At 66.9% G+C, this 57,671-nt stretch carries 50 protein-coding genes, 1 tRNA gene and 1 pseudogene (2 of these 52 cut by a window edge); 33 read left to right on the top strand and 19 right to left on the bottom strand.

Annotated elements, in window-relative coordinates; translation table 11 throughout:
- On the bottom strand, positions 1 to 1,290 hold the 5' portion of the coding sequence (gene pepN, locus LJ754_RS08980; protein WP_227926299.1) for an aminopeptidase N. The gene continues 1,320 nt to the left of window position 1, outside the view; the window shows 1,290 of its 2,610 coding nt (coding positions 1–1,290); the start codon lies at positions 1,288 to 1,290; the stop codon falls past the left edge of the window.
- Between the two features lie 54 nt (positions 1,291 to 1,344).
- Complete coding sequence (locus tag LJ754_RS08975) at positions 1,345 to 2,400, bottom strand: YeiH family protein (RefSeq protein WP_227911364.1); 1,056 nt, start codon at positions 2,398 to 2,400, stop codon at positions 1,345 to 1,347.
- 103 nt (positions 2,401 to 2,503) lie between these two features.
- Here LJ754_RS08975 and LJ754_RS08970 point away from each other — a divergent pair, with 103 nt between their 5' ends.
- A complete protein-coding gene (locus LJ754_RS08970; RefSeq protein WP_227926298.1) occupies positions 2,504 to 5,260 on the top strand; it encodes a cation-translocating P-type ATPase in 2,757 nt (918 codons plus the stop codon).
- Here the strand turns inward: LJ754_RS08970 and LJ754_RS08965 are convergent.
- Together LJ754_RS08965 and glgC are read right to left on the bottom strand one after the other, a co-directional pair.
- Positions 5,249 to 6,697 carry an SDR family NAD(P)-dependent oxidoreductase gene (locus LJ754_RS08965; protein WP_227926297.1) on the bottom strand — a complete coding sequence of 483 codons (1,449 nt, stop codon included), beginning with the start codon at positions 6,695 to 6,697 and terminating at the stop codon, positions 5,249 to 5,251. The two genes, LJ754_RS08970 and LJ754_RS08965, sit on opposite strands and share 12 nt — an antisense overlap.
- A 152-nt stretch (positions 6,698 to 6,849) precedes the next feature.
- Complete coding sequence (gene glgC, locus LJ754_RS08960) at positions 6,850 to 8,106, bottom strand: glucose-1-phosphate adenylyltransferase (protein ID WP_227926296.1); 1,257 nt, start codon at positions 8,104 to 8,106, stop codon at positions 6,850 to 6,852.
- 82 nt (positions 8,107 to 8,188) lie between these two features.
- Here glgC and glgA point away from each other — a divergent pair, with 82 nt between their 5' ends.
- The gene (gene glgA, locus LJ754_RS08955; RefSeq protein ID WP_227926295.1) at positions 8,189 to 9,385 is read left to right on the top strand and encodes a glycogen synthase; all 1,197 of its coding nucleotides are present in this window, start codon (positions 8,189 to 8,191) and stop codon (positions 9,383 to 9,385) included.
- An 86-nt stretch (positions 9,386 to 9,471) separates the two neighbouring features.
- Here the strand turns inward: glgA and LJ754_RS08950 are convergent, their stop codons facing one another.
- A complete protein-coding gene (locus LJ754_RS08950) occupies positions 9,472 to 11,583 on the bottom strand; it encodes an acyl-CoA dehydrogenase family protein (protein ID WP_227911369.1) in 2,112 nt (703 codons plus the stop codon).
- A gap of 31 nt (positions 11,584 to 11,614) precedes the next feature.
- Entirely contained in the window at positions 11,615 to 12,313 is a 699-nt protein-coding gene (locus tag LJ754_RS08945) for a TetR/AcrR family transcriptional regulator (RefSeq protein WP_227926294.1), read from the bottom strand.
- Between the two features lie 94 nt (positions 12,314 to 12,407).
- Between LJ754_RS08945 and LJ754_RS08940 the strand changes: the two genes are divergently transcribed.
- The 4 genes from LJ754_RS08940 (at position 12,408) to LJ754_RS08925 (ending at position 17,382) form a co-directional block, all read left to right on the top strand.
- The gene (locus tag LJ754_RS08940; protein ID WP_227926293.1) at positions 12,408 to 13,739 is read left to right on the top strand and encodes an acetyl-CoA C-acetyltransferase; all 1,332 of its coding nucleotides are present in this window, start codon (positions 12,408 to 12,410) and stop codon (positions 13,737 to 13,739) included.
- A gap of 2 nt (positions 13,740 to 13,741) precedes the next feature.
- The gene (locus LJ754_RS08935; protein WP_227926292.1) at positions 13,742 to 15,082 is read left to right on the top strand and encodes a 3-oxoacyl-ACP reductase; all 1,341 of its coding nucleotides are present in this window, start codon (positions 13,742 to 13,744) and stop codon (positions 15,080 to 15,082) included.
- Positions 15,079 to 16,020 carry a MaoC family dehydratase gene (locus LJ754_RS08930; protein WP_227926291.1) on the top strand — a complete coding sequence of 314 codons (942 nt, stop codon included), beginning with the start codon at positions 15,079 to 15,081 and terminating at the stop codon, positions 16,018 to 16,020. The genes LJ754_RS08935 and LJ754_RS08930 overlap by 4 nt, the downstream gene beginning before the upstream one ends.
- A 144-nt stretch (positions 16,021 to 16,164) precedes the next feature.
- Complete coding sequence (locus LJ754_RS08925; protein WP_227926290.1) at positions 16,165 to 17,382, top strand: kynureninase; 1,218 nt, start codon at positions 16,165 to 16,167, stop codon at positions 17,380 to 17,382.
- Position 17,383: 1 nt separating this feature from the next.
- Here the strand turns inward: LJ754_RS08925 and LJ754_RS08920 are convergent, their stop codons facing one another.
- The 4 genes from LJ754_RS08920 to LJ754_RS08905 all read right to left on the bottom strand — a co-directional run bounded on the left by LJ754_RS08920 (position 17,384) and on the right by LJ754_RS08905 (position 20,921).
- Positions 17,384 to 17,779 (bottom strand): universal stress protein, encoded by a 396-nt coding sequence (locus LJ754_RS08920; protein ID WP_227911375.1) that lies wholly within the window; start codon positions 17,777 to 17,779, stop codon positions 17,384 to 17,386.
- Between the two features lie 52 nt (positions 17,780 to 17,831).
- Positions 17,832 to 19,235 carry an APC family permease gene (locus LJ754_RS08915; RefSeq protein WP_227926289.1) on the bottom strand — a complete coding sequence of 468 codons (1,404 nt, stop codon included), beginning with the start codon at positions 19,233 to 19,235 and terminating at the stop codon, positions 17,832 to 17,834.
- A gap of 99 nt (positions 19,236 to 19,334) precedes the next feature.
- A complete protein-coding gene (locus tag LJ754_RS08910; protein ID WP_227926288.1) occupies positions 19,335 to 20,633 on the bottom strand; it encodes a hemolysin family protein in 1,299 nt (432 codons plus the stop codon).
- Positions 20,634 to 20,838: 205 nt separating this feature from the next.
- Positions 20,839 to 20,921 (bottom strand) — tRNA-Leu (locus tag LJ754_RS08905).
- Between the two features lie 193 nt (positions 20,922 to 21,114).
- Between LJ754_RS08905 and LJ754_RS08900 the strand changes: the two genes are divergently transcribed.
- Both LJ754_RS08900 and LJ754_RS08895 read left to right on the top strand, forming a co-directional pair.
- Positions 21,115 to 22,479 (top strand): M20/M25/M40 family metallo-hydrolase, encoded by a 1,365-nt coding sequence (locus LJ754_RS08900; protein ID WP_227926287.1) that lies wholly within the window; start codon positions 21,115 to 21,117, stop codon positions 22,477 to 22,479.
- A 36-nt stretch (positions 22,480 to 22,515) separates the two neighbouring features.
- Complete coding sequence (locus LJ754_RS08895; RefSeq protein WP_227926286.1) at positions 22,516 to 23,664, top strand: acyl-CoA dehydrogenase family protein; 1,149 nt, start codon at positions 22,516 to 22,518, stop codon at positions 23,662 to 23,664.
- Positions 23,665 to 23,667: 3 nt separating this feature from the next.
- Here the strand turns inward: LJ754_RS08895 and LJ754_RS08890 are convergent, their stop codons facing one another.
- The gene (locus LJ754_RS08890; RefSeq protein WP_227911380.1) at positions 23,668 to 23,901 is read right to left on the bottom strand and encodes a DUF5703 family protein; all 234 of its coding nucleotides are present in this window, start codon (positions 23,899 to 23,901) and stop codon (positions 23,668 to 23,670) included.
- A gap of 41 nt (positions 23,902 to 23,942) precedes the next feature.
- Here LJ754_RS08890 and LJ754_RS08885 point away from each other — a divergent pair, with 41 nt between their 5' ends.
- The 3 genes from LJ754_RS08885 (at position 23,943) to mshC (ending at position 26,477) form a co-directional block, all read left to right on the top strand.
- Positions 23,943 to 24,260 (top strand): hypothetical protein, encoded by a 318-nt coding sequence (locus LJ754_RS08885; RefSeq protein ID WP_227911381.1) that lies wholly within the window; start codon positions 23,943 to 23,945, stop codon positions 24,258 to 24,260.
- A gap of 49 nt (positions 24,261 to 24,309) precedes the next feature.
- Positions 24,310 to 25,134, top strand: coding sequence for an undecaprenyl-diphosphate phosphatase (locus LJ754_RS08880; protein ID WP_227911382.1), 825 nt, complete (start codon positions 24,310 to 24,312; stop codon positions 25,132 to 25,134).
- A gap of 62 nt (positions 25,135 to 25,196) precedes the next feature.
- Positions 25,197 to 26,477 (top strand): cysteine--1-D-myo-inosityl 2-amino-2-deoxy-alpha-D-glucopyranoside ligase, encoded by a 1,281-nt coding sequence (gene mshC, locus LJ754_RS08875; RefSeq protein ID WP_227926285.1) that lies wholly within the window; start codon positions 25,197 to 25,199, stop codon positions 26,475 to 26,477.
- A 6-nt stretch (positions 26,478 to 26,483) separates the two neighbouring features.
- On the opposite strand, the gene LJ754_RS08870 is transcribed toward mshC, so the two are convergent.
- Positions 26,484 to 27,335, bottom strand: a complete 852-nt coding sequence (locus LJ754_RS08870; RefSeq protein WP_227911585.1) for a PAC2 family protein — start codon at positions 27,333 to 27,335, stop codon at positions 26,484 to 26,486.
- A 136-nt stretch (positions 27,336 to 27,471) separates the two neighbouring features.
- On the opposite strand from LJ754_RS08870, the gene LJ754_RS08865 reads away from it, so the two are divergent.
- The 18 genes and pseudogenes from LJ754_RS08865 (at position 27,472) to LJ754_RS08780 (ending at position 48,140) form a co-directional block, all read left to right on the top strand.
- Positions 27,472 to 28,200 carry an HAD family hydrolase gene (locus tag LJ754_RS08865; protein ID WP_227926284.1) on the top strand — a complete coding sequence of 243 codons (729 nt, stop codon included), beginning with the start codon at positions 27,472 to 27,474 and terminating at the stop codon, positions 28,198 to 28,200.
- Positions 28,197 to 29,351, top strand: coding sequence for a site-2 protease family protein (locus LJ754_RS08860; RefSeq protein WP_227926283.1), 1,155 nt, complete (start codon positions 28,197 to 28,199; stop codon positions 29,349 to 29,351). Before LJ754_RS08865 ends, LJ754_RS08860 begins: the two co-directional genes overlap by 4 nt.
- 81 nt (positions 29,352 to 29,432) lie before the next feature.
- Complete coding sequence (locus LJ754_RS08855; protein ID WP_227926282.1) at positions 29,433 to 30,488, top strand: tRNA (adenine-N1)-methyltransferase; 1,056 nt, start codon at positions 29,433 to 29,435, stop codon at positions 30,486 to 30,488.
- A 169-nt stretch (positions 30,489 to 30,657) separates the two neighbouring features.
- A pseudogene (arc, locus tag LJ754_RS08850) lies at positions 30,658 to 32,349 on the top strand (proteasome ATPase); the annotation flags it as partial.
- Positions 32,350 to 32,363: 14 nt separating this feature from the next.
- Positions 32,364 to 33,959, top strand: a complete 1,596-nt coding sequence (dop, locus tag LJ754_RS08845; RefSeq protein WP_227926592.1) for a depupylase/deamidase Dop — start codon at positions 32,364 to 32,366, stop codon at positions 33,957 to 33,959.
- A 40-nt stretch (positions 33,960 to 33,999) separates the two neighbouring features.
- Positions 34,000 to 34,197 (top strand): ubiquitin-like protein Pup, encoded by a 198-nt coding sequence (locus tag LJ754_RS08840; protein ID WP_227911388.1) that lies wholly within the window; start codon positions 34,000 to 34,002, stop codon positions 34,195 to 34,197.
- Between the two features lie 3 nt (positions 34,198 to 34,200).
- Positions 34,201 to 35,025, top strand: a complete 825-nt coding sequence (prcB, locus tag LJ754_RS08835; protein ID WP_227911389.1) for a proteasome subunit beta — start codon at positions 34,201 to 34,203, stop codon at positions 35,023 to 35,025.
- Positions 35,026 to 35,027: 2 nt separating this feature from the next.
- Positions 35,028 to 35,768 carry a proteasome subunit alpha gene (gene prcA, locus LJ754_RS08830; protein WP_227911390.1) on the top strand — a complete coding sequence of 247 codons (741 nt, stop codon included), beginning with the start codon at positions 35,028 to 35,030 and terminating at the stop codon, positions 35,766 to 35,768.
- A complete protein-coding gene (pafA, locus tag LJ754_RS08825) occupies positions 35,768 to 37,129 on the top strand; it encodes a Pup--protein ligase (protein ID WP_227911391.1) in 1,362 nt (453 codons plus the stop codon). The genes prcA and pafA overlap by 1 nt, the downstream gene beginning before the upstream one ends.
- Positions 37,130 to 37,254: 125 nt before the next feature.
- On the top strand, positions 37,255 to 38,199 hold the full coding sequence (locus tag LJ754_RS16930) for an FKBP-type peptidyl-prolyl cis-trans isomerase (protein ID WP_227911392.1): 945 nt from the start codon (positions 37,255 to 37,257) through the stop codon (positions 38,197 to 38,199).
- A gap of 53 nt (positions 38,200 to 38,252) precedes the next feature.
- Positions 38,253 to 38,648 (top strand): FKBP-type peptidyl-prolyl cis-trans isomerase, encoded by a 396-nt coding sequence (locus LJ754_RS08815; protein WP_227911393.1) that lies wholly within the window; start codon positions 38,253 to 38,255, stop codon positions 38,646 to 38,648.
- 89 nt (positions 38,649 to 38,737) lie between these two features.
- The gene (locus LJ754_RS08810; protein ID WP_227926280.1) at positions 38,738 to 40,702 is read left to right on the top strand and encodes a helix-turn-helix transcriptional regulator; all 1,965 of its coding nucleotides are present in this window, start codon (positions 38,738 to 38,740) and stop codon (positions 40,700 to 40,702) included.
- Between the two features lie 43 nt (positions 40,703 to 40,745).
- On the top strand, positions 40,746 to 41,081 hold the full coding sequence (locus LJ754_RS08805) for a hypothetical protein (RefSeq protein WP_227911395.1): 336 nt from the start codon (positions 40,746 to 40,748) through the stop codon (positions 41,079 to 41,081).
- A gap of 33 nt (positions 41,082 to 41,114) precedes the next feature.
- Positions 41,115 to 41,417 carry a Sec-independent protein translocase subunit TatA gene (gene tatA / locus LJ754_RS08800; protein WP_227911396.1) on the top strand — a complete coding sequence of 101 codons (303 nt, stop codon included), beginning with the start codon at positions 41,115 to 41,117 and terminating at the stop codon, positions 41,415 to 41,417.
- Between the two features lie 5 nt (positions 41,418 to 41,422).
- On the top strand, positions 41,423 to 42,250 hold the full coding sequence (gene tatC, locus LJ754_RS08795) for a twin-arginine translocase subunit TatC (RefSeq protein ID WP_227911397.1): 828 nt from the start codon (positions 41,423 to 41,425) through the stop codon (positions 42,248 to 42,250).
- Positions 42,251 to 42,315: 65 nt separating this feature from the next.
- Entirely contained in the window at positions 42,316 to 45,165 is a 2,850-nt protein-coding gene (locus LJ754_RS08790; protein WP_227926279.1) for a DEAD/DEAH box helicase, read from the top strand.
- A 48-nt stretch (positions 45,166 to 45,213) separates the two neighbouring features.
- Positions 45,214 to 46,872, top strand: a complete 1,659-nt coding sequence (locus LJ754_RS08785) for an amidohydrolase (protein WP_227926278.1) — start codon at positions 45,214 to 45,216, stop codon at positions 46,870 to 46,872.
- A gap of 539 nt (positions 46,873 to 47,411) precedes the next feature.
- Entirely contained in the window at positions 47,412 to 48,140 is a 729-nt protein-coding gene (locus LJ754_RS08780) for a polyprenol monophosphomannose synthase (RefSeq protein ID WP_227911400.1), read from the top strand.
- 128 nt (positions 48,141 to 48,268) lie between these two features.
- Here LJ754_RS08780 and LJ754_RS08775 read toward each other — a convergent pair whose 3' ends face one another.
- From LJ754_RS08775 to LJ754_RS08760, 4 genes are all read right to left on the bottom strand, one after another.
- Complete coding sequence (locus tag LJ754_RS08775; protein ID WP_227911401.1) at positions 48,269 to 48,616, bottom strand: RNA polymerase-binding protein RbpA; 348 nt, start codon at positions 48,614 to 48,616, stop codon at positions 48,269 to 48,271.
- A gap of 288 nt (positions 48,617 to 48,904) precedes the next feature.
- A complete protein-coding gene (locus LJ754_RS08770; RefSeq protein ID WP_227926277.1) occupies positions 48,905 to 49,873 on the bottom strand; it encodes an SPFH domain-containing protein in 969 nt (322 codons plus the stop codon).
- A 75-nt stretch (positions 49,874 to 49,948) separates the two neighbouring features.
- Positions 49,949 to 50,473, bottom strand: a complete 525-nt coding sequence (locus LJ754_RS08765) for an NfeD family protein (RefSeq protein WP_227926276.1) — start codon at positions 50,471 to 50,473, stop codon at positions 49,949 to 49,951.
- Positions 50,474 to 50,714: 241 nt separating this feature from the next.
- A complete protein-coding gene (locus LJ754_RS08760; RefSeq protein WP_227926275.1) occupies positions 50,715 to 51,551 on the bottom strand; it encodes a putative RNA methyltransferase in 837 nt (278 codons plus the stop codon).
- A 58-nt stretch (positions 51,552 to 51,609) separates the two neighbouring features.
- On the opposite strand from LJ754_RS08760, the gene LJ754_RS08755 reads away from it, so the two are divergent.
- Positions 51,610 to 53,682 carry a S9 family peptidase gene (locus tag LJ754_RS08755; protein WP_227926274.1) on the top strand — a complete coding sequence of 691 codons (2,073 nt, stop codon included), beginning with the start codon at positions 51,610 to 51,612 and terminating at the stop codon, positions 53,680 to 53,682.
- A gap of 26 nt (positions 53,683 to 53,708) precedes the next feature.
- Here LJ754_RS08755 and LJ754_RS08750 read toward each other — a convergent pair whose 3' ends face one another.
- On the bottom strand, positions 53,709 to 54,293 hold the full coding sequence (locus LJ754_RS08750) for a peptide deformylase (protein ID WP_227926591.1): 585 nt from the start codon (positions 54,291 to 54,293) through the stop codon (positions 53,709 to 53,711).
- Positions 54,294 to 54,402: 109 nt separating this feature from the next.
- Between LJ754_RS08750 and LJ754_RS08745 the strand changes: the two genes are divergently transcribed.
- Positions 54,403 to 54,969, top strand: a complete 567-nt coding sequence (locus LJ754_RS08745; RefSeq protein ID WP_227911406.1) for an SOUL family heme-binding protein — start codon at positions 54,403 to 54,405, stop codon at positions 54,967 to 54,969.
- A gap of 220 nt (positions 54,970 to 55,189) precedes the next feature.
- On the opposite strand, the gene LJ754_RS08740 is transcribed toward LJ754_RS08745, so the two are convergent.
- On the bottom strand, positions 55,190 to 55,492 hold the full coding sequence (locus LJ754_RS08740; RefSeq protein WP_227911407.1) for a DUF4193 domain-containing protein: 303 nt from the start codon (positions 55,490 to 55,492) through the stop codon (positions 55,190 to 55,192).
- 784 nt (positions 55,493 to 56,276) lie between these two features.
- On the opposite strand from LJ754_RS08740, the gene LJ754_RS08735 reads away from it, so the two are divergent.
- A complete protein-coding gene (locus tag LJ754_RS08735; protein WP_227926273.1) occupies positions 56,277 to 56,645 on the top strand; it encodes a hypothetical protein in 369 nt (122 codons plus the stop codon).
- Here LJ754_RS08735 and LJ754_RS08730 read toward each other — a convergent pair.
- Positions 56,642 to 57,526: an alpha/beta fold hydrolase gene (locus LJ754_RS08730; protein WP_227926272.1), complete on the bottom strand. Its 885-nt coding sequence runs from the start codon at positions 57,524 to 57,526 to the stop codon at positions 56,642 to 56,644. The two genes, LJ754_RS08735 and LJ754_RS08730, sit on opposite strands and share 4 nt — an antisense overlap.
- A gap of 85 nt (positions 57,527 to 57,611) precedes the next feature.
- Here LJ754_RS08730 and LJ754_RS08725 point away from each other — a divergent pair, with 85 nt between their 5' ends.
- On the top strand, positions 57,612 to 57,671 hold the beginning of the coding sequence (locus tag LJ754_RS08725) for a MarR family winged helix-turn-helix transcriptional regulator (RefSeq protein WP_227926271.1). Its footprint extends 411 nt past the window's final position; the window shows 60 of its 471 coding nt (coding positions 1–60); it begins with the start codon at positions 57,612 to 57,614; its stop codon lies off the right edge, out of view.

The raw sequence follows: 57,671 nt of genomic DNA, 5'->3' as shown, positions 1-57,671 counted from the left end.
GTTGCCGAAGGCATGCTCGCGGAAATAGGCACGCGCGGCTTCGATAAACGTCTCGAACCCCACATAGGCCACCAACTGCTTCAGGACTGAGGCGCCCTTGGCGTAGGTAATCCCGTCGAAGTTCTGCTTGGCCGCTTCCAGGTTCGGAATGTCAGCCACGATCGGGTGCGTGGTGGGCAGCTGGTCCTGGACGTAGGCCCAGGCCTTGCGCCGGTTCGCGAAGCTGACCCAGGAATTTGTGAAGTCGGTGGCCCGGTCAACGGCAAGCGCGCCCATGTAGTCGGCGAAGGATTCCTTAAGCCACAGATCGTCCCACCATTTCATGGTCACCAGGTCGCCGAACCACATGTGTGCCATCTCGTGCAGGATGGTGTTGGCCCGGGCTTCATACTGCGCCTCGGTGGCCCGGGAGCGGAAAACATAGGACTCGGTGAACGTGACCAGGCCGGGATTTTCCATGGCGCCGAGATTGTATTCGGGGACAAAAGCCTGATCGTATTTGCCGAACGGGTACGGGTACGCGAACAGGCGGTGGAAGTAGTCCAGGCCCCGCTTCGTGACCGCAAAAATGTTCTCAGGATCGAAGTGCTCTGCGAGCGAAGCACGGCAGTAAGCGGCAAGCGGCACGTGCAGGTCCGTACCGTCGTCGAGTCGGAGGAACCATTCGTCCTCCGCCCGGTGGTACGGGCCGGCCAGCACAGTGGTGATGTAGGTGGAAATCCGCTGGGTGGGAGCGAATTCCCAGCGGGCCAGGCTACCGCCGTCCAGCTCAGTGCGGGCGGTTTCAACACCATTGGAGGCCACCTGCCAGCCGGCCGGGGCGGTCACCGTAAAGCCGAAGGATGCCTTGAGATCGGGCTGCTCGAAGTCAGCGAAAACCCGCCGGGCATCTGCGGGCTCATACTGCGTGTACAAGTAGGTGCGTCCGTCGGCAGGGTCGCGGAACCGATGCAGGCCCTCACCGCTGCGGCTGTACAGGGCGGTGCCGTCCACGGTGACGGTGTTCTGCGGCTGCAGGGCCGGCAGGTGGATGCGGGAACCCTCCAGTGCTTCGGACAGGTCCAGCTCCTTCCCGTTCAGCACTACGGAGCTGACCCCGCCGTGGATGAAGTCCAGGAAAGTTGCGGCTCCGGGCTCGGAGCAGCTGAAGGCAATGGTGCTCCGGGAGCGGAAGCCTTCAGCATCCGGATCTTCGGCATTGCCCAGATCGAGGTGGACGTCATAGGAGGTCACGGACAACAGGCGGGACCGCAGGGCAGCCTCATCGCGGCTCAGGTTCTGGTTAGGCACCTGCCCATTCAATCACTTGAACAAGGTCCCGGACATTTACGCCGCTGCGCCCGCCTAAGTGCCCAGCCCGAATGCCACCGCCAGGCCCAGTCCAGCCACCCAGGCCCAGGCCGCGAGGGCCGCCGCTACGGCCCGGATGCCGGAGGCAAAGAGTGCCTTCACCCGCACGCCGGCGCCAAGCCCGAACAGTGCCGCGGCGAAGAGCAGCTCCTGCAGCACGGCCGCGGCATCCAGCGCGGCAGCGGGCAGCAATCCGGTGGTCCGGACCAGGATCAGCGCCAGGAAGCCCAAGACGAACAGCGGTACCAGCGGCGGCTGTTTGCCGGCCCTGCCATCCCCGCCCGCCTTGCCGGCCTTGCCCGCCCTGCGCGCCAGCAAGCCGGCGGCAGCGGTCATGGGCGCCAGCAGCACTACCCGCGCCAGCTTCACGACGACGGCGGCGGCCAGCGCCGCGGAACCGGCGGTCTGCGCCGTGGCCACCACCTGCCCTACATCGTGCACTGACGCCCCGGCCCAGGTCCCGAAGACTTCCGGGGCCAGGTGCAACAGCGAGCCGGCCAGCGGAAGGGCCGCGATGGCCAGGGTTCCGCACAGCGTGACCAGCGCAATCGGCACCACCGTGTCTTCGGTGCGGGTGCGGCGGACCGCCGCCACGGCACCGATGGCGGATACACCGCAGATCGAGAATCCGGCAGCGATCAGGACCGGTTCCTCACCCGGCAGCCGGAAGAGCCGGCAAATCCCGTACGTACCCGCGAACGCGGCCAGGACCAGGGCCACCACCAACCCCAGGGCGGCCCAGCCCAGTCCGGCAATGTCCACCAGGGAGACCTTCAGGCCCAGGAGCACAATGCCGGTGCGCAGGAACTTCCGGGCAGCCAGGGCCAGCCCGGGCTTCCACGTCCCGGCAGCCTTTGGTGCCGCCCCCGGCAGATTGGCGGCCACCAGCCCCAGTAGCACAGCTGCCGTCAGCACCGGCACAGCGGGCACCAGTGCGGAGATCAGATAGGCGGCGGCGACGGCCGTACCGGCGGCGATGAGTCCGGGGACCAGGGCGGCGCGGCCGGCCGGCGGCTGAGGAACGGGCGGGGGAGGAGCGGAGGATGGCACGGTTACACCCTGCCGCAGTATGCATGCTTTGCCAAAGCGTCCGCCGCCCTGCCCGCGTTGCTACCATGGGTGGCACCATCTTCAAGACCCCTCGGGGGAGCCCATGAGTTTGCAGGCCAACGGCAGCGGTCCCGGTGACACTCCTGCCGCCCCAAACGAGCTGTCCGCCCCTTGGCTGTTTACCGCCGGCCAGGTGGCGTCCGCCCTGGGCACCGATCCGGGCGGCGGCCTCGACGCCGGCCAGGTCCGGGAGCGCGCGGAGCGTTACGGTCCAAACCAGCTCGCTGAAGGAAAACGGGTGCCCGTCTGGCGGAAAATCCTCCGGCTCCTGTCCGACCGGCTGACCGTTGTCCTGATCATTGCCGCAGTTGTCAGCGCGGTGGTCTCCCGCGAATGGGAGACGCCGGTGGTGATCCTGCTGGTGATCATCCTGAACACCGTCCTGAACTACGTGCAGGAGCAGCGAGCCGAGTCCAGCCTGGAGGCGCTGCGCAGTGCATCCGTGGACACCTGCCGGGTGCTGCGCGGGGGAACCCCGGCAACTGTGGAACGAACTGACCTGGTACCCGGCGACGTCGTGCTGCTGGAAGCCGGTGACAGCGTGCCCGCCGACGGGCGGCTGCTCGAAGCCGTGCGGCTGCAGGTGGCCGAGGCCGCGCTGACGGGGGAGTCCAAGCCCGTCAATAAGGGGACAGGGGTGCTGGCGGATCCCCGGCTGCCTCTGGGGGACAGGACCAACCTGCTGTACATGGACACGGACGTCACCCGCGGGCGGGCCGAGCTGCTGGTGACCGGAACCGGCATGGACACCCAGATCGGCACCATCGCCCACCTGCTGGGCAGCACCACCGAGGAAAAAACCACCCTGCAGCGCAGCATCGACCAGTTGGCGAAAGTCCTGACCTACATTGCGTTGGCCGTGGTCGCCCTGGTGTTCGTGCTGGGGCTGCTGCGCGGGGACAGCTGGGAGGACCTGTTCCTGACGGCGGTGTCCCTGGCGGTGGCCACCATCCCGGAGGGACTTACCGCCGTCGTCGCCTTCACTTTGGCGATGGGTGCCTCCCGCCTGGCCGCGCGCGGAGCCATCATCAAGCAGCTGGCAGCAGTGGAGACGCTGGGGAGCACCTCGCAGATCTGCACCGACAAGACCGGCACGCTCACGCTGAACGAAATGACGGTCCGCCGGCTCTATGCTCCGGATGGCCGCCGCTTCCGGGTCACCGGTTCCGGCTACTCCACGGACGGTAAAATCCTCAGCCCGGACGGGCAGCCCGTCCCCGTCCTCACCGAGGCGTACCTGGCGATGGCGCTGTGCAACGACGCGTCGGTGGAGGACGGCCGGCTGACGGGAGACCCCACGGAAGGGGCACTGGTGGTGCTGGCGGAAAAGGGCGGCATCGACGTGGCCGGCGCCCGCGCCACGCACCGGCGCCTTGCCGAGGTGCCCTTCGACTCGGACTACAAGTTCATGGCCACGTTCAACCGGACCTCCGACAGCACCGCCGTGCACTGCAACGTGAAGGGCGCACCCGGCGTGGTCCTTGACCGTGCGGCGTTCCTTATGACCGCGGACGGTCCCGTTCCCCTGGGTCCAGAGGAACGGGCACGCATCAGGCACGACGTCGATGCCCTCGCCACGGCGGGGCTGCGCACCATGGCAGTGGCGGGACGGGTAATGGATGCACCGCTGCCGGCCGGTCCCGAGGCGCTGTCGGCGGAGGCAGCGAACCTGGTGCTGTACGCCGTCGCGGGCATCATGGATCCGCCGCGGCAAGAGGCCGGCGAGGCGATCGCCCGGGCCCACGCCGCAGGCATAGACGTCCGCATGATCACCGGAGACCACTTGGTTACCGCGTCGGCCATCGCCCGGGACCTGGGGATCGGGGGCCGCGCCGTCGCCGGCACAGCCCTCGATGCCATGGATGACGGGCAGCTGCGCGGGGAAGCCCCCGGGCTCGGGGTTCTGGCCCGGGTTTCGCCCGAGCACAAGATCCGCATCGTCAAGGCGCTGCAGGCAGACGGGTACGTGGTTGCCATGACCGGCGACGGCGTCAACGATGCACCGGCACTGAAGCGTGCGGACATCGGCATCGCCATGGGCATCACCGGCACCGACGTGTCCAAGGGTGCGGCGAAGATGATCCTCACCGATGACAATTTCGCCACCATTGTGGCCGCTGTCGAGGAGGGCCGGGGGATCTATGACAACATCCTCAAGTTCGTCCGGTTCCAGCTGACCACTGCGTGGGGGTTCGTGCTGATCTTCCTGGCCGCTGCCACCTTCGGCTTTGGCGGCGGGGCGCCGTTCACTGCCCTGCAGATCCTGTGGGTGAACATCATCATGGACGGACCGCCGGCCTTGGCGCTGGGGGTGGACCGTACCGACCCAGAGGTGATGAACAGGCCCCCGCGGCGGGCGGACGAGCCGCTGCTGACCGGGCGGCGGATCGCCGTGCTGACCCTGCTGGGCATCGTGATGGCAGCCGGGACCTGCATCGTGCTGGTCGGCGCACCGCACTGGTTCCCCGAAAGTGCCGGCAGCACCAATTTCGCCACCACCATGGCCTTCACCACGTTCGTGTTCTACCAGGTCTTCAACCTGCTCAACGTCCGCTCCGAGACCGGCAGCGTGTTCTCGCTGCGCACCTTCACCAACCGTGCTGTCTGGGTGTCCCTGGCCGCCGTGGTGGTCCTGCAGGTGCTGGTGGTGCAGCTGAGCATCTTCGAGGGATTCTTCGATACCGTTCCGCTCACCTCCGCACAGTGGTTCCTCTGCCTGGCAGTGGGTGCCACTGTGCTGGTGTTCTCGGAGCTCGGCAAGGCGGTGCAGCGGATTGCCGCCCGGCGCCTACCAGGGTGAGGGCTTGTAGTCCTTCAGGAAGACCCCGTACTGGTCCTCACCCTTCTCGCCCATCACAATCGGGTCATACACCCGGGCTGCGCCGTCCACCAGGTCCAGCGGGGCGTGGAAGCCCTCCTCGGCCAGGCGCACCTTGGTGGGGTGGGGGCGCTCGTCCGTAATCCAGCCGGTGTCCACCGCGGTCATCAGGATCCCGTCCGTATCCAGCATTTCCTGGGCACTGGTGCGGGTCAGCATGTTCAATGCGGCCTTGGCCATATTCGTGTGCGGGTGCCCGGGACCCTTGTAGCGCCGGGAGAACTGCCCTTCCATGGCGGAGACGTTCACGATGTACTTGCGCCGGGCGGGCGAGGCTGCCATGGCCGGACGCAGCCGGTTAACCAGCAGGAACGGGGCGGTGACGTTGCACAGCTGGACCTCGAGCATTTCCAGCGGGTCCACCTGGTCCACAACCTGGGTCCAGCTGTTGATCGGCGCCGTGTCAGGCACCAATCCGCCGGCATCGATGGCGGTTCCGGCTTCCATCCGGGCCAGCGAGGAGGAGCCTGCAGTCAGCGCGAGTGAGGTCACGGCGTCGGCGGCCAGCACCGGATGCGCTGCGACCGACCCGGCCAGGGCGGTGGGGTGCGCGTCATAGGTGTGGCCAAAGGTGACCAGCTCCGGCATGGGGCCGTCCGGCAGCGGCGCCAGCTCGGCGTCGGTCAGCGGCCGGTAGGCGTTCGCCGAGCGCCGCACGGTCTGGGCGGCGTTGTTGATCAGGATGTCCAGCGGCCCGGCCTCGGCTACGGATTCGGCCAGGGAGATCACCTGCGCCGGGTCGCGCAGGTCAATGCCCACAATGCGCAGCCGGTGCAGCCAGTCCCCGGAGTCCTCCATGGCCGCAAAACGGCGGGCGGCGTCCTTGGGGAAGCGGGTGGTGATGGTGGTGTGCGCGCCGTCCCGCAGCAGCCGCAGGGCAATGTACATGCCGATTTTCGCCCGACCGCCGGTCAGCAGCGCCCGCTTGCCCGTGAGGTCGGTGCGGGCGTCGCGCTTGGTGTGGCTGAACGCGGCGCACTCGGGGCAGAGCTGGTGGTAGAAGGCATCCACCACGGTGTAGGGCTGCTTGCAGATGTAGCAGTTGCGCGGCTTCAGCAGCGTCCCGGCGGACGGACCATGCGCTGCACTGGTGAGCTGCGCACCGCGGGTCTCGTCATCAATCCGGTCTGCTGCGCCGGTGGCGGTGAGGGCGACGACGGCGCGGTCCGCGTCCGCCACGGCCGAACGCTTCTCGTTCTTCCGGTGCTTCTTCACCGACTTGAACATTTTGGCGGTGGCCCGCCGGACCGCAACGTAGTCGGGGTCTTTCTCATCCAGGACATGGATGGAGGCCAAGACCTTCAAGGCGGTTTCAATATCTTCCGGGCTGAATTCTTCCGGGACTTCTGGGGTGCTCATGTGGACCTTCTGCTCATCGGCCCCGGCGGATACACGGGACCGGCGCATTGGGTGCGCACTTCGAGGATACCGGAGAAGCAGTCCCGTCCCCGTATCGGGCGCGGGGGCACCGGGCGTATCTCACACCCGGTGCCCCCGGAGGCCGGCAGGACCTATTCGGCCGGAGCCTCCACCGGCACCCGCTGGCCCTTGCTCAGCACGGTCAGTCCGGACTCGGTCACAGTGAACCCGCGGCGCAGGTCCAGCTCCCGGTCCACACCCACGGTGGCGCCGGCCGGAATGCGCACGTTCTTATCGATGATCGCGCGGCGGACCACCGCACCCTCACCCACATACACCTTGTCCATCAGCACCGAGTCGGTGACGACGGCGTTGTGGTCCACATAGACGTCCTGCGCCAGCACGGATCCGGTGACGGTGCCGCCGGAGATCACGGTGCCGTCGGAAACAATCGAATCAAACGCGGTACCGGCCTGCTCCGAGGCGCTGCGCACGAACTTCGCCGGCGGGGAGACGCTCTGCCGGGTGTAGATGGGCCACTTCAGGTTGTACAGGTTGAAGGCGGGCAGCGGCGAGATCAGGTCCATGTTGGCGTCATAGTAGGAGTCCAGGGTGCCTACGTCCCGCCAGTACTGGTGATCGCTGCCGGTGGCACCGGGAATCACGTTCCGGGTGAAGTCGTATACGGCCGCGTCCTGCCGCTCCACGAACCAGGGGATGATGTCCCCGCCCATGTCGTGCTTGGTGATCAGCCGCTCGGCATCGGCCTGCAGGGCTTCGACCAGGGCGTCGGTGTTGAAGACGTAGTTGCCCATGGACGCAAGGAAGCTGTCCGGATCATCCGGCAGCCCGGGGGTGGTCTCGGGCTTCTCCACGAACGCGGAAATCATGCCGGGATTCGCCGGGTCCGTTTCGATGACGCCAAACTGATCCGCCAGATGCAGCGGCTGCCGCACGGCGGCCACGCTGACCGAGGCTCCGGAGGCAATATGCGCCTCAACCATCTGCGAGAAGTCCATTCGGTACACGTGGTCCGCACCGATCACCACGACGATGTCCGGCTGGGCGTCATCGATCAGGTTCATGGACTGGTAGATGGCGTTCGCGCTGCCCAGGAACCAGCTTTTGCCGACGCGCTGCTGCGCCGGAACCGAGGCCACATAGTTCTGCAGCTGCGTGGATAGCCGCCAGGTCTCGGAAATGTGCCGGTCAAGGCTGTGCGACTTGTACTGGGTGAGGACCACTATCTGCAGGTACCCGGAATTCACCAGATTTGACAGTGCGAAGTCGATAAGCCGGTACCGCCCGGCAAAGGGAACCGCGGGTTTTGCGCGGTCCGCCGTCAACGGCATCAGCCGTTTGCCCTCCCCACCTGCAAGGACTACTGCCAGGACCTTCTTAGGCGCCATTGTCTTGAACCTCTTCCGCAAAAAAATAAGTCTACTGACTTCACACTAGATCACACGTTGCCCGGTGCACTACGTTGGTTTAGTGCGAGTAGATATTGTGTCGAAGGAATTCCCGCCGGAAATCTACGGAGGAGCAGGCGTTCACGTCGCCGAGCTTAGCCGTGTCCTGGCCGGAGAAGTAGATCTCCATGTGCATTGTTTCGGGGCCGAACGCCCGGAGGATTTCCATGGAGCGAAAGTAACCGCGTACCCCGTGCCGGCGGAGCTGGACAGCGCCAACCCGGCCGTACAGACCCTGGGTACGGATCTTGAAATCCTGGGCGGGCTGGCCGGCGCCAACCTGGTCCATTCCCACACCTGGTACGCCAACATGGCCGGCCATCTGGGCTCGCTGCTGTACGGCATCCCGCATGTCCTGAGTGCGCACAGCCTGGAGCCGCTGCGGCCGTGGAAGGCCGAACAGCTGGGCGGCGGCTACGCTGTGTCCTCCTGGGTGGAGAAAACCGCCTACGAGGCCGCCGCCGCGATCATCGCCGTCTCCGAGGGCATGCGCCAGGACATCCTGCGCAGCTACCCGGACGTGGATCCGGGCAAGGTCAAGGTGGTCCACAACGGCATTGACGTTGAGCAGTGGCAGCCGGTTATCGACCCCGACGGCGTCCGCGCCTTCGACATTGACCCGGACCGTCCCAGCGTGGTCTTTGTGGGCAGGAACACCCGGCAGAAGGGCGTGCCCTACCTGCTGCGCGCCGCAGCGCTGCTGCCGCCGGAGGTCCAGCTGGTCCTCTGCCTCGGTGCCGCGGATACGCCCGAGCTCGCGGCCGAAACAGCCGCCCTGATTGAGGACCTGCGGCGCACCCGTACAGGCGTCATCGTGATCGAGCGGATGCTTCCGCGGGCCGAGCTGATCCGGATCCTCTCCATTGCCACCGTCTTCGCCTGCCCGTCCGTCTACGAACCGCTGGGCATCGTGAACCTTGAAGCCATGGCCTGCGGCACCGCCGTCGTCGCCAGTGCCACGGGCGGCATCCCGGAGGTGGTCGAGGACGGCGTCACCGGGCTGCTGGTACCCATTGACCAGGTCACCGACGGCACCGGCACCCCGCTGGACCCGGAAGCCTTTGTCCGCGACTTCGCCGCAGCCCTGACTACTGTGGTGGCCGATCCGGACCTGGCCCGCCGCATGGGGGAGGCCGGGCGCCTCCGTGCCACCGACCAGTTCTCCTGGGAATCCATTGCCGAAGCCACCCTGGATGTCTACCGGTCCGTGCTGGCCTAGCCCGGACACGCAAAAAGCCCGGACACGCAAAAGGCGCTGCCGCATTTCTGCGGCAGCGCCTTTATGTTTTCCGGCGTACTTCGGGCTTACTTCTTCCCGGACTTCTTCGACGCCTTCGAGGCAGCCTTTTCGCGGGCGATCAGCACCTTCTCATCCACCGGAGCGGCACCGCTGGCACGCAGCAGGCGCTGGTATTCCATCGCCTCGTCCTGGCGGGCTTTCTCCGCACCGGAAGCGATCTTGGCGCGCAGGTGCTCCTGGCCGTAGCCGAAGGAATCGACCAGGTCCAGGGCGTGCGGGCGGATCTTGGCCAGCAGGCGGTTGATGTAGGGGCCAAGGGTCCGGGCCCGCTGCGCCGAGAGCCGGCCGTTCATCAGGTACCAGCCCAGGTTCTTTTCGATCAGGCAGAGGCCGAACAGGTCGCGGACCCAGGTCATGACCTGGCGCGTGCCGGCGTCGTCAATCCGGTCCAGCGCCCGGGTGAAGCCTTCCCACTGCAGCAGTTCGGCGTGGGCGCGCGCTGCTTCGATCAGGGCGTGCTGGTTCTCGTTGAAGACCGCCGCGCCCTTTTCCTTCGGCATGTTGCGGGCGGCCTTCAGCGCGCCGGCCACCTCGGCGACCATGGTGCTTACCCGGTCAGCCAGCAGGTCATGCTGGGCACGGGGATCACGCAGCGCCACGGCGGACTTCTTCTCCGAACCGGAGTCGGCCACGGTCTGCACAATGCGGCGCAGGCCGGTGCGGTGCACGGTGACGTCGGCGGCCTGGCCCACAACGTAGCGGGCCAGCACGCCGAAGTCGGCGCCGGCGAATTCCTTGGCGTAGTCAGCCAGCAGGCGCTTGGCGACCAGCTGCAGCAGCACCGTGTTGTCACCTTCGAAGGTGGCGTAAATGTCCAGGTCCGCGCGCAGTGCGGTGAACCGGTTCTCGGCAAGGAAACCCGCACCGCCGGTTGCTTCGCGGCATTCCTGCAGCGTGTCCAGGGCATGCCAAGTGGAGAGGGACTTCAACGCGGCGGCAAGGGTCTCAAGGTCCTGGCGGTCCGCGTCGGTGTCGTGCGCGCCGGAGAAGACGTCGTCGAACTTCTGCAGCAGTTCCTCGTGGGCGAAGGCGGCCGCGAACGTGGTGGCGAGCAGGGGCAGCAGGCGGCGCTGGTGCTGCTGGTAGTCCATCAGCACCTCTTCCTTGATGTCGGATGCACCGTTGAACTGCCGGCGCTCGGTGCCGTACTGGATGGCGGTCTTCAGCGCCATCTTGCTGGCGGCAACGGCCGCACCGTCCAGGGAGACGCGGCCCTGCACCAGGGTGCCGATCATGGTGAAGAAGCGCCGGCCGGGGCTGGCGATGGCGGAGGTGTACGTGCCGTCTTCGGCTACGTCGCCGTACTTGTTGAGCAGGTTGGTCCGGGGGATGCGCACGTTGGAGAAGTGCAGCCGGCCGTTGTCGATGCCGTTCAGTCCGCCCTTGACGCCGTCGTCCTCGCCGCCCACGCCGGGCAGGAAACCGTTGTCATCGCGCAGTTCCACATAGAACGCGTGGACGCCGTGGTCCACGCCCTTGGTGATCAGGTGGGCGAACACAACGGCGGCCTTGCCGTGGACGGCACCGTTGCCGATGTAGTCCTTCCAGGCTGCGCGGAACGGCGTGTTGATGATGAATTCCTGCGCTGCGGCGTCGTACTCGGCGGTGGTCGCGATGCTGGCGACATCCGAGCCGTGGCCGGTTTCGGTCATCGCAAAGCAGCCGGGGGTTTCCAGGCTCATGATGCCCGGCAGCCACTTCTCATGGTGTTCCCGGTTGCCCAGGTGCAGGACGGCGGACCCGAACAGGCCCCACTGCACGCCGGCCTTGATCTGCAGCGACGGATCGGCCACCACGAGTTCCTCGAACCCGGCAATGTTGCCGCCGTGGTTGTCCTCGCCGCCCACATACTTGGGGAAGGCACGGTGAACGGCCTTGGTGTCCACCAGGACCTTCAGCTGGCCCATAACCCGTTCGCGGTGCTCGGTGTGGCTCAATCCGGCGGGGGTGTGCAGCTCATCATGGCCGGCAAGCTCGCGGGCCTGCAGGCGGATGTCCGCCCACTTGCCCAGCAGTGCCCGGCCCAGGGAAGCGGTGTCCACCACAGCGGCATCGTTGTCGCTGATCGTGGCGCTGGCCGGCAGCTGGCGTTCGGCGGGGGAAAGTGTTTGCGTCATTGCTTTTCCTTCTTGTGGTGGTGGGGCGTGCTCAGGAAATCCGGGGGAGGGGTGTGTGCCCCTGGTCGTAGCCGATGCCGTCAAAGAGCCAGACGGTCAGCTGCTCGGTCATTTGTTCTTCGGTGGGCTTGTCTTCGCCCGGCGGCGCGGCGATCCAGCGTTCTCCGGCCGCACGGATCATGCCCAGCGCAGCTGTGGGCCAGTACTGCGCGGTGCCGCTGGCCTCCGGCGGCACTTCACGGCCGGCGAGGTAGTGCCGCATGGCCGAATCCATCATTGACGTGATGGTTTCGAAGAAGTGCGAAAGCGTGGTGTCCACTTGCTGGTCCGGGCCGCCCTCGGCCAGCCGGCCGGTGACGAACAGGTACACGTTGGGTGAGGTTTCCGCCATCTGCAGGTACGCCGAGACCATGGCCCGCAGCCCGGAGCGCGGTGAGGAAGCGGTGCGGCCGGCCGCCAGGATTTTCTCCTGCATGCGGGCCACGGCCATTTCGCCCATGGCCTTCTGCAGCCCGGCCTTATCTCCGAAGTAGCGGTAGAACACCGATTTGGAGGTACCGGAGGCCGCCGCGATCTCTTCCATGGAGGCCGCGTAGCCCAGCGAGTGCACGGCACGGCGCGCGGTCTTGATGAGCGTACGGCGGCGTTCGGCCCGGTGCGCTTCCCAGCGAAGCGCGCGGCCGTCACCGGCGGGGGCTGCCGCGGAGGAGTCCTCTAGTGCGTTGTTCACGATACTGAGCGTATCAGGTACGCTGGGTAACAGTAACTACCGTCACACCCCACCGTGCCACCCAACCCCCAAGCACTCCCAAGGAGAACGACGAATGGCTGCACAGCCCGAACCCCTCACCGCCCGGCCCAACGAGACCGCACCCGCGGTACGCAAGGCCGTGGTGATCGGCGGCAACCGGATCCCCTTCGCCCGTTCGGGCGGAAAGTACACCTACAGCTCCAACCAGGACATGCTCACGGCAGCCCTTGACGGGCTTATTGCCCGCTTCGGCCTGCAGGGCGAGCGGATTGGCGAAGTAGCCGGCGGCGCCGTCCTGAAGCACTCCCGCGATTTCAACCTGACCCGCGAAGCGGTCCTGGGCTCGGCACTGTCGCCGGAGACCCCCGCCTACGATGTCCAGCAGGCCTGCGCCACCGGACTGGAAACAGTGGTCAGCCTGGCCAACAAGATCAAGCTCGGCCAGCTGGAATCCGCTATTGCCGGCGGCGTGGACTCGGCGTCGGACGCCCCGATTGCCGTCAGTGAAGGCCTGCGCCGGGCCCTGCTGGACCTCTCCCGCGCCCGCACCACCAAGCAGAAGTTGGCCGCAGTCGCGAAGATCCGCCCCAAGGACCTGTCCCCGAATGCCCCGTCCACCGGCGAGCCCCGCACCGGCCTGTCCATGGGCGAGCACCAGGCCCTGACCACCGCGCAGTGGAAGATCACCCGCGAGGCACAGGACGAGCTGGCCTACAACAGCCACCGCAACATGGCTGCCGCCTACGACCGCGGCTTCTTCGATGACCTTGTCACCCCGTACCGCGGGCTGTCCAAGGACGCGAACCTTCGTCCGGACACCACCATGGAGAAGCTCGCCAAGCTCAAGCCCGCCTTCGGCAAGTCCCTTGGGGATGCCGCCACCATGACCGCCGGCAACTCCACTCCGCTGACCGACGGTGCCTCCGTAGTGCTGCTGGGCTCGGAGGACTACGCCCGCGAACACGATCTGCCGATGCTCGCGAACATTGTGGACGCCGAAGCCGGCGCCGTGGACTTTGTGCACGGCAAGGACGGACTGCTGATGGCTCCGGCCTTCGCCGTCCCGCGCCTGCTGGCCCGCCACGGCCTCACCTTCGACGACTTCGACTTCTTCGAAATCCATGAGGCCTTCGCCGGCACGGTGCTCTCAACCCTGGCCGCTTGGGAAGACGAAGAGTTCTGCCGCACCCGCCTGGGCCTGGATGCACCGCTGGGCAGCATCGACCGCAGCAAGCTCAACGTCAACGGTTCCTCGCTGGCCGCCGGCCACCCCTTCGCTGCCACCGGCGGACGCATTGTGGCCTCGCTGGCCAAGATGCTCCATGAAAAGGGTTCGGGCCGCGGCCTTATTTCGATCTGCGCTGCCGGCGGGCAGGGCCTCGTCGCGATCCTGGAGGCGCGCTAGCCATGACTGATACCTACCTCAAGCTGGTCAATACCGGCTTCACCAAAGACCTGTCCAAGAAGCTCGGCCTGCCCCGGCCGGCCATCCTGCGCCGCTTCGACCCGGCCAAGCCGCTGGTACCGGGGCCGGTGCTGGTGCTCGGCAAGGGCGAAACCGCGGATGACCTCTCACAGCTGCTGCTTGCCTGGGACCAGGACGTACGCCGGCATGCCACTCCGAAGGAAAAGCTCGGCGCCATCCTGATTGTCCTGGATGATGCCGCCGATCCCACCGATTTGGCCGAACCCACACTGGCGGCAGGCGCCGCCCTGCGCGACCTCGCCCCGGGCGGACGGGTGCTCACAGTGTCCCGGCCCGCAGCAGAAGCGCAGGATCCGGCCGCCGCCGCCGCCCGCCAGGGCATTGACGGTACGTTGCGTTCCATCGCGCATGAACTGCGCGGCGGCGCCACCGCCAACGGCATCGTGCTCGCCAACGGCGTGCAGGCGTCGGCCCCCTCAGTGGCCGCTGCCCTGCGTTTCCTCCTCTCGGGCAAAAGCGCCTACGTCAGCGGCCAGTTCATCACCGTCGGCTCCGACGCAGGCTCGCTGCCGGCGGATTGGAACGCACCCCTGGCCGGCAAGGTGGCCGTGGTAACCGGTGCCGCCCGCGGCATCGGCGCAGCCATTGCCAAGGTGCTGCACCGCGACGGCGCCACCGTGATTGTGGTGGACGTGCCGGCCGCCGGCGAACAGCTGGCCAAGGTTGCCAACGAAATCGGCGGCACCGCGCTGCAGGTGGACATCACCCGCGATGACGCGGCAGAGCGCATCCTTACCCATGCCGTCGAGCGCTACGGGCACCTGGACATCGTGATCCACAACGCCGGGATCACCCGCGACAAGCTGCTGGCCAACATGGACGAAGCCCGCTGGGGTTCGGTCATCGCCGTCAATATTGCCTCCCAGCTGCGCATGAACCAGGCCTTCCTGGCCTCCAGCGGCTTCAGCCCCGAGGGCCGGATCGTGTCGCTGGCTTCCACCAGCGGTATTGCCGGCAACCGCGGCCAGACGAACTACGCCGCTTCCAAGGGCGGCGTCATCGGCATGGTCCGGGCCACCGCACCCCTGCTGGCTCCGCGCGGCGGGTCCATCAATGCCGTCGCTCCGGGGTTTATCGAAACGGACATGACTGCTGCTATTCCGGCCCTGACCAGGCAGGTGGCACGCCGCCTGTCCAGCCTGCAGCAGGGCGGCCTGCCGGTGGATGTGGCCGAAACCATTTCCTTCCTGGCTTCGGACTCCGCGGCCGGGGTCAACGGCCAGGTAGTTCGGGTATGCGGGCAGAACATGGTGGGCGCATGAGCTTCACCCAGCTGCGTGAAATCCCGGCCCTCGGCAAGCTTTATGCCGGCGCACTGGGCAGTGCCGCCAAGGCCAGGATGTCCTCCGCTAAAGGCAGCACGACGCTGCCGGCGGACCGGCACGTGGTGTCCGGCGCCGCCGTCGACCTGGCCAAGCTGACCGACTTCCAGCGCCTGGTCCTGCACAGTGCCACGGATTACCTGCCCACCGGTTACGTGCACACCTTCGCGTTCCCGGTGGCCATGAGCCTCATGGCGCGCGATGACTTTCCGCTGCCCCTGCTGGGCATGGTGCACCTGCGCAACGTGGTCCAGCATTACCGTCCAATCCACTACAGCGAGCCGCTGACAGTCACCGCCTGGGCAGAGAACCTGGGCGGACACCGGTCCGGCACCTCTGTGGAGCTGGTAGCCGAGGTTACGGGGGCGGACGCCGAAGTGCTGTGGCGCGGGCGTTCCACCTACTTGGCGAAGGGTGTTTTCCTTCCCAAGACGGACCGGCCCGGCGAGTCCGCGGCACGGCCCGAGTTCGTTCCGCCGCTGCCTACCGCCATGTGGCGGCTGGGTGCCGACGCCGGCCGCAACTATGCCCGCGTTTCCGGGGACTTCAACCCGATCCACCTGAGCCGCCTGTCCGCCAAGGCGCTGGGCATGAAGCGGTCCCTGGCCCACGGCATGTACCTGGCCTCGCGGGTGGTTTCCGATGCGGTGCAGACTCAGGAGGGCCCCTTCGAGTGGACCATCGACTTTGAGTCCCCGGTGTTCCTGCCGGCCACTGTTGCAGTGTCGATCCACGACGACGACGCGGGCAGCAGCTGGGCCGGTTCCACCTTCACGGGCTGGAATCCGCGCTCGATGCGCCGGCACTTCGCCGGCACCGTCCGTCCGCTGGAGGCAGCCGCCCCCGGGGACGGGTTCGCTGCCGCCACCCGGGCCTGATTGGCCGGGCCTGGCTTCCCCAGGCTCCGCAGTACTTCCCAGCAGCACCCCGGGCCCCGTCGGCCTCCGCAGCAGCGGAGCTCGGCGGGGCCCGTCCCGTCCCGCCGCCAATCCGGCACTTCCCCAACTGCTAAGGTTCCTCCCATGATTGATGCCGCCTCCCTGTTGGTTACCGCCAAGGAACTGGATGCCGCGGATCCCCTCGCGGGTTACCGGGACCGCTTCCTTCCGGCCGGGGAGGTGAGCGCGTATCTTGACGGCAACTCCCTGGGCCGGCCGCTCCGGGCGACCGCCGAACACCTGCAGGACTTTGTCACCGGACAGTGGGCCCAGCGGCTGATCCGCGGCTGGGACGAGGAGTGGCTGGAGCTTCCCGGGCGGATTGGCGACGAACTGGGGGCGGTGGCGCTGGGTGCGGCACCGGGCCAGTGCATCGTGGCGGATTCCACCACCGTGCTGCTGTACAAGCTGGCCCGGGCGGCCGTCGCCGCCCGGCCGGGCCGAACCGAGATCCTGCTCGATGCCGACAACTTCCCTACGGACCGGTACGTACTGGAGGGGGTTGCCCGCGAGTGCGGGCTGACCCTGCGCTGGGTGCGCGCGGATTACGACGGCGGAGTCAGCGCCGAAGCCGTGGCCGAGGCCGTGGGCCCGCATACCGCGCTGGCCGTCTTCAGCCACGTCGCCTACCGCTCCGGCTACCTCGCCGATGCCGCAGCCATTTCCGCGCTGGTGCACGACGCCGGCGGGCTGGTGCTGTGGGACCTGTGCCACTCCGCCGGCGCGGTCCCTGCCGAACTGGACGCGTGGGGTGTGGATTACGCCGTCGGCTGCAGCTACAAGTACCTCAACGGCGGCCCGGGCGCACCTGCCTGGGGTTACGTCGCCGCCCGCCACCAGGCGGAGTTCACCCAGCCCATCCAGGGCTGGCTCGGCTCCGAGGACCCGTTCGGGATGGCGCCGGGGTACGTCCCGGCAAGCGGCATCCGGCGCCTGGTCTCCGGCACCCCGCCCATTCTGGGCATGCTTGCCATGCAGGACATGGTGGCCCTGATCCGCGAGGCCGGCATGGAAGCCGTCCGGGCAAAGTCGCAGGCGCTGACCGAATACGCCGTTGCCGCTGTGGACGCGCTGCTGGCACCGCGCGGCGTCGTGCTGGCCTCGCCGCGCGATCCGGAACGCCGCGGCAGCCACATCACCATTGACCATCCCGCGTTCAAGGCGGTCACCGCCGCCCTGTGGGAGCAGGGGGTCATTCCGGACTACCGCAATCCCGACGGCATCCGCATCGGCCTGTCTCCGCTGTCCACGTCCTTCGCGGAGACCTTCACCGGAATCGAAGCGGTGCTGGCCAGGCTGTAGCTCACGCCTGCCCGGCCTTCACCGCCAGGACCGGGCAGTCCGCTTCAAGGAGCACCCGCTGGGCCGTACTGCCGAGGAACAGTTTCCCCACCGGTGTCCGGTGCCGGATGCCCAGCACCACAAGCTGGGCGCCATGGCCCTCGGCGGCCTTCAGGATCTCTTCCGACGCGTCAAAGTCACCCACCGGATGCAGCAGGGTATGCGGCAGCCGGCTTTCCTGCAGGACCGTGGCCAGCTCCTGCAGGTAGCCGGGGGATTCGCCCGGGTCCCGGGCCCCGCGGGTGCTCTCCACGTTCACCACTACCAGCCCCATGGCCAGTTCCCGGGCTGCCCGCACCCCGGCACGCAGTGCTGTTTCCCCCTCCGGTGTGGGTACATATCCGACGACGACGGTCATGGTCTCCTTCTTCCTGGCGGTTCTTCGCCGGCCGCGTGCCGCCGGCGAAGCATCAACTGAGCTGGGACGGGTCGCTGAAGCGGGTTTTGCGGGCCTTGACGGTGCGGTTCCAGAACCAGGTCAGAACCCAAAGGACCAGGCCCAGAAGCAGCAGGATGCCCGCGATGCGGTACTCCACGGCATCCTGGGCCCACGGACCCACCAGGAAGGCACAGGTGATGGCACCGATGAAGGGCATCACGGTGGGGGAGCGGAAGTGCGGCCGGTCAATCGGCGTACGGCGCAGCACGATGCAGGCGATGTTCACCACCGTGAAGACACCCAGCAGGAGCAGGGCGGTGGTCCCGCCAAGCGCAGTGACCGTTCCCTTGCCCATGAAGTTGGTGACCACAATGATCAGCCCCACTGCGATCGCCGTCGTAAACACAATCGCCGCCCACGGGGTCCGCCGTCCCGGCAGCACCAGCGACAGCCCGCGCGGCAGGACGTCCTGCCGGGCCATGCCGTACAGCAGGCGGCTGGCCATCAGCATGTTGATCAGGGCGGTGTTGGCCACGGCGAAGATGGACAGGAACGGGTAGACCGCGTCGACGGGCAGGTTGGGGGCGCCGGCGCGCACCACTTCGAGCAGCGGCGTGGCACTTTCGGACAGCTGTCCCACCGGCACCACGGCCACGGCTGCGATGGACACCAACAGGTAGACGGAGACGGTGATGCTCAGGCCGGTCAGCATTACTTTAGGGAAGATCCGTACGGGGTCATGGGTTTCCTCGGCCATGTTCACTGAGTCCTCGAACCCGACCATGGAGAAAAACGCCAGCGAGGTTGCGCCGGTGAGGGCCAGGAAAACACTTTTGCCCGCTTCGGTTTCAAACACGACCACCCGGGAGAAGTCGGCGTTTCCCTGCCCCATGGCCCAGAACCCGATCAGGATGACAATCAGCAGGCCGGTCAGCTCGATGGCAGTCAGCACAATGTTGAACTTCACGCTTTCGGCCGCACCCCGGAGGTTGACGGCCGCCAGCAGCAGCATGAAGATCACCGCCACCCAGGTGACGCCGGCCTGCCCCCAGCCCAGATGGAACCCCACCATGAAGTTTTCAGCCAGGAACTTGGAAGCGGTCGAGGCCGAGGTGATCCCGGAACAGAGGACCGCGAAGGTCACGAGGAACGTCAGGAAATGCACGCCGAAGGCTTTATGCGTGTACAGGGCGGCTCCGGCGGCCTGCGGATACTTGGTGACCAGTTCCAGATAGGACAGGGCGGTAATGGTGGCCACCGCGAAGGCCAGCAGGATGGGCGCCCACGCCGCGCCCCCGATTTCCCCGGCCACCTGGCCGGTCAGGGCATAAACGCCAGTGCCGAGGATGTCGCCCACAATGAACAGCAGCAGCAGTTTCGTGCCCATGACCCGTTTGAGTTCGGTCCGGTCCGTTTCAGACTTGATATCGGCCATGTCTGCCCTCCCGGACAATCGGTCCAAACCACGTTGCTCGGTATTGTGCGCGGTGGCACCCGGTAAAGGCAACGGGGGGCGCCGTTCAGTGGACGCCGGTCAGTGGGCGGCTTCGGGAATTACCCGCACCGCACCAATCCGCCGCCTGCGCACGCCCAGTACCTCCAACCGGCAGCCGGGCCCTTGGACAGTGTCGCCGGGGCGGGCCATCCGGCCCAGTTGTTCGAGGATGTAGCCGGCAAGTGTCTCGTACTGTCCCTCCGGCAGGGCGACGCCGGTGAGCCGCTCGAACTCCTGGAGGATCAGCGCGCCGTCCACCACCAGCTGGCCCTTCTCGCGCCGGTAACGGTCCTCCGGGTCCCGGCCGGTGTCGTATTCGTCGTAGATTTCGCCCACGAGTTCCTCGATCAGGTCCTCCAAGGTGATGATCCCGTCCGTACCGCCGTATTCGTCTGCCACAACGGCTATGTGGCTGTTTTCCCGCCGCATCCGGGTCAGGGAGGGCAGCACCGTGGCCGTGCCGGGTACAAACAGGATGGGCCGCAGGATCTGCGCCACGGTGCGCACGTCCCGTTCCGGGTCCTGCGGATCCGGCATCAGGTCACGGACGTGGATGAACCCGGCGACGTCGTCCACGGACCCGCTGATGACCGGGTACCTCGAGTACGGCAGTTCGCGCACCTCTTCCCGGGCCTGCTCCAGCGACAGATCCGACCGGAGGAAAACCACTTCGGTGCGCGGACGCATCACTTCCTGCACCAACCGCGTACCGGCTCCGAACACATCGGACAGGATCCGCCTGCTGTCCTCGGCAAGCATGGGACTGGCTGCCACCATGTCCCAAAGTTCCTGGCTGCTCACCGGTACCGTCTTCACGTTGGGGTTGCCGCCCAGCAGGCGCACCACCGTATCGGTGGAGACCGAGAGGAACCGGATTACCGGGCGCATCAGCACCGCGAACAGGTTCAGTGCGGGCGAAAGGATCCTGGCGAACCGTACCGCGTTCTGCATGGCCAGGCGCTTGGGTACCAGTTCCGAAAGCACCAGGGACAGGTAGGCCACGAACAGGGTCAGCACAATAAAGGCCGTAGTGTCAGCTGCCGCCTCGGACAGTCCCCACCGGCGCAGCAGCGGCACCACCGCCGGTGCCAGGGCGGAAGCGCCGTAGGCCGCTGAGAAGAAACCGGTGAGCGTCACGCCTATCTGGATGGCGGAGAGGAAAAGATTCGGGTTGCGGGCCAGACGCGCGGTGCGCGCCCCCTGCCGGCCACTGCGTTCAATGCCGCTGATCTGGCTTTCCCGAAGGGACACCAGGGCCATTTCAGCACCCGCAAAAACTCCGCCCAGCAGGATGAAGAACACAACCAGCAGGAGATTGAAAACCGCGCCGCCGTCCATGGCATCGAGGGTACCGGTGCGTTCATCCGGGCAACACGCCCCGCAGCGGCCCTGCGATGATTGACCCGCAAACGGGACGGATACTGTTCCGCACCCGGCACCTAGCATCTAAGCCGTTCGTCCAGTGGTGCCGAACATCACATCAACGTGCTTTTCGCGGCCAACAAAAAACCCCCGGAATCGAAAGATTCCGGGGGTTTGTCTGTGCGCGGAGGGGGACTTGAACCCCCACCCTCGTTAGAGGACTAGCACCTCAAGCTAGCGCGTCTGCCATTCCGCCACCCGCGCTTGGGTGATCTCCACAGGTTCCAGTGTTGTTCAAAACCTGTGGAAGCAACGGGAAAAACTCTAACACGGTTTCGCACCGAACAACGAATCGACCCAAGCCGCAGGCAGGTTGGGCATCGCCGGAAGGCGAAATGCGGCGCACCTCACGCCCTCTCTGGCTAAGCTGGCAGCACAGCATACCGAAGGGGACACCATGCCTGAAGACGCCCGCTCCAATTCCTCCGCCGGGGACGACTCCCGTGCAGTCCGGCCCGGCGCAGCAGTAAGCGCCGAAGACGAGGTGGCCCGGATCTGCCGGGAGCTGATCCGGTTCGACACCTCCAACTTCGGCGACAACTCCGGACCGGGGGAGCGCGCCGCGGCTGAATACACGGCCGGGCTGATCGAGGAAGCCGGGCTCTCGGCGGATCTCTTTGAGTCCGCGCCCGGCCGCGCGTCGGTGGTGACCCGGATGGCGGGCAGTGATTCATCCCTGCCCGCCCTGGTGGTGCACGGGCACCTGGATGTGGTGCCGGCACAGAAACAGGATTGGAGCGTGGACCCGTTCAGCGGCGAAGAGCGCGACGGGTTGATCTGGGGCCGCGGTGCCGTGGACATGAAGGACATGGACGCCATGATCCTGTCCGTGATGCGTTCCATGGCAGCCACGGGCACCAAGCCCCGCCGGGACATTGTTTTCGCGTTCTTCGCTGACGAGGAAGCCGGCGGTGACTACGGAGCACGCTGGGCTGTGGAACACCGGCCGGAACTGTTCGACGGCGCCACGGAGGCTATCTCCGAGGTGGGCGGCTTCTCGGCCACCATCGGCGGCCGGCGGACCTATCTGCTGCAGACGGCGGAGAAGGGCATCTCCTGGCTCCGGCTGGTGGCCCACGGGCGCGCCGGGCACGGCTCCCAGATCAACACCGACAACGCCGTGACGCGGCTGGCGCGCGCCGTCGCCAATATCGGCAGCCACCCCTGGCCCATTGAGCTGACGGACACCACGCGGGCCTTCCTTGACGGTGTGACGGAACTGACCGGCGTCGAATTCGATCCGGACAACCCGGACCGCATCCTGGCCGAACTGGGCACCGTGGCGCGTTTTGTGGGTGCCACCCTGCAGAACACCTCCAACCCCACCGTGCTGAAGGCCGGTTACAAGCACAACGTCATTCCCGGGACTGCCGAGGCGCTGATTGATGCGCGCACATTGCCCGGGCAGGAGGAACAGGTGCTGGCCACCATCCGGGAACTGGCCGGCGACGGCATTGACATCAGCTATGAGCACCAGGACGTGTCCCTGGAGGTGCCGTTCAAGGGCAACCTGGTGGACTCCATGGTCGGTGCGCTGCAGGCCGAGGATCCCGGCGCGCCCGTGCTTCCCTACACACTCTCGGGCGGCACGGACAATAAGTCCCTCAGCCGGCTGGGCATCACGGGCTACGGTTTCGCCCCGCTCCGCCTGCCCGAGGACCTGGATTTCACCGGCATGTTCCACGGCGTGGACGAGCGGGTGCCGGTGGATTCACTCAAGTTCGGCACCCGGGTCCTGTCGCGGCTGCTCACAAGTTACTGACCGCACCCGGTTACTGACCCAGCAAGGAGAACCCCCGTGCCCGCCACCGACATCCTCACCCCGGATCTGCTTGAGCGCCTGCGGTCCCGCGCCGCAGGCTACGACGAAACCAACAGCTTCTTCACCGAAGACCTGGAAGAGCTGCGGGCAGCAGGGTATCTCGCCCTGTTCACGCCGGTAGCCGAGGGCGGGGCGGGACTGGGCATTCCCGACGTCGTTGCGAGCCAGCGCCTGCTGGCGGCAGCAGCCCCGGCCACCGCGCTGGCCGTGAACATGCACCAGGTCTGGTGCGGAGTAGCCCACTTGCTGGCCCGGCAGGGCGATGACTCCCTGGCCTTTGTCCTGAAGGAAGCGGCAGCGGGGGAGCTGTTTGCCTTCGGCGTCTCCGAGCCCGGCAATCCCGCCGTGCTCTTTGACTCCCACACAGCGGCACGGCCCACGGGGGACGGCGGCTACGCCTTCACGGGCACCAAGATCTTCACCAGCCTTTCCCCGGCGTGGACCCGGCTGGGCATCTTCGGGAAGGACACCTCCGCCCCGGAAGACCCGCGGCTGGTTTTCGGCTTCGCGGACCGGGGGACCGCAGGAATCACCCTCGCCGATGACTGGAACACCATGGGCATGCGGGCCAGCCAGTCCTGCACCACACGGTTGGATGACGCGGTGGTACCGGCAGCCCGGATGGTCCGCACGACGCCGGTGGGCCCGCACCGCGACGCGTTCGTCTTCGGCATCTTCAGCCTTTTCGAGACGCTGCTGTCCGCGGTCTACACGGGGATCGGGGACCGCGCCGTGCAGCTGGCCGCTGACGCAGCCCGTGGCCGCCGCTCACCGGACGGCGTTCCGGCGTCGGCTGATCCGGATACCCGGTGGAAGGTTGCCGACGCCGCGTTGCGGATGGACGGCGCAGGCTTGGAGCTGGACGCCCTCTCCCGGGACCTGGAAGAGGGCACGGACCACGGCAGCTACTGGTTCCCGCTGCTCTCGGGCCTGAAGTACCGCAGCACCGAAACCGCCCGCGGCGTCGTTGAAACCGCCATGCGGGTGGCGGGGGGCCGGAGCTACTCCCGGGGACAGGAGCTGGAGCGCTTGTACCGGGATGTACTGGCGGGCATGTTCCATCCCTCGAGCGAGGACTCGGTGCATGCCTCCGTGGCTAATGCCGTCCTGGGCCCGGTGGAGTAGGCCCTAGGCGGTCCGCTGGACTCGCAGGATTCTTCGGCGCAGCCAGAACCGCCGTCCGCCGCCGCTGTAGATCCGGCTGCGGTGCAGTTCCCACTTGCCGTACTCGGCGTGTTCAATCAGGCGGCGCCGGGCTTCGGGCAGGGATTCGGTGGGCTCAACAGAGACCACCAGGTATTCATAGTCCCGGGTGTTTTCGCGCCGACGGGAGACATCTGGTGCAAGAATTTGTTCGCGCATTTCCCTCCAATTTTGCCTACTTTACCGCTAACGTCTAGGGAATGAGCATAGATCCGCGCATCGCGCTCCAGTCCCTGGTCACGGCCTTCGAGGAGCACCTTGCGGCGGCTGCCAGCCGCCGCGGCGAAAAGGATCCCGTCGTCGAGAGCGCGTACCTCGCGATCGCCGATGCCTTCGAAGTCTACGAGGAAGTGCTCTATGACGCCTACGGGGAGGTCACCCCGCTGGAAATCTACGAAGACGACGAAGACGACTACGAGGCCCTCGAGGACGACACGGACCCGATAACCCCGGACGGGATTCCCGGGGATGACGGGAATGAAAACGGCAATCCGCTGGGGCGCCCGGCCAGCCGCTGACCGCACCGCAGTGCCCGGGAGACGCCCTCCGGTGCCATAGAGTCTTAGTGTGAATTGGTTTGAAGCGATCTTCCTGGGCCTGGTCCAGGGCCTGACAGAGTTCCTGCCCATCTCCTCCAGCGCGCACCTGCGCATTGTGGGGGAACTGCTGCCCGGTGCCGGGGATCCGGGGGCGGCGTTCACCGCCATCACCCAGCTGGGCACCGAGACGGCCGTGGCCGTGTACTTCTGGAAGGACATAGTCCGGATCATCAAGTCCTGGTTCGGTTCCCTCACGGGCAGGGTGCCCCGCAGCGATCCCGATGCGCGCATGGGCTGGCTCATCATTATCGGCACCATCCCGATCGTGGTGCTGGGCCTGCTTTTCCAGGACCAGATCGAAAGCACGTTCCGGAGCCTGTGGCTTGTGGCCACCATGCTCATTGTCTTCGGCATCATCCTGGCCATCGCCGACGCCGTCGGACGCCAGCAGCGTTCCCTGGACCAGCTCAGCTACAAGCACGGCATCCTCTACGGGTTCGCCCAGGCGCTGGCCCTGATTCCCGGCGTCTCCCGCTCCGGCGGAACCATCACGGCGGGGCTGCTGATGGGTTACACCCGCGAAGCCGCGGCCCGCTACGCCTTCCTCCTGGCCATTCCCGCCGTCTTCGGCAGCGGACTGTTCCAGCTGGTAAAGGCGCTGGATGAGCCGATGCCGTACTCGGCGGCCCAGACCGGCGCTGCCACCGTTGTCGCTTTCGTTGTGGGATTCGTCATCATCGGCTGGTTCCTTCGCTACGTCTCGACCCGCAGCTACAGTCTTTTCGTCTGGTACCGCATCCTGCTGGGCGTGCTGATCTACCTGCTTCTCGGCTTCGGCTTTATTGCCGCCTGACGGCCGCCCGGCCGGTCCGGGACCGTCAGCGGCCGGAGGCCGCGCCCAGTAGAGTTGATAGCGTGATTGCCTGGAAATCCCCCTCCCTGCCCACTCTGCCCGGTACGTCGACCAACGTCCGCCTCTACGACACCGCCGCGCAGGCGCCGGTGACCGTGCAGCCGGATTCAGACGCGAGCATGTACGTCTGCGGGATCACCCCCTACGATGCGACCCATATGGGCCATGCCTCCACCTACGTTGCGTTCGACCTGCTGAACCGCCAGTGGCGCGACGCCGGATACACCGTCCGGTACGTACAGAACGTCACCGACGTCGACGATCCGCTGCTGGAACGCGCCAACGCCACCGGTGCCGACTGGCGCAAGCTGGCCCAGGAACAGACCCAGCTCTTCCGTGATGACATGGAGGCCCTGAACGTTTTGGCCCCGGACCACTACATTGGTGCCGTCGAGGCCGTGGAGTGGATTGTTCCGGTGGTGGAGGACCTGATGGACCGCGGCCTGGCCTACCGGGTTCCCGGAACCGCGGGGGAGCCCGACGGCGATCTGTACTTCGACGTCGACGCCGCCTCCCGGCTCGCCCCGGAAGACCCCGATGCGTGGTGGCTTGGCCAGGTCTCGCACCTGAACCGCGAAGCCATGCTTCCGGTGTTCGCCGAACGCGGCGGAGATCCGGACCGTCCGGGCAAGCGCAACGCCCTGGATCCGCTGCTGTGGCGCCAGGCCCGGACCGGGGAACCGTCCTGGGACGGCGGGCGGCTGGGCCAGGGCCGGCCCGGCTGGCACATTGAGTGTTCGGTCATTGCCCAGCGGTTCCTGCCCCGCCCCTTCACGGTTCAGGCCGGCGGCTCGGACCTGGTGTTCCCGCACCACGAAATGAGTGCCGGGCACGCCTACGCGAGTGCCGGAACCCCGCTGGCCTCCCACTATGCGCACGCGGGCATGGTGGGCCTGGATGGCGAGAAAATGAGCAAGTCCCTGGGCAACCTGGTCCTGGTTTCGCGTCTGCGCGCCGAGGGGGTGGAACCGGCTGCCATCCGCCTGGTCCTGCTCTCCCACCACTACCGCACCGACTGGTTCTGGACCGAAGATCAGCTGCGGTCGGCGGAGGAACGCCTCAGCCGCTGGCGGCACGCACTGGAGTTCACGGACGAGAGCGCGGCCGAAGGCCTGCTCGCACGGATCCGCGAAGCACTGGCCGATGACCTTAATGCCCCTGCCGCACTCCAGGCCGCCGATGCCTGGGCCGCGGCGGCACTGGCCACCGTCCCTGCGGGGACACCGGCCGGGGGAGAGCTGGTCTCCGCCGCACTGGATGCCCTGCTGGGCATCCGCCTCTAGCGCAGGTCAGTCCCGGCGGCGCCGCTTCAGGTAACGCTCGAACTCGCGGGCAATGGATTCACCGCTGGCCTCGGGGAGCTCGGCGGTGTCCTTGGCCTCTTCCAGCTGGCGGACGTAGGCGGCCACTTCGGGGTCCTCGGTGGCCAGCTCGTCCACCCCGCGTTCCCACGCCTCGGCCTCTTCGGTGATCAGGCGGGTGTCCAGGGGAACCTGCAGGAGCTCTTCGATCCGGTTGAGCAGTGCCAGCTGCGCCTTGGGCGAGGGCGCCTGCCCCACATAGTGGGGCACGGCCGCCCACAGCGAGACGGAGGGAATGTCCGCGAGGTTTGCCATCTCCGAGACCACGCCCACGATGCCGATGGGTCCCTCATAGGCGGACTCCTCCAGGCTCAGGCTTTCCTGCAGGTCCGGTTCCTCGCAGGTGGCCGTAACCGGGATAGGACGCGAGTGCGGCACATCGGCCAGCAGTGCGCCGGCAAGCACTATGCAGTCCACGTCCAGTTCCTTGGCCAGGGCAATAAGTTCGGCGGTGTAGGCCCGCCACTTATAGGAGGGTTCCACCCCGGTCACGAAGATGACGTCAAGGTTGCTGTCCGGGACCTCGGCACGGGAGATCCGGGTGGTCGGCCACTTGATCCGGTGACCGCCGGAGGCCGTTCGCTTGATGGCCGGCCGGGTGAACTGGAAGTCGTAGTACTCATCGGCGTCGATACTGGCAATTTTTTCGCTGTCCCAGTGCCGGTGGAGGAATTTCAGCGCGTCCGAGGCAGCTTCACCTGCATCGTTCCAGCCCTCGAACGCCGCCAGCATCACGGTGACGCGTTCGGGGGAAGTCTCATCGCCAAAAAAGTCCTGCAGCCCGGTTGCCGGGAAGCCGTCGGTAGTGCTCACACAATCACACTATGCCCCGTTTCACCCTGTGTCAGGACCGGGTCAGGGCGCTTCGCGCAGAGCAAAAGAAACGCCGGTCCGCGCCGCCCCTTAGACTTAGGGCATGCCCACACTTCCCGCAGGCCATTCCGCCCGCAGCCATGCCGCCCCGACCCTGCAGGCCGTGTTCTGGGATATGGACGGCACCCTCGTTGACACAGAGCCCTACTGGATCGCCGCCGAAAAAGACCTCACGGCCGCTTACGGCATCGAGTGGACCGAAGCGCAGGCGGAGGCAATGGTGGGCCAGGCCCTTGAATTCTCAGCCGGAATGCTCCGCAACGCCGGCGTGCCCCTGGCTGTGCGGGAGATCATCGACCGGCTGATCGGGCAGGTCACCGAGCAGGTCCGCCTCGCTGTACCCTGGCGGCCCGGCGCGCGTGAGCTGCTGGCAGAACTGCGCCAGGCGGATATTCCCTGCGCCATGGTGACCATGTCCGAACCCGTCCTGGCCCGGGAAATTGTCCGGGCCCTGCCGGCAGGCACCTTCGATGTGGTGGTCACCGGAGACATGGTCAGCGCAGGCAAGCCGGACCCCGCGCCCTACCAGCTGGCCTTCGACACCATGGCGGCAGCCCTTCCCGGACTGGAGAAAACCGGCATCGTGGCCGTCGAAGACTCCCTGCCCGGTGCCGCCTCCGCACAGGCGGCCGGACTTCCCACACTGGGAGTACCCAACTTCGTACCGCTGCCGGCAGGGACCGTCCGGCACGAATGGGACACCCTGGCCGGGCGCGGCATCCGCGACCTGCTGCTCCTGCTTTCGGGTCCCGTTCCGGAGCCCGCCAGGTGAGCAGCAGCGGGCCCGGCGGCACCGCCCGCCGGGAAGGCATCGCGCTGGGCAGCATTGCCGGGGTGCCGATCATCCTGGCCTATTCCTGGTTCCTGGTTGCCGCGCTTATTGTGGCCGTGTTCGGGCCCCAGGTGCGGCAGTTCTTCCCGAACCTCGGGGCCGGCGCCTACGCTGTTGCCTTTGGCTACGCCATCCTGCTCCTGCTGTCGGTACTCGCGCATGAGGTTGCCCACGCACTCATTGCGCGTGCCTACCGCTGGCCCACCACGAAGATCGTCTTGACCCTGTGGGGCGGACACACCCAGTTCGGTGACCTTCGCTCCACACCGGGCAGGTCCCTGCTGGTGGCGCTGGCCGGACCGGCTGCGAATTTCCTGCTGGCCCTGGCCGGCTACGGGGTACTGAGGATCCTTCCCTCCGGCACGGTGGGCTGGCTGGTCGCAGCCGTTTTCACCTACGCCAACCTCCTCGTGGCCGTTTTCAACGTCCTTCCGGGCCTGCCGCTGGACGGCGGCCGGATTGTGGAAAGCGCCGTCTGGAAAGCCACCGGCTCGCAGGAACGGGGCACCATTGCGGCAGGCTGGGCCGGCCGGATCATTGTTGTCCTGATCCTGGGGCTGCTGTTCATTCCGCCCTATGTGCGCGGCGATACGCCCACCCTCAGCCTGGTCCTGGTGGCTGCCCTGCTCTCAGGCTTCCTGTGGATGGGGGCGGGAGCGGCCATCACCAATGCCCGGCTGCGCCTGCGCCTGCCCCGGGTTGCTGCCTCCGCGCTGATGGAACCTGCGGTCTCCCTGCCCGCCGGTTCTACGGCGGCTGCCGCCCGGCATCTGGCCGAACAGCACCCGGGAACCGCCGTGGTGGTCACCGCCGCCACCGGCCAGCCCGAAGCGGTGGTGGACCGGGATGCCCTGGCCTCCGTTCCCCCCGGCACGGCAGAACAGATACCCGTGCAGTCCGTGGCCCGCCCGCTGGCGCCCGGCGCTTATGTGCCCGAAGCCGCGGCCGGCCAGGAACTCGTCTCCTACCTGGCCAAACTGCAGGGAAGCGAATACGCGGTCATTGACAGTGACGGCGCCGTCACGGGCCTGCTGCGCCAGGCCGCCGTCGTCACCGCCGTGACCGGCAAACCCGCCCGCCCGCCCCGCTAGGGCCGGCCGCCACACACCTCCTTACGGGCCCGGCACCGCCGTTGCCCGTTACATACCCGCAAGAGAACCAAAGGAAGATCCATGAACTCCGATAACCAGGAGCAGGCCCCCGGCGCTGCACCCCACGGCGCCGATATCCGCAGGGGACCGCTGAAGCCCGGGGAACGGGTCCAGCTCACCGACGAAAAGGGCCGGCGCAACACCATCACCCTCACCGAAGGCGGCGCCTTCCACACCCACCGCGGGTACCTTCAGCACGACACCCTGATCGGGCTGCCCGAAGGTTCCGTAGTATCCAACACCGCCGGCCACCAGTACCAGGTCCTGCGCCCGCTGCTCTCGGACTTCGTACTGTCCATGCCCCGCGGTGCCGCAGTGGTCTATCCCAAGGACGCCGCGCAGATCGTCACCATGGCGGACATCTACCCCGGTGCACGGGTAGTCGAAGCCGGCGTTGGATCCGGTGCGCTGAGCATCTCGCTGCTGCGCGCCGTAGGCGACAACGGCAGCCTGCACTCGTTCGAGCGCCGGGAGGAGTTCGCGCAGATCGCACGCGGCAACGTGGAAACCTTCTTCGGAGGCCCGCACCCGGCCTGGAACATCACCCTGGGGGATTTCCAGGACGAAGTGGTCAAGGCCGAAGAGCCGGGCAGCGTGGACCGCGTGGTCCTGGACATGCTCGCCCCGTGGGAGTGCACCGACGCCGTCGCCACTGTCCTGGCCCCGGGCGGGGTGTGGATCTCCTACGTTGCCACGGTCACCCAGCTCTCCCGCACGGCGGAGGCCATCCGCGCCGACGGCCGCTTCACCGAGCCGGACGGCTGGGAGTCCATGGTCCGCGGCTGGCACCTTGAAGGCCTCGCAGTCCGCCCGGACCACCGGATGGTGGCCCACACGGGCTTCCTGCTGACCGCCCGCCGGCTGGCCGAAGGCGCCACCGGACTGGTGGCCAAGCGCCGCGCGTCCAAGACCAATTTCAGCGAAGAGGACCTCAACGCGTGGACACCCGCAGCAGTGGGGGAACGCGAAGTATCAGCCCACAAGCTGCGCCGGGCGGCCAAGGACGCGAGCTCCACAGTGCAGCGCGGAGCCCTCGAAAACGCCGAAAAGTTCCAGCAGGAGACCGACACCCCTTAACGGGTAGCCGGCGAAACACAAGACGCCGGACCCCGTGTATCTCACGCAGCGCTGGGTTACTGTCGAAGGACAGACCCAGAGCTATGTGAAGGCGGTCGGTACCATGGCTGAACCCGAAAACGTCGCACCCGGGACCGGGGAATCCCACACTGTTCCGGCTTCTGCCGGAACAGCGGCCGAAGCACGCCAGTTGAATGTGCTCCGGGATAAACTCCGGAACCTGGACCGGCAGCTTGCTGCCCTGACGCACAACAACGCGCGGCTCGTAGCCATGCTTGAAACCGCAAAATCCGAAATCATCCGGTTGAAGGATGCACTGGAGAATGAGGGCGCCACACCGTTCAGCTTCGGCACCGTGATCGGAGTGAACCAGCGCCGGGACGCCGAGCCGGGAGTGACCACCACGGCATCGGTGCAGGAAAGCCTGGACATCATCCAGTCCGGGCGAAAGCTGAGGGTGGCGGTTTCACCGCTCCTGGACCTGGGACAAATCGTCCCGGGCCAGGAGGTGCTGCTTAACGAGTCCCTCACCGTCATCGCGGCGCTCGGTTTTGAACGGGCAGGCGAACTGTTCACGGTCAAGGAACTGCTGGACCCGGACCGGGTCCTGGTCATCGGACGCGCCGACGACGAACGGGTGGTCCGGCTCAACGGCCCCCTCAGCAGGGACAAGGTGCGGGTGGGGGACGCGCTGACCGTGGATACCCGCATCGGCTACGCGCTGGAGAAAATTCCGCGCAGCGAAGTGGAGAACCTGGTCCTGGAGGAAGTTCCGGATATCTCCTACGCCGATATCGGCGGGCTGGGCCCGCAGATCGAACAGATCCGCGACGCCGTGGAGCTGCCGTTCATGCATCCGGACCTCTACCGCGAGCACGGGCTGAAACCGCCCAAGGGGATCCTGCTTTACGGCCCTCCGGGGTGCGGCAAAACGCTCATCGCGAAGGCCGTGGCCCACGCCCTGGCCGCCCGTGTCATGGAACAGAACGGGACACTGGGCGCCCGCAGCTACTTCCTGAACATCAAGGGCCCGGAACTGCTGGACAAGTATGTGGGGGAGACCGAGCGGCACATCCGGCTGATTTTCGGCCGCGCCCGGGAGAAGGCTTCGGACGGCAGCCCCGTGGTGGTCTTCTTCGACGAAATGGACTCCCTCTTCCGCACGCGCGGCACCGGGGTGTCCTCCGACGTCGAGACCACCATTGTTCCGCAGCTGCTCAGCGAGATCGACGGCGTGGAGAAGCTGGAGAACGTCATAGTGATCGGTGCCTCCAACCGGGAGGACATGATCGATCCGGCCATCCTGCGGCCGGGCCGGCTGGACGTCAAAATCAAGATCCAGCGTCCCGACGCCGAAGGCGCCGCAGAAATCTTCGGCAAGTACCTCACACCGGACCTTCCGCTGCACCGGGAAGACCTCGCGGAGCACGGCTACGACCCGGTGGCAACAGTCGGGGAAATGGTCCGGCGCACCGTGGAAAAAATGTACGCCGAGGACAAGGCAAACGAGTACCTGGAGGTCACCTACGCAAACGGCGACACCGAGATGCTCTACTTCAAGGATTTCAACTCCGGCGCCGTCATCCAGAACGTCGTGGACCGGGCGAAGAAGTACGCCATCAAGGACCTGCTTCAGCTGCACCAGCGGGGCCTGCGCATTGAGCACCTGATGCGCGCCGTGGTGGACGAGTTCCGCGAGCACGAGGACATGCCCAACACCACCAACCCGGACGACTGGGCACGGATTTCGGGGAAGAAGGGCGAGCGCATCACCTACATCCGCACCATTGTCCAGGGCAAGGCCGGCCAGGAACCCGGCCGGACCATCGAAACCGCGGCCAACCCGGGACAGTATCTGTGACCGTCCGCAGGGTGATGGGGACGGAGACCGAGTACGGCGTGCTCGCTCCGTCCCTGCCCTCCGCCAATGCCACCGTCCTGTCCAGCCAGATCGTCAACGCCTACGCGGCCACGCTGCGCTCCGGGGCGGGCAACCTTTCCGGCACACGGTGGGACTATACCGACGAGGCGCCGCTGAACGACGCCCGGGGTTTCGCCGTGCCCCGGGCGGCCGCGGACCCGACCCAACTGACGGACGAACCGCCCGTACTGGACGCCGAACAGATTGCCATGGAAGGCGGGGGACCGGCGGCGCTGTATGGCGAGCAGACCACTGACAACCCGGTGCTGATGAACATGGTGCTCGGCAACGGGGCGCGGCTGTACGTGGACCATGCCCATCCCGAGTACTCCTCTCCGGAAGTCACGCGCCCCCGCGATGCGGTGCTGTGGGACAAGGCCGGCGACGCCGTGGTGCTGGCGGCCATGCGGCACATTGGCCGGATGCCCGGGTTCGCGCCGGTTCACCTGTACAAGAACAACACCGACAACAAGGGGGTGTCCTACGGTTCCCACGAGAACTACCTGGTGCCCCGGAGCGTTCCCTTCGGTGCCCTGGTCCGCGGCCTGGTGCCGTTCTTCGTCTCGCGCCAGGTGATTGCCGGTTCCGGGCGGGTGGGCATCGGCACCAACAACCAGCGCCAGGGCTTCCAGCTCAGCCAGCGGGCGGATTTCTTCGAAACGGAGGTGGGGCTGGAAACCACCATCCGGCGTCCCATCATCAACACCCGTGACGAGCCGCATGCCGTGGCGGAGAAATACCGGCGCCTGCACGTGATAATCGGGGACGCGAACCTCAGCGAGGTGTCCGCGCTGCTGAAGACCGGCACCACGTCCCTGGTGCTGTCCATGATCGAGGCCGGTACCGCCCCGGACCTCGAACTGCGGGACCCGGTGGGCTCGCTGCAGGCCATCAGCCATGATCCGGCCTTGGAACAGCTGGTGGAGCTGAAGGACGGGCGTATGGTCACCGGGCTGGACCTCCAGGAGATCTACTTCGAAGCTGCCGCGGAGCATGCCCGCGCCACCGGCGGAACCGATGCCGACACCGAGGACATCCTGGCCCGCTGGTCCGCCCTGCTGGGAACACTGAAGCGGGACCCCCTGGAGGCGTCCGCTTCAGTGGACTGGGCAGCCAAGCTCAAACTGCTGCAGGCCTACCGGGACCGCGACGGTTTGTCCTGGTCCGATGCACGGCTGCACCTGGTGGACCTGCAGTACGCGGACATGCGGCCGGAAAAGGGACTGTACTACCGGCTGGCAGCCCGCGGGCAGATGGAGCGGATCCTGACGGATGCGGAAATTGCCCGTGCCGTCACCCACCCGCCGGAAGATACCCGCGCGTATTTCCGCGGGAACTGCCTGACCCGGTTCCCCCGGGAAGTCATCGGTGCGAGCTGGGACTCGATCATCTTCGAGCTGCCCTCCCGGCGGCGGCTGCAGCGCATCCCTACCCGCGAACCGCTGCGCGGTACCCGCGAGCTTACGGAGGAACTGTTCCGCGCTTCGGCCGATGCCGAGGATTTTGTGGCCAGACTCCTGACCGGTTCAGAGGGCACCGTGGCACCATAGGACTAGGATTCAACCCCCGGGCAAGAAAGGGCTAAGCATCATGGCAACCCAGGACCGCAAAAACACCGGAACGCATCCCGTAGAAGAAGAAACCGAAACCGCCCCGCCGCCTGCCGCCGAAGCGGAAGCATCCGCCGAAACCGAAGGCGTGGACGATCTGCTGGACGAAATCGACGGCGTGCTGGAGAGCAACGCCGAAGAGTTTGTCCGCGGCTTCATCCAGAAGGGCGGTCAGTGACGGATGGCCCCCCGGGACCCCGCCGCCGCCATCGACACCGCCGCCTCCGCATCGTTCACCGACCATCTGGAACGCCACAACCCCGGCCTGCTGCCCTCCGCCCGGTCCCTGGGGCCCTCATCGCAGGGTTCCGCGGCTTCGCTGGCGCCGCAGGCCACCACCATCGTCTCGCTCACCTACGCCGGCGGGGTGCTGATGGCCGGAGACCGGCGGGCCACCATGGGCAACATGATCGCCTCCCGGCACATCAAGAAGGTCTTTCCCGCGGACAACTACTCGGTGCTGGGCATCGCCGGCACCGCGGGGCTGGCCCTGGATATGATCCGGCTGTTCCAGGTGGAACTGGAGCACTACGAAAAGATCGAGGGCACGCCCATGAGCCTGGACGGAAAGTCCAACCGGCTCGCTGCCATGGTCCGTTCGAACCTGCCGCTGGCCCTGCAGGGGCTCGCAGTGGTTCCGCTGTTCGCCGGGTACGACACCCAGCGCCGGGCGGGCCGGCTGTTCTCCTACGACGTCACCGGCGGCCGGTACGAGGAATATGAGCACCACAGCGTGGGCTCCGGTTCGGTCTTTGCCCGCGGCGCCCTGAAAAAACTGTGGCAGCCGAACCTGGACGAAGAGTCGGCGGTGGCCGTGGCGGTGGAGTCCCTTTACGACGCCGCCGATGACGACTCTGCCACCGGCGGACCGGACATGGTGCGCCGGCTGTGGCCGGTGGTCTACGTGGTCAACAGCGCCGGCAATCGGGAAATCCCCGAGCGGGAACTGCAGGAACTTGCCCGTGAGCTCGTTCAACGGCGCTCCGCCGCCGGGCTGGAGGCGTAGCCGTGACCCAGCAGTTCTATGTGTCGCCCGAACAGCTGATGAAGGACCGGGCAGACTTTGCCCGGAAAGGCATTGCCAGGGGACGGTCGGTGGTGGTGCTGACCTGCAGGGAAGGCATTGCGCTGGTGGCCGAAAACCCCTCGCCGTCCCTGCACAAGCTCAGCGAAATCTATGACCGCATCGGTTTCGCCGCCGTCGGCAAGTACAACGAGTTTGAGTCCCTGCGCCAGGCCGGCATCCGGTTCGCGGACGTTCGCGGTTATTCTTATTCCCGCGAGGATGTGTCCGCGCGGGGCCTCGCCAGCGTCTACGCGCAGAGCCTGGGCTCGGTGTTCACCACCGAGGGCAAGCCCTTCGAAGTTGAACTAGCCGTGGTGGAGGTGGGGGAGGACCCCTATTCGGACCGCCTCTACCGGCTCAACTTCGACGGTGCCATCGCCGACGAAAGCAACTACACCGTGATGGGCGGGCAGGCCGACATTGTCAAAGAGGCCCTGGCCCGGTCCTGGAACCAGGACGCCGGCTTCGTCTCCGCCATCCGCACAGCTGTTACCGCCCTCTCCGCCACGCGGACCCCGGAGGGCAACGGCGGGGGCCAGCCTCCGGACCGGCTGGGGGCCGGGCTGCTGGAAGTGGCAGTGCTGGACCGGGACCCGCTCTCGACCCGCGGCACCGTCAGGGCGTTCCGCAGGATAAACACCGTTGAGCTGGACCGCTTGCTGTCCGGCGCGGAAGGAGACTGATGGACCGCAGGATCTACGGGGTGGAAACCGAGTTCGGCATCGCCTACTCGGGCCCGGACTCACGCCCGCTGTCCCCGGAGGAAGTGGCACGCTATCTCTTCCGCAAGGTGGTCAGCTGGGGACGCTCCTCGAATGTCTTCCTCACCAACGGCTCCCGGCTGTACCTCGACGTCGGCTCCCACCCCGAGTACGCCACCGCCGAATGTGACGACCTGGCGCAGCTGGTGGCCCACGACCGGGCCGGGGAACTGATCCTGGACGACCTGGTGGACGAGGCGGAGGAACGGCTGCGGGCAGAAGGCTTCAACGGCAGCGTCTACCTCTTCAAGAACAACACCGACTCCGCCGGCAACTCCTACGGCAGCCACGAAAACTACCTGATTCCGCGCCGGCTGGAGTTCTCCCGGCTGGCTGACGTCCTCATCCCGTTCCTGGTCACCCGCCAGCTGCTGGTGGGTGCCGGCAAGGTGCTCAAGACCCAGTCCGGGTCCCTCTATGCCTTCTCCCAGCGCGCGGACCACATCTGGGAAGGTGTCTCCTCCGCCACTACGCGTTCCCGCCCCATCATCAACACCCGGGACGAACCCCACGCCGACGCCGAGCACTACCGGCGCCTGCACGTCATCGCCGGGGACTCGAACATGTCCGAAACCACCATGCTGCTCAAGGCCGGCTCGGTGGACCTGATGCTGCGGATGATCGAAGCCGGAGTGCTGATGCGTGACCTGCGGCTGGAAAACCCCATCCGCAGCATCCGGGAAACATCCCATGACCTCTCCGGCCGGCAACCGCTGAAGCTGGCCAACGGTTCCACCATGACCCCGCTGGACCTGCAGCGGATTTACCTGCAGCGGGTCAAGGACTTCGTCTCCGCCAACGGGGAACACAACAGGCATACCGGGCGGGTGGTGGACCTGTGGGAACGCACGCTGGACGCCATCGAGTCCGGGGACCATTCCAGCATCGACACCGAGATCGACTGGGCCATCAAGAAGAAGCTGGTGGACCGGTACAGTGAGCGCAACGGGCTGGAAATGAACTCCCCGCGCCTGTCCCAGGTGGATCTGACCTACCATGACATCTCCCGGCGCCGCGGCCTGTTCTATCTGCTGCAGGCACGCGGGGAAACGGCGCGGGTGGTCGAGGACAGCGACATCAAGGAAGCCGTGGACCAGCCGCCGCAGACCACCCGAGCCAAGCTCCGCGGTGACTTTGTACGCCGGGCCAAGGCCGCGAACCGGGACTTTACGGTGGACTGGGTGCATTTGAAGCTCAACGACCGGGCGCAGCAGACCGTGCTGTGCAAGGACCCCTTTGCCTCAGTCGATGAACGGGTGGAGGCCCTGCTCTCTACCCTGTGACGCGCCTGCCGCCTGCGCCACCTAGGATTCATTCAGGCGGACCGGTTAGTGTGGGGCCTGTTGCGGTCCGGATAGCGCCATGCCCCGGTTCCACACTGATCATGTCCACCACTGAAAGAAGTACTGTGCGTAAAGTACTAGCGATACTCCTGCCTTTCCTGCTGTTCCTGACCGCCTGCTCCGGCGGCGACGGCAATGACAGCGGCCCGCTGTCCTCCGTGAAGATCCAGGGGGGCGAAGAAGGCACCGCACCCACGGTCGATTTCGACAAGCCGCTCAGCGCGGACGAACCCACCCTGACACGCATCAACGATGGTGACGGCAAGGAAGTGGCAGCGGACCAGACCGCCATGCTTCGCCTGGCGATCATCAACCCCGAAGACGGCTCGCTCGTCGATGAAAGCTACACCGCGGAGGATGCCCAGGGCATCGCCGTGGACGAGGCCCTGAAATCCTCCAACTCCCAGCTCTACGACGCCCTGCTCGGCGCCCACGTCGGCTCCGACTTCGCCTACTACGTTCCGGGCGACGAAGAAGCCGGACTTGAAACCAATTTCCTGGTCTTCACGGTCATGGACGCCGTGGATACCGTGCCCTCCCTCAGCCAGGATGAAGCGGCAGCACGCAATGCCGAAGGCACGCTGCTCATGAGTCCCGAAGACGTTGCAGCCCTGGACAGCGAAGGAAAGCTCCCGCAGGTCAGCTTCGGAGAAGACGGCACGCCGTCGATCACCATTCCCGAGGGTGTGGAGGAACCCGACCGCCTCATCGTGAAGGTCCTCGAAGAGGGCGACGGTCCGGTGCTCGAATCCACCGGCACGGTCAAGGCCGCCTACCTGGGCGTGGGCTTGCGGGACGGCAAGACCTTTGATTCCAGCTACGAAAGCGGTGAGCCGGTGGAGTTCCCGCTGGCCAACGTGGTGTCCGGCTGGACCTACGGCCTGGCCGGCCAGAAGGCGGGCTCAAAGGTCCTCCTGGTCCTGCCGTCCGAATTGGCCTACGGCGATCCAGCCCAGAGCGGCCCTTCCGGCCCGCTGGCCTTTGTAGTGGACATCCAGGAAGTCAAGTAGCTTTAACACCTGACTCACCAGACACACCAGTTGTACCGATGCGAGGAGCACCAATGTCATTCGGAAAGCGTGAATACGACCGCCAGAAGCCGGAGATCGATTTTCCGGCCCACGACGCACCCACGGACCTCGTGATTGAGGATCTCGTAGTCGGCGACGGCCAGGAAGTGAAGGCCGGAGACACGGTTTCCACCCATTACGTGGGCGTGGCCTTCTCCACCGGCGAAGAGTTCGATGCCTCTTGGAACCGCGGCGCTCCGCTGGACTTCCGGGTAGGCGTGGGCCAGGTCATCCAGGGCTGGGACCAGGGCCTGCTGGGCATGAAGGTCGGCGGCCGCCGCCGGCTGGAAATCCCGGCATCCATGGCTTACGGCGACCGCGGCGCAGGTTCCGCCGTGGCTCCGGGCGAGTCGCTGATCTTTGTGGTGGACCTGCTCGGCGTCCGCTAGCCCTGCGTTCCGGCGGCGCCGGCCTCCGACATGGAGGCCGGCGCCGCCTTTCTTCGTCCACCGGCACGGAAGAAAGGTAGATTAGCTCCGTGTCCGCCAAGAGAACCGAACGCCTGCTCAACCTCGTTATTGCGCTGCTCTCCACCCGCAGGGGCTTCACCAAGCATGAACTGTTCGAGGAGATCGAACTGTACGGCGAAGCCGCCACGCCCGAGGCCCGCGAAAAACTCTTTGACCGGGACAAGGCCTTCCTGCGCGAGCAGGGCATCCCGGTGGAGTCCGCCAGCGAGGAATACGAGGACAACACCGTCCAGCGCTACCGGATCCGGCACGACGCGTACCGGCTTCCCGGCGTCCAGTTCACCCCGGAAGAGTCCGCGGTCCTGGCCCTGGCCGCCCGGATGTGGGACCAGGCCTCGCTCGGCTCCGCGGCAGCACGGGCACTGCGCAAGCTCCAGGCCCGCGGGGTCCTTCCCGACGACGCCGGCCGCATCCCGCTGCAGCCGAGCATCCGGACCAATGACCCGTACTTCGATGACATCTGGCGTGCCGCCACCACCCGGGTCCCGGTAACCTTCAGCTACCGCGCGTCCGGGTCCGACACCGTTTCGGTCCGCCGGGTCCAGCCCTGGGGGATGGGCAGCCGCTTCGGGCACTGGTACCTAGTGGGGTACGACCTTGACCGCCGTGCCGAGCGGATCTTCCGGCTATCCCGCATGCAGGCACCAGTGCGGCTGCGTCCGGGCAGCTACACCGTGCCCGAAGACTTTGACATCGATGCTTCGCTTGCTTCCCTCGATGATCTCTTCACCGTCCGCCCGGCTGAGGTGGAGCTGCTTCCCGGCACCGGCACGGCCCTGCGGCTCCAGGCACAGTCGGTGGTTCCCGGTACGGGAGGCCGGGACAGGCTCCTGCTGCAGGTGCGCGACCTCGACTCGCTTGCCGCCGACACCGCCGCGCTCGGGGCCGCCGCCGTCGCCGTCGACCCGCCCGAATACGTGGACGCAGTCCGCAACGCGCTCACCGGCGCCCTCGAAGCCCAGCGCCGCCCGTTGCCGGAATTCACCCTGGCGGAACAGTCCGCACCGGCCCGCCGGCCGGGATACGGCGCACAGGACCACCTCACCCGGCTGCTCGACCTGGTCCCGTACGTCCTGGCCAACCAGGGTGCGGACATGGACGAAACAGCTGCCGCCTTCGGAGTGAGCAAGGAACAGCTGGCCAAGGACCTGGACCTTTTGTTTGTCAGCGGGCCCCGGCATTACCCCAACGGGTTGATGGACGTCAGTTTCGATGACGACCGGATCTATATCGAGAACGCAGACAACCTCTCCGAGCCGGTGCGCTTCGGCATGGATGAGGCCGCAGCGCTCATTGTCGGGTTGGACACGCTGTCCGCGCTGCCGGGCATTGGTTCCTCGGCCGCAGTGGCAGGCGCCGTCGGGAAACTGACGGAAGCTGCGGGCGAAGCCGGGGCCGTGGGCACGGCCGTGGCGGCACGCCTTGACGACACCGCCGGGGCAGACGTGCTGGTTGAAACGCAGCTGGCCATTGCCGGTGCCCGTCAGCTTGAGTTGCGGTACCTGGTTCCGCGCCGGGACGAAGTCACCCTCCGCACGGTTGATCCGCGCCGCCTGTTCTCCGTGGACAACATCTGGTACGTGGAAGCGTGGTGCCACCGGGCCGAAGCGCTGCGCAATTTCCGTGTTGACCGGATCCTCGGTGTCCGGGACACCGGCCCTGCCCTCACCCATGCACCCGAGACGGATGCGTCCTTCCCGGACAGCCTGTTCACGCCCGGCCCGCAGGACACCTTGGTCACACTCGTACTGGACCCGGCCTCCCTGTGGGTGGCTGAGGCGTACGACGCCGAGCGCCGGGCCGCGCTGCCGGACGGGCGCACCGCGGTGGAACTGCGGACGGCGGACGCCGCCTGGATTCCCTCCTTTATGGGCAGGCTTGGCGGCGGGGCGGCGGTTGCTGCACCGGCTGAACTGCGCGAGGCGGCGCAGTCCTGGCTTCAGGAAGCTGCCGGAAACTATCCGGCCGGCTAACGGGCAGTCCGACACGGAATACATACTCCACTATGCTGGAACTATGCCTTGGTGGTCCTGGATACTGATTTGGCTTGCCCTCGCGGCAGGCGCGGCTGGCTTTTATGCCCTCATTGGCTACCGGCTGTTCCAGCGGTTCCTCAGTGTCCTCCGAGAAGTCGAAACCGCCACGGCCAAGTTCTCCCTGCGCACACCGGACACCGTTCCGTCCATGGTGGTCGAGGATGAAAAGCCTGGCATCTTCACGGAACCGGCCGCCGCCCGGAAGTCCTACGAAGCGGGCAAGACCGCCCGCCGCCAGGCGCGCCGGCAGCGCCGGGTTGAGCGCCGCACAGCCAAAGGGCAGCCCCGTGCATGGCGCGACTTCCCGGAACTCTGACATAGGATTGTTGTTTAACGAAAGGACAACGCCATGAGGCTTGAAGGCTGGCAGCTTATTGCCATTATCGTATTGGCCATCCTGCTCTTCGGCGCTCCGAAGCTGCCGGGACTGGCAAGGAGCGTGGGCCAGTCCCTGCGCATCTTCAAATCCGAGGTCCGCCAGATGAAGGACGACGATCCCAAGGCCCCCGCGGATCCGATGGAAGGCCGGGTGGTCAACCCCGAGCAGCAGCCCAAGGCTGCCGATCAGACCTTCTTCCCCGGGCAGACCCCGCCGTCGGGTACTCCGGGCGGTTCCGCCGGCCCCGCGGGTAACCCGCCAACCAGCCGCTAGCAGCCGTGGCGCTGCGCAAAGGGCGCAAATCCAACCCCGAAGGGCGGATGGCGCTCAAGGAGCACCTGCGGGAGTTCCGCAACCGGCTCTTCAAATCCGCCATCGCCGTGGTGCTTGGCACCGTGGGCGGCTTTTTCCTGTACCTCCCTGTTTTCGAGGCCCTGACCAAGCCGCTCATTGACGCGGGCAACAGTGACGGCCGCTTCACCACGATCAACTTCGAGGGTGTAGCCACCCCGTTCGACCAGATGATCCAGGTCTCCGTCTTCGTCGGCCTGCTCGTCTCCAGCCCGGTCTGGCTGTACCAGGCCTGGGCCTTCATCACACCGGGCCTCAAGCGCAAGGAACGACGGGCGGCCCTGGGGTTCTTGGCAGCAGCCGTTCCGCTCTTCCTTGCCGGCGTGTACCTGGCCTGGCTGATCCTCCCCAACGCCGTGCGGGTGCTGACCGAGTTCACGCCCGAAGGCGGCTCGAACGTTATAACGGCGTCGGTGTACCTGGCGTTTGTCCTGCGGCTGCTGCTGGCCTTCGGCATCGCGTTCCTGATCCCCGTTTTCCTGGTCGGGCTGAATATCGCCGGGCTGCTGCGGGGCAGGACCATCATCAAGTACTGGCGGATCACCGTTTTCGTGATCTGCCTCTTTGCGGCCATGGCCGCGCCGGGCGCCGATGCCCTGAGCATGTTCTATCTGGCAGCCCCGCTGCTGGCCCTGTTCGCGCTGGCCGTGGTCCTGTGCCTGATCAACGACCGCCGGCGTGCCCGCCGGGAGACCGAACGTGAAGCCGCGGTCGAAGCCGATGCGGACAAAGCCACCCCCATCGACAAACTGTAGGGCCGCCGTGTTCGCCCACCGGCGATATGGCATCGGGCAGTTTGCATAGAGCATAGGCTGGGTACATGACTTCTCCTTCGGAGCGGTACCTTGCCGCAAAACAACGTTCCGAACACGCCAAGACGGAGCTGGGGGTCTTTGAGCAGTCGCTGGGCTTCGAACTGGATGCTTTCCAGTCCGAGGCCTGCCGCTCCCTCGAGGCCGGCCGCGGGGTCCTGGTAGCTGCACCCACCGGTGCCGGCAAGACGGTGGTGGGGGAGTTCGCCGTCTACCTTGCCTTGCAGAAGGGCCTGAAAGCCTTCTACACCACCCCCATCAAGGCCCTGAGCAACCAGAAATACACCGAGCTGGCAGCAGCGTACGGCAGCGGACGGGTGGGCCTGCTCACCGGTGACACCAGCATCAACCCCGACGCCGACGTCGTGGTGATGACCACCGAAGTGCTGCGCAACATGCTCTACTCCAACTCGGAGACCCTGATGGACCTGGGCTACGTCATCATGGACGAGGTCCACTACCTCGCCGACCGGTTCCGCGGGGCGGTCTGGGAGGAAGTCATCATCCACCTGCCCTCCGACGTCCAGGTGGTCTCGCTCAGTGCCACCGTGTCCAATGCGGAGGAATTCGGCGCCTGGCTGGACACCGTCCGCGGCTCCACCGATGTGGTGGTCTCCGAGCACCGTCCCGTTCCGCTGTGGCAGCACGTGATGGTGGGCCGGGAGATCTTCGACCTGTTCGAATCCGACGTGTCCTTCGACGAGGCGGCAGACGAATCACCCGGCATCAAGGAACGCTACCGGGTGAACCCCGAGCTGATGGAGCTGGCCCGGGCTGAGTCACGGGTCAGCCAGCGCGGCCATTGGGGCGGAGCCCGCGCGCGCGGCGGGCGCAGCGACCGGCACCGCGGCGGCCGTCCCGGCGCACACGGGCAGGCCGGACCCCCGATCACCCGGATCCAGCGTGCCTCCCGCCCGCAGGTCATCGCCCAGCTGGACCGCAACGGCCTGCTGCCGGCCATTACCTTCATTTTTTCGCGCAACGGCTGCGAGGCCGCCGTCCGGCAGTGCGTGGACTCGGGCCTTTGGCTCACCGATGAAGAAGAGCGCCACGAGATAGCGCGGGTGGTGGATGAAGCCACCCAGGACATCCCCGAAGACGATCTGGAGGTGCTGGGCTTCTGGACCTGGCGCGAGGGATTGGTCCGCGGGTTCGCCGCCCACCACGCGGGGATGCTGCCCACGTTCAAGGAAGTGGTGGAACGCCTTTTCGCCGCCGGCCTGGTCCGCGCCGTGTTCGCCACGGAAACCCTGGCGCTGGGCATCAACATGCCCGCCCGGTCCGTGGTGCTGGAGAAACTGGATAAGTTCAACGGTGAAGCGCACGTTGACATCACCGCCGGTGAATACACCCAGCTGACCGGCCGCGCAGGGCGGCGGGGGATCGATGTTGAAGGCCACGCGGTAGTGCTGTGGCAACCCGGCACGGACCCGGCCGCCGTCGCCGGCCTGGCGTCCCGGCGCACCTATCCGCTGAACTCCAGCTTCCGGCCGACCTACAACATGAGCATCAACCTGATCGCCCAGTTCGGCCGCGAACGTGCACGGGAGATCCTTGAGTCTTCCTTCGCACAGTTCCAGGCGGACCGTTCCGTGGTGGGCCTGGCCAAGCAGGTGCGCTCCCGCGAGGAGTCGCTGGCCGGCTACGAAAAAGCCATGACCTGCCATCTGGGCGACTTCAGCGAATACGCTGCCATGCGGCGCCAGCTGTCGGACCTGGAAGACGCGGCGTCCAAGGTCCGGGCGCGGAACAAGCGCAGCTCCGCCGCGGCGTCGCTGGAAAACCTGCGGCCCGGCGACATTGTCTACATCCCCGGCGGGCGTAATTCCGGCCATGCCGTGGTGCTGGACGTGGATGCTTCCGCCCGCGAGGTACGGCCGGCGGTACTGACCGAGGACAAGCAGATCCGGCGCATCAGCTCCGGGGACCTGGACGGCCCGCTCGAATCCGTGTCCCACATCCGGATCCCCAAGTCCTTCAACTCCCGCTCACCCAAGGACCGCCGGGACCTCTCCGCGTCGCTGCGGAACGCCCTGCATGACCACCGGCCGCCGCGCCCCGCCGCCGCCCGGGCCAACGAGCTGCGCACGGCCGGAACGGAACGGCAGGAGAAGGCCATCGCCGAACTGCGCCGGAAGCTGCGGGCCCACCCCTGCCACGGCTGCAGCGAACGCGAAGACCATGCCCGCTGGGCCGAGCGCTGGTGGAAGCTGCGCCGGGAGACGGACAACCTGGTGGGACAGATCCGCGGACGCACCAACACCATCGCCAAAACCTTCGACCGGGTGTGCGATGTGCTGAGCCGGTACGGATACGTTGCGGTGGACGGATCCGGGACCGCCGGGGTCACGCCCGCCGGGCAGAAACTGCGGCGCATCTACGGTGAAAAGGACCTCCTGGTTGCCCTCGCCCTGGAAAACGGCGCGTTCGACGAACTGGACGCTGCAGAGCTGGCTTGCCTGGCCACCGCGCTGGTGTACCAGGCCAAGCGCGAGGAGCGCGGCCTGCGCCCGAAAATGCCCAGCGTCTCGCTCGAAGTGTCCGTGGATGCCGTCATCCGGCAGTGGTCTGAGCTGACGGACCTGGAAGAAGCCTCGAAGCTGCCGCTCACGGGCGAGCCCGAGCTGGGCCTGGTCTGGCCCATGTACAAGTGGGTCAAGGGCAAGCACCTCCAGGTGGCCCTGAACGGCACCGAGTTGGCGGCAGGTGACTTTGTACGCTGGGCCAAGCAGGTGATCGACCTGCTCGACCAGCTCGCCAAGGTGCCCGACCTTCCCTCCGCAATGTACCGGCGCCTCCGCGAGGCCATTGGCCTGGTGCGCCGCGGCGTCGTCGCCTATTCAAACGTCGGCGACTAGCCTCCTTTCCGCTTCCCCCAACAGTTTCTACAGAAAACAGGTGAGTCCTTGAACGGCAGTACCATCCCGAGCGCCCCGAAGCTGACGCTCTACCGCAACGGCTCGGTCTACAGTGCCGGCGATCCCTTTGCCACCGCCATGCTCGTGGACGGCGACACCATCGCCTGGGTGGGGTCCGAGCAGGCCGCCACCTCCATCCAGGACAGCAAGATGGATGTGGTGGACCTGCACGGAGCGCTGGTGGCCCCGGGTTTTGTGGACTCCCACGTGCACGCCACCGAACTGGGCATGTCCCTGGCGACCCTTGACCTGAGCGGCTGCACATCGCTGGCGGACCTGCTGGAGGCCGTCAGCCGCTATGCCGCGGCCAGCAGCGGGTTGATCCTGGGTGCGGGCTGGGACGAGTCCCGCTGGCCGGAACGCCGTTTCCCCACGGCGGCGGAACTGGATGCCGCCTCCGGCAACCGGCCCGTCTATCTTTCCCGCAGCGACGTGCACTGCGCCGCCGTATCCGGAACCCTGGCGGCCGATATGCGCCTGCAGGAGTACGACGGATGGGACAACGGTTTTGTGGTCCGCGCCGCGCATGAGGCTGCGCGCACCGTGTCGCGGAGCGCCGACCCGGCCCAGCGCTCGGCGTTCCAGCGGGCTGCCCTGAAGCACGCCGCTTCCCGCGGCGTGGTGGCCGTCACTGAAATGGCCGCACCGCACATTGCTCCTCCGGAGGATCTGCGGCAACTGCTGGGCCTGGACGGTGCCCCGGCCGAGGAGCCGATGCCGCAGGTGCTGCCTTACTGGGGCCAGCTGGTGGAAACAGAAGCCCAGGCCACCGGGCTGATGGAGTTCTTCGAGGGCAGGCTGCTCGGCCTGGCCGGGGACCTGAACATTGACGGGTCCTTCGGTGCCCGCACCGCGTCCCTGCGGGAGCCGTACACCGACCGGGCCGATACCCGCGGGACGCTGTACCTCACACCGGAACAGGTGGGCCGGCACCTGGAACTGATGACGCGGGCCGGACTGCAGGGCGGCTTCCACGTGATCGGAGACGCGGGCATGGATACCGCGCTGGCAGGCCTGCGCCTGGCCGCCGAGGCACTGTCCGACGCCGGCGGCGAAGCGGCCCTGCGCGCCGCCCATCATCGGCTCGAGCACGCTGAAATGACTGATGACGCGGCCATCGCCGAGCTGCTGCGCTTCGGTGTCACGGTCAGCCTGCAGCCCGGCTTCGACGCTGCCTGGGGCCACCCGGGCGGCCTCTACGAGCAGCGGGTGGGTCCGCGCCGTGAGGGCATGAACCGCCTGGCTTCCCTGCTGTCGGCAGGAGTGCCGGTGGCACTGGGCTCCGACACTCCCGTCCTTCCCCTCGATCCGTGGTCCGGGGTCCGTGCTGCCGTGGCGCACTCGAATCCGCGTGAACGCGTTTCCGCCCGGGCCGCATTCATCGGGCACACCCGTGCCGGCTGGCGTGCAGCGGGGGAGAAGAACTTCATGCGCGGCCAGCTGGCTCCCGGCGCACCGGCTTCCTTCGCGCTGTGGGAGGTGCAGGAACTGATGGTCCAGACCCCGGACGCCAATGTGTCGGCCTGGAGCACCGATCCGCGGGCCGGAACTCCGCTGCTGCCCGCACTGGACAACGGTGACGAACCCCGGTGCCTGCAGACGGTCCATAACGGCAACGAGCTCTACCGCGCCCCGGACCTGGCCTAGGCGGTAAATTCACGGTCCCGCCTGGGCGGGCCCGGCCCGGCCCTGACCTGCGGTGATACCGGAAACGTCCTAGTCAGCGGCCGCATTGACAGCGGGAAGCGAGGACGTAGGCTATGACTACTGCAGTCGGGACCGGCCGTTTGGGGGACATGCCGGGCACGGCGCTGGACCTGTTCCAGCCCGGGCCCTGTGCACTGCCCCTACGCGTTTCCGGTTCTTCGGCTGCCACGGCCCCGTTCAGCGCGTGCCGGGGCGAAAGTTCCGCGGGCGGCTGGTGACAGGGCCTTGCACCACAGCAATCGGGTGGGTTCAACCGTCAGTAGAAAACAGGCCCGGCGCCGTCCGGTACTGGCCCGAAGACGGCAGGACCCGCCCGATTGTGCGTGCCGCACCGCCTGTCCCCGGTCCGGGCCCGGCTGTGACCGGGCTCCCGCCGGAGCACGCCGGCCGCGCGCTCCCATATACTAGGTAGTCAGCCGGGGGAGCAACCCCGTCTAGCCCGCCAACAGCGCGGCGTGCGTCCACGAAAGGCTTACCGAGTGCGTGTCCTGACCATCATCCCTACTTACAACGAGATTGAGTCCCTTCCCAAGACGCTCACGCGGCTGCGGAATGCGGTGCCCGACTCGGATGTACTGATTGCGGACGATAACAGCCCGGACGGCACCGGCGACTACGCCGATGAGGTTGCTGCCAAGGACCCGAAGGTGCATGTACTGCACCGTAAGGGCAAGGAGGGCCTGGGCGCCGCCTACATTGCCGGGTTCCGCTGGGGCCTGGAGCGCGGTTATGACGTGCTGGTGGAGATGGATGCCGACGGTTCGCACCGTCCGGAGGAACTGCCGCGGCTGCTTGAAGCTTCCAAGGCCGGTGCGGACCTGGTGATCGGCTCGCGCTGGGTTCCCGGCGGTTCGGTGGTGAACTGGCCGTTGCGCCGCAAGCTGCTCTCCCGCGCCGGCAGCACGTACTCGCGCCTGATGCTGGGCATTGCCGTCCGTGACATTACCGCCGGCTACCGCGCGTTCCGCCGCGGCACGCTGGAACAGCTGGATCTGGGCGCCGTGGAGTCCGTGGGCTACGGGTTCCAGGTCGATATGACCTTCCGCGTGGCACGGCTGGGCCTGAAGATCACCGAAGTGCCCATCACCTTCGTGGAACGGGAATTCGGTGCCTCGAAGATGAGCGGCAACATTGTGGTCGAGGCCATGACCAACGTGACCCGCTGGGGACTCACGGCACGCTGGAAGAAGCTCACCGGCCGGTCCTAGTCCGCGGGGCCCGGGCCCAGACGCAAAAAAGCAGGGCGGCTGCCGACTGGCAGCCGCCCTGCTTTTTTGCGTGTGACTATGTCTGCGCCGGCCGGTACGTTGCCGTACCGGCGAACCGGCGAACCGGGTCAGGCGCTGGTGCGCTCTCCGCGGCGTTCACGCAGGATGTTCAGCCGGTCCTGGAGGATCGTCTCAAGCTCCTCGATGCTGCGGCGCTCCAGCAGCATGTCCCAGTGCGTACGCACCGGCTTGTCGTTGCTGGTGTCGGGCTTCTCGCCGTTGACCAGGAGCGCTTCCTTGCCGGTCTTGGAAATCCAGACCGGCGGAATGTCCGCTTCGGCGGCGAAAGTTACGAAAACACGCTCGCCATCCTCGCAGCGGTATTCCACCCGCTGGCGGGGAGCCGGCTCCACACCGGATTCGGTCTCCATGCTCTGCGCACCAAGGCGCATACCCCGCAGGCTACGATCGCTCATCTTTTCTCCCTCTTCAATCCGCTGGATCCGCTGGCGGATCCTCTGTTGTGCCGGCGCCGGGCCGGTGCTCGTTCCGGTGTGCTGATGACGGTGCTGATGCCGGTCATCTGCACGCTGCCGCCCCTGCGGGCGGTCCGGCCGGCGGCCCCTTCCACCCTCACAGTTCTTACAACGCCGACGGCGCTGCTGCTGTTCCCGGCGGCGGTCCCGTATCGGCGCCGCGGCCATTGCCCGGCAAACAACCTATTGTACCGGTACCGGCAGCCGATCGGCGAACACAGGGGAGGGTCAGGCCACCCCGGCTGCGTCCGCTGCGGGCCCCGACCCGTTCTGCACGGGGGAGCTGCCGTTGGAGGAGTGCTTTTTCGCATCCGGTACGAAGTCGCCCAGGGCGCTGCCCACGCCCTTGAGCGCTTCGCCGAGTTCGCTGGGGATGATCCAGACCTTGTTGGACGTGCCTTCGGCCAGCTTGGGCAGCGTCTGGAGGTACTGGTAGGCCAGCAGCTTCTGGTCCGGGTTGCCCTTGTGGATCGCGTCGAAGACCTTGGCGATGGCCTGGGCCTCGCCGTCGGCCCGCAGGATCGCGGCCTTGGCATCGCCTTCGGCGGCCAGGATGGCTGCCTGCCGGCGTCCCTCGGCCGTGAGGATCTGCGACTGCTTGGAGCCTTCCGCGGTGAGCACGGTGGCCCGGCGTTCACGTTCGGCACGCATCTGCTTTTCCATCGAATCCTGGATGGTCAGGGGCGGGGCAATGGTCTTGAGCTCCACGCGCGAGACGCGGATGCCCCAGCGGCCGGTGGCCTCATCCAGCACGCCGCGCAGCTGGCCGTTGATCTGGTCGCGGGACGTCAGCGCCTCTTCCAGGTTCAGGCCGCCCACTACGTTGCGCAGGGTGGTAATGGTCAGCTGCTCCACACCCTGGATGTAGTTGGCAATCTCATAGGTGGCCGCCCGGGCATCGGTGACCTGGAAGTACACCACGGTGTCGATGGAGACCACCAGGCTGTCCTCGGTAATGACCTGCTGCGGAGGGAAGGACACCACCTGTTCACGCAGGTCCAGCAGCGGCAGGAGCCGGTCCACGAACGGGATCAGGATAGTCAGGCCGGGATTCAGGGTCTTCTGGTACTTGCCCAGCCGTTCCACCACCCCTGCCCGGGCCTGCGGGACAATCTTTACAGCCTTGACGAGGATGACCAATACAAAGATCACCAGCACGGCAAGAACAACTACTAGGACGCCGGTTCCGGTACCCATGTTCCCCCCTTTGGGATTTGGCAGAATCCGCGGATCCTGCGGTTGGTCCGGCGGTGGTGCCGCCGGCACGATTAGTTAGGTTGTTTCGCGGCGGCCCGGTTCCGGGGTCGTTCCGCTTCCGGCGGGCCGGTCCGGGGTATTACCGGCCGAAGCCTCGACGACGGCGGTGGCGCCTTCGATCCGGGCCACCCGTACCTGCGTCCCGGCCGCCAGCGTATCCCCGGCGGCGCTGCGCGCGGACCAGGTTTCCCCGCCGATCTTCACTGTGCCGGCGAGCCCGGTCACGGGCTCCAGCGTCAGCGCCGGCCCGCCGACGAGACGGTCTATGTTGGAGAGCTGGTCCTTGCTGCTGTGCTGCAGATGCTTGAGTGCCAGCGGACGCACCAGTGCGATCATCAGCACGGACACCAGGGCGAACACCACAACCTGCAGGAACAGCGGGGCACCGAGCAGCGAACTGAGCATGGCCGCCAGCGCACCAACGGAGAGCATCGCGAAAAACAGATCCAGAGTGAGGGCCTCAATAGCGGCGAAGCCCAGGAAAAGCACCAGCCACAGGGCCCAGCCGTAGCTGAGCATCCATTCGTAGACTTCCTGCATCCGTTATCCCCTTTTCTTTCGGATGTTCTTTCGGATGTATCCGCGTGTAGTCGGGTTCCGGCTTACCGGGTTGCTCCGCTGTGCCCGGGCGTCGCGCGGGGCGTCTTGCCGGTTGGTGCGGCGGTCCGGGTGTGCGCGGGTTCTCCCGGCGCAGCGGCGCGTTGAGATCATTCTGCCCGAAGAGACGGTACAGACCTAGGGATAACCGTGCCGGTTGGGTAACGTTTGCGTCCCGCCCGGGCTAGCGGGCCCGGAAGAGTTGCAGGGAGAACGACGCGGTTACCCCAAACGGCAGGGCAAAGCCCGCCACGGTGCGGTCCAGGGCGGCCGGATCCAGGTGCCGGGCAGAGGGGCCCATGAGGGCGACGTTGCGCAGGTCCGCGGCCTCAAGCTGCATTTCGTAGGTGCAGCGGACCGTGTCCAGCGGCGTGAACCACCGCTCCATTGCGGCGGCAACCCGTTCCGCTTTTTCCGCCCCGATGTCCAGCATCCCTGCTGCGGCGCGGATCTGCTGCAGATGGTCCGGGCCGGGGGTGACCACAGCCAGCACGCCGCTGGAGTCCAGGACCCGGCGGAACTCGGCCGGGTTCCGCGGTGCGAAGACATTCAGGACCACGTCCACCGAGGCATCCGGGAGCGGCAGCCTGCGCCACACGTCCCACACCAAGGCGTAGGAACCGGGCAGGGACCGGGCAGCACGGCGCAGCGCAAATTTGGAAATGTCCATGGCCACGGCGGCTGCTCCGGGAAGGGCCGCCAGGACCTCGCCGAGGTAATAACCCGTGCCGGCACCGGCGTCGAGCACCGTGGCAGCGTTCGGGGCCGCCGGGGAAACCAGCCGGGCGAGTTCCGCAGCCAGGGGCGCGTAGTGGCCGGCGGCGAGGAAATCGGCGCGGGCCTGCACCATGGCGGCAGTGTCGGCCTGGAACTTGGTGCCCGCACCGGTGAGCAGGTTGAAATAGCCCTGTTTGGCGGCGTCGTACCGGTGCCCGGCCGGGCACGCAAGGGTCCGCAGCGCGGCGTCGGGCTCGAGGGTGCTGCCGCAGACGGGACACTCCAGGGGCGGCAGGGAAGGCATAAAACCATCCTAAGGCGGCAGTTGGCCGGGAACGGCAGGGAACATTAGGCTTCCACTCGTGAAACCATGTGACCTGCCTCTCCTTAATTCACTGTCCGCTCCCGCCCTGCACCCTGACGCCCTGCACTGCGTGGTGTCCGTGACCCGGCCCGACTTCGCCGCTGATGCCTATACCGGCCAGCTGTGGCGGGTCCCGCTGACACCGGGCGGGGCGCCGCGCAGGCTCACCCGGGGCTTCCGCGACACCGTCCCGAAGTACAGTCCGGACGGCAGTGTCCTGGGGTTCCTCCGTGCAGCACCGGGGGAGCCGGCCCAGTTGTACGTGCTGGGTGCCGGCAGCGGGGAACCGGTGCAGCTGACCGATGCCGCCCTGGGCGTCAGCTGGTTCGCGTTCTCGCCGGACGGGGTCCGCGCGGTGTTTTCCGCCCGGGTGCCGGAAGCGGGCCGGTACGGCACTGTTGAGGGCGTGGCCGCCGGTGCCGAGGATCCCCGGCTGATCACCACCTTCAAATACCGGATGAACGGCGTGGGCTACACGCAGGACAAACCCGTCCAGGCCTTCCTCGTGGACCTGCCCGATCTGGATGCGGAACCGTACATTCCGCCCCGGGGACGGAGCCGGGAAGCCCGGGCCGGGGAAGACCGCGAAGAGGACCTCGGCGAGGACGGCGGCAGCCGCGGGCTGCCCGAGGCGGTGCAGCTGACCACCGGAGCCACCGACCACCTGCAGCCCGTATTCAGCGCCGACGGGAGCCGGATCCTGTTCACTGCTGCCCGGGACGATGAGACCCTGGTGGCGGATGCATACAGCATCAGCCTTGACGGAACCGGCCTCACGAAGCTGACCAATTTGGGCGGCGGCAGCCCGCTGGCCGTGTCCGACCCGGTGCAAAGCACCAACGGGCACTGGCTGTTCTACCTCGGGCAGGAAGTATCGGAGTCAGGCACCGACTTCGTGGCCCGGAATACCTCGCTGTACGCCGCGCCGGCAGCAGACCCGTCCGCGGTGCGCCGGCTGACGGATCCGGAAAACGTGGACCTGGCCGAGGGCACCGTGGTTCCGCACAACAGCGCCGAAGCCCTGGTCTTTAACCGGTCCCGGGGCACAGGCGAGCTGCTGTCCGTGGATCCCCGGGGCGGGGTGCACACCATGGTGGACGGCCCGCGGGTTGTCACCTCCGCCGGCTCGGCCGGCGGCACCGTGGTGGCCTGCTATACGGATCCGCAGACGGCCGGTGACCTGGCCGTCGTCGGCGACGACGGACTGCGGCGGCTTACCGACTTCTCGGCGGCCCTGCGCCGGCATGCTCCACTGACCGTTCCGGCGGAGGAAACCCATTCCTCATCCGACGGCTATCCGGTCCATGGCTGGGTGGCGCTGCCCGGGGGGCCCGGCCCCCATCCGGTGCTGCTGAACATACACGGCGGACCGTTTGCACAGTACGGGTGGGGCTGCTTCGATGAAACGCAGATTTACACGGAGGCCGGCTACGCCGTGCTGATGTGCAATCCGCGCGGCTCCGCCGGGTACGGGCAGGACCATGGACGCAGCATCAAAGCGGCTATGGGCACCCTCGATTTGGCCGATGTGCTGGCCTTCCTGGACGGCGCCCTGGCCGGGCACCCGGAACTGGACGGCACCCGGGTAGGCATCATGGGCGGCTCCTACGGCGGCTACCTCACGGCCTGGACCATCGCGCACGACCACCGCTTCACCGCTGCCGTGGTGGAGCGAGGTTTCCTGGATCCGCTCTCCTTCACCGGCTCAGCGGACATTGGGTGGTTCTTCAGCGCCGGTTACACGGGCACCGATCCCGGGCACGTCCTGGAGCAGAGTCCGATGGCCCACGTGGACGCCGTCCGGACCCCCACGTTCGTGGTCCACTCCGAGGAGGACCTGCGGTGTCCCGTGGAGCAGGCCCAGCGCTACTACACGGCGCTGAAGCTGCGCGGCGTGCCCACCGAGTTGCTGCTGTTCCCGGGCGAAAACCACGAACTATCACGCAGCGGCACCCCCTGGCACCGCCGCCGCCGGTTCGAGCATTTGCTGCGCTGGTGGGCGCGCTGGTTGCCCACGGCACAGAATCCCGCACCGCAGAACGCCCGACAGCCGGAGCCGGCCGGCGCCTAGGCAGCAGGAGTCCCAGCGGGGCCGGGTTAGAAGCCCAGGACCCGCTGGGACTCCTCGATGTCCGGCGCGGCCCAGCGCCGGGCGTATTCGGTGTTGCTGCACAGCGAGCGGGTGAGCACCTTGTCCACGTACACCGTCCCGTAGAGATGGTCCGTCTCGTGCTGGACAATCCGCGCCTGCCAGCCGCTGAACCGTTCCATGTGCTGGCGGGACTGCGGGTCGGTGTAGTCCAGCACCACGGACGCATGCCGGCGCACCACGCCCTGGTACCCCTCGAAAGACAGGCAGCCCTCGAAGAATTCGGCGCTATCCTCGCCGTCGGCTTCGTAACGGGGATTGATGATGGTGAAGAACGGCAGCGGCTGGCGGTCCCGTACCGCCGCCGCTTCCGCGCCGACGTCGTAGGTGTCTTCCAGTACGGCGATCTGCAGCGGGATGCCCAGCTGGGGCGCGGCCAGGCCTACACCGGGCGCAGCATGCATCACCCGCCGCATCAGCGCAATCAGCGCCTCCAGCTCCTCGGCATCCAGCTCACCGTCGAAGGGCAGCGCCGCACGGCGCAGGGCGGGGTGGCCCAGTTGGACAATCGGTACAAGCTCCTGCTCCAGCATCGGAAGGACCAGGTCACGCAGCAGGGCGGAGGATTCGGTGGGCACGGATTCATCCTAATGGCCGCTACGCTGTTGGTGCGCCGCACCGGAGAGTAGCGTCTGGCCCATCATGACTGAGCAGCAGCCCTACACCGTGCTGGGACGGTATCCAGGATTCGAGTTGCGCCACTATCCGGCGCACGTGCTGGCCCAGGTCACTGTGAACGCGGGATTCGAGGGGGCCGGCAACACCGGTTTCCGCTACCTGTACCGGTACATCAGCGGCCGGAACTCCTCCCGGGCGGGACTGGACCCCTATCCGCCGGGCGAAGTGCAGTTCAGCGAAAACCTGGCGATGACAGCCCCGGTGCTCCTGGAGCCGAGCCCCATCGCGGGAGCCTTTACGGTGGCTTTTGTCCTCCCTGGGGACCTGACCGCCCTCACCGCCCCGGTGCCGGAAGATCCCGCTGTGAGCATTGTGGCGGTACCGGGACAAACGGGGGCGGCGGCCGCCTTCTCCGGACGCTGGAATGAAGCCAACTACCAAGCCCATTTGGCCGCCTTGCAGGCCGCCGTCGGGGCAGAGGGGTTCAGCCTGCTGGGAAACCCGCGTTTTGCGCGGTTCGACCCGCCCTACCGGCCCTGGTTCCTGCGCCGCAACGAGGTGGTTCAGGACGTGGAGGGACCGGGGGACTGACGCGGCAGCGGGTGGATCCCGGGCAGGGCGGCGCCTGTTCCGGTCATGCGTCCGGGTCCGCCAGGTCCTGTTCTGCGGATGACAGCGCCCGGGACGACGGCGGGAGGGCGGCATGGAGGGAGGAGGTCACCCGTGGATTGTATGCGCCGGCGGGGGAGAGCCAAACAAAAAGCCGGGTCCCGCCTCAACGGCGGAACCCGGCTGTGCTGCGGGGCAGGAGTTAGCCTTCGCAGTCCACGCAGTAAGCCTCGCCGTTCTTTTCGCGGGCAATCTGCGAACGGTGGCGTACGAGGAAGCAGGACATGCAGGTGAACTCGTCTGCCTGCGGGGGAACTACCTTGATGAGCAGTTCCTCGCCGGACAGGTCTGCGCCGGGAAGGTCAAAACCATCAATGGCGTCTGACTCTTCGACATCGATGACAGCCGTCATCGCTCCGCCGCGCTGCTGAGCTTTCAGACCCTCCAGGGAGTCTGTGTGCTGGTCTTCTTCCTTGACGCGCGGGGCATCGTAATCGGTAGCCATTTTGTTGTGCTTATCTCCTGATTTGGGGGGGTTGAAGCGTAGATCATATAGGGCAACGAAAGTCGCTGCACCAAACCGTACAGGCGTGGCGGCCGTTCGTTGACGAAATAGGCGGCGAAAGTGACCAACGTCCCGTTCTCCCGTAGTGCCGGCGGTAGTTCCTTCGGCAGGACCGCCGGTACCCGGGTAATCCGGGGACCCCGGGCGCGCAGTGCAGCACGGGAACGGGCACGGGGGACGGGCACAGAAGACGGGCACGGGGGACGGGCACAGGGGAATGGCACGTCCCAGCGCTGCACGCAACGGTTATGTCAACTTGATGAACAGCGGCGGCGGGCTGGCGGGGGAGTTATGTCAACTCATCATGAACCTGTACGGGAAACGTCCGGGGACCGGAAAATGTCCAACCAGGTCAGCGGATTTTGGCCCGGCCGCCCGGGTACGCCAACACGCCGGAGGAAACCGGCCCGGCATGCTGCAGCCCCGCACAGCGGCGCAAAACGAGTCGTCCGCTGCAAAAAGCATTCCCAAAGGTCTCCGGGAGACAGAAACGTCCAAAACCGGGGGATTTGTGCTGATTTGAGTACCGAATCGGCATATAACCCGGAAAAGCGATATTAGTGCTTCTGGCCACTTCCGACGCGTACCGCAAAGTGCCGATAATCCACATTATGTCAACTAGCGTTTAGAAGGGGGTCCCCCGGGGGCGGCCGGAGGCTTCATTCCCGGCAGCGGCCCCAGCAGGTAGGCTTCCGGCAAACACCCGGCGTTCAAGGGAGGCATCATGGGCGCGCATCGCTGGTTTCCCGTTGCCGCAGCCGTCAGCACTCTCGTAGTGTCCCTGGCCGGCTGCGGCGCGGGCGCTTCCGGATCCGACGGCGCTGGATCCGACGGCGCCGAATCCGAGGGCACCGGCGGAAGGCCCAGCCGGTGGTCCGTGAGCGTCATCGATCCCGGGCCCGGCGCCTATGAGCAGTGCCTTGAAGATCCGCGCGTTGAGGAGGCGTTTGTGTCCGCGGACTATCCAGCTTCGCACATGGGTGTGACCCTGACTGCTGACGCAACCGCAGACGATGCCGGGCGGATTGCCGACTGCCTGCAGCAGGCCCTGCCGTCCGCAGAAGTTTCGGTCGCCGGCCCGGGGTCCGGCTAGCCGTCCACGCCGGAGAGGAACTCCAGCAGCGCCGCCCCCAGGGCCTCGGGAGCCTCCTGGGCCGCATAGTGCCCAACGCCGTCCAGCTGCACAGCCGTGAAAGATGCGGTGGCCAGCGGTGCGAAGGTCTGTTCGGTGAACGGCCCGCCGCCGGCACCCACGGCCAGCACCGGCATCGCAAGGGGCCGCGACGCCGCCAGGGCCTTGATTTCCGCCCCTTCCGAAAGCATGGAGCGGTAGAGGCCCGCGGCGCCGTTCCAGCCGCCCGGACGGGAGTACGTGCGGGCAAACTCAGCAATATCCGTGCTGGTCACGGCGCCTTCCACTGCCGTCATGGACGGATAGGCCCAGGCGGCCAGCAGGTCCACTTCCCTGCCGGTCAGCAGCAAGTCCGGTATTCCGGGGGCGGCAAGCATGCCGATATGCCAGGAACCGCCATGGGCGACATCGGCCAGGGCTTCGAGTCCAAACCCGGCCAGCCCGGCCTCCACCGCCGTAAAACTTGCCACTGCCTCGGGGTGTACGGCGGCAAGACGGAACGCCGCTCCCCCGCTGATGTCCTGCGCCAGTAGATGTACCGGCCCGACGCCCAGGGCACGCAGGAATTCATGGAGTGTTTCCGCCACGGCTCTGCTGTCGAGGCCCGTGTCCGGAACTGCAGCGGAATCCCCGAAGCCCGGCAGGTCTACGGCAAACACCCGGTGGCTGCGGGCCAGCACGGGGATCAATGCGCGGAACGCCCACCAGCTTTCCGGGAAACCGTGCAGCAGCAGGACCGGTGATCCTTCCCGGCCGGCGGAGACGTAATGGAGGCGAATTTCGCCGGCCTGGGCGGTGGCATGGCGGGCGCCGGGCCTGGTGGCGGCTGGACTCATGTTCATGGCGCGTCCTCCAATAGACAACCGAGTTGTCCACCATCGTAAGACAAGCGGGTTGTCTAATCCATAGTCCGCGTATGCTGTTTTCGTGAATCGGACCGGTGCGGACCTTGCTTTGCTGCTGCTCGCTGCCTACCGGCAGCTGGTG

Origin of the sequence: Arthrobacter sp. zg-Y40 (assembly GCF_020731535.1) — a bacterium.
Classification (GTDB): domain Bacteria; phylum Actinomycetota; class Actinomycetes; order Actinomycetales; family Micrococcaceae; genus Arthrobacter_B.
This window is presented reverse-complemented; position numbering and strand designations above follow the sequence as displayed.

Bases quoted from the DNA above. Each gene is read 5' to 3' on its own strand.
- LJ754_RS08970 (WP_227926298.1), top strand. From the start codon at position 2,504: ATGAGTTTGCAGGCCAACGGCAGCGGTCCCGGTGACACTCCTGCCGCC.
- LJ754_RS08965 (WP_227926297.1), bottom strand. From the start codon at position 6,697: ATGAGCACCCCAGAAGTCCCGGAAGAATTCAGCCCGGAAGATATTGAA.
- glgC (WP_227926296.1), bottom strand. From the start codon at position 8,106: ATGGCGCCTAAGAAGGTCCTGGCAGTAGTCCTTGCAGGTGGGGAGGGC.
- LJ754_RS08950 (WP_227911369.1), bottom strand. From the start codon at position 11,583: ATGACGCAAACACTTTCCCCCGCCGAACGCCAGCTGCCGGCCAGCGCC.
- LJ754_RS08940 (WP_227926293.1), top strand. From the start codon at position 12,408: ATGGCTGCACAGCCCGAACCCCTCACCGCCCGGCCCAACGAGACCGCA.
- LJ754_RS08935 (WP_227926292.1), top strand. From the start codon at position 13,742: ATGACTGATACCTACCTCAAGCTGGTCAATACCGGCTTCACCAAAGAC.
- LJ754_RS08930 (WP_227926291.1), top strand. From the start codon at position 15,079: ATGAGCTTCACCCAGCTGCGTGAAATCCCGGCCCTCGGCAAGCTTTAT.
- LJ754_RS08925 (WP_227926290.1), top strand. From the start codon at position 16,165: ATGATTGATGCCGCCTCCCTGTTGGTTACCGCCAAGGAACTGGATGCC.
- LJ754_RS08920 (WP_227911375.1), bottom strand. From the start codon at position 17,779: ATGACCGTCGTCGTCGGATATGTACCCACACCGGAGGGGGAAACAGCA.
- LJ754_RS08915 (WP_227926289.1), bottom strand. From the start codon at position 19,235: ATGGCCGATATCAAGTCTGAAACGGACCGGACCGAACTCAAACGGGTC.
- LJ754_RS08910 (WP_227926288.1), bottom strand. From the start codon at position 20,633: ATGGACGGCGGCGCGGTTTTCAATCTCCTGCTGGTTGTGTTCTTCATC.
- LJ754_RS08900 (WP_227926287.1), top strand. From the start codon at position 21,115: ATGCCTGAAGACGCCCGCTCCAATTCCTCCGCCGGGGACGACTCCCGT.
- LJ754_RS08890 (WP_227911380.1), bottom strand. From the start codon at position 23,901: ATGCGCGAACAAATTCTTGCACCAGATGTCTCCCGTCGGCGCGAAAAC.
- LJ754_RS08885 (WP_227911381.1), top strand. From the start codon at position 23,943: ATGAGCATAGATCCGCGCATCGCGCTCCAGTCCCTGGTCACGGCCTTC.
- LJ754_RS08865 (WP_227926284.1), top strand. From the start codon at position 27,472: ATGCCCACACTTCCCGCAGGCCATTCCGCCCGCAGCCATGCCGCCCCG.
- LJ754_RS08855 (WP_227926282.1), top strand. From the start codon at position 29,433: ATGAACTCCGATAACCAGGAGCAGGCCCCCGGCGCTGCACCCCACGGC.
- dop (WP_227926592.1), top strand. From the start codon at position 32,364: ATGGGGACGGAGACCGAGTACGGCGTGCTCGCTCCGTCCCTGCCCTCC.
- LJ754_RS08840 (WP_227911388.1), top strand. From the start codon at position 34,000: ATGGCAACCCAGGACCGCAAAAACACCGGAACGCATCCCGTAGAAGAA.
- prcB (WP_227911389.1), top strand. From the start codon at position 34,201: ATGGCCCCCCGGGACCCCGCCGCCGCCATCGACACCGCCGCCTCCGCA.
- pafA (WP_227911391.1), top strand. From the start codon at position 35,768: ATGGACCGCAGGATCTACGGGGTGGAAACCGAGTTCGGCATCGCCTAC.
- LJ754_RS08815 (WP_227911393.1), top strand. From the start codon at position 38,253: ATGTCATTCGGAAAGCGTGAATACGACCGCCAGAAGCCGGAGATCGAT.
- LJ754_RS08805 (WP_227911395.1), top strand. From the start codon at position 40,746: ATGCCTTGGTGGTCCTGGATACTGATTTGGCTTGCCCTCGCGGCAGGC.
- tatA (WP_227911396.1), top strand. From the start codon at position 41,115: ATGAGGCTTGAAGGCTGGCAGCTTATTGCCATTATCGTATTGGCCATC.
- LJ754_RS08790 (WP_227926279.1), top strand. From the start codon at position 42,316: ATGACTTCTCCTTCGGAGCGGTACCTTGCCGCAAAACAACGTTCCGAA.
- LJ754_RS08775 (WP_227911401.1), bottom strand. From the start codon at position 48,616: ATGAGCGATCGTAGCCTGCGGGGTATGCGCCTTGGTGCGCAGAGCATG.
- LJ754_RS08770 (WP_227926277.1), bottom strand. From the start codon at position 49,873: ATGGGTACCGGAACCGGCGTCCTAGTAGTTGTTCTTGCCGTGCTGGTG.
- LJ754_RS08765 (WP_227926276.1), bottom strand. From the start codon at position 50,473: ATGCAGGAAGTCTACGAATGGATGCTCAGCTACGGCTGGGCCCTGTGG.
- LJ754_RS08760 (WP_227926275.1), bottom strand. From the start codon at position 51,551: ATGCCTTCCCTGCCGCCCCTGGAGTGTCCCGTCTGCGGCAGCACCCTC.
- LJ754_RS08750 (WP_227926591.1), bottom strand. From the start codon at position 54,293: ATGCTGGAGCAGGAGCTTGTACCGATTGTCCAACTGGGCCACCCCGCC.
- LJ754_RS08745 (WP_227911406.1), top strand. From the start codon at position 54,403: ATGACTGAGCAGCAGCCCTACACCGTGCTGGGACGGTATCCAGGATTC.
- LJ754_RS08740 (WP_227911407.1), bottom strand. From the start codon at position 55,492: ATGGCTACCGATTACGATGCCCCGCGCGTCAAGGAAGAAGACCAGCAC.
- LJ754_RS08735 (WP_227926273.1), top strand. From the start codon at position 56,277: ATGGGCGCGCATCGCTGGTTTCCCGTTGCCGCAGCCGTCAGCACTCTC.
- LJ754_RS08730 (WP_227926272.1), bottom strand. From the start codon at position 57,526: ATGAACATGAGTCCAGCCGCCACCAGGCCCGGCGCCCGCCATGCCACC.